The organism is Pseudomonas sp. (assembly GCF_050739935.1).
Classification (GTDB): domain Bacteria; phylum Pseudomonadota; class Gammaproteobacteria; order Pseudomonadales; family Pseudomonadaceae; genus Aquipseudomonas.
Window position 1 is genome coordinate 1 of the sequence record NZ_JBOICF010000060.1, and the last position, 57,393, is coordinate 57,393.

The 57,393-nt window shown below is 59.8% G+C and carries 53 protein-coding genes (1 of these 53 only partly in view); 24 read left to right on the plus strand and 29 right to left on the minus strand.

Annotated features, from left to right (window positions below; genetic code table 11):
• From ACRER8_RS10695 to ACRER8_RS10705, 3 genes are all read right to left on the minus strand, one after another.
• Positions 1–238: hypothetical protein (locus ACRER8_RS10695; protein ID WP_431746303.1), on the minus strand; the 238-nt coding region annotated here is incomplete at its 3' end.
• 141 nt (positions 239–379) lie between these two features.
• On the minus strand, positions 380–643 hold the full coding sequence (locus ACRER8_RS10700) for a PAAR domain-containing protein (RefSeq protein WP_431746304.1): 264 nt from the start codon (positions 641–643) through the stop codon (positions 380–382).
• 688 nt (positions 644–1,331) lie between these two features.
• Positions 1,332–3,740 carry a membrane-bound PQQ-dependent dehydrogenase, glucose/quinate/shikimate family gene (locus tag ACRER8_RS10705; protein ID WP_431746305.1) on the minus strand — a complete coding sequence of 803 codons (2,409 nt, stop codon included), beginning with the start codon at positions 3,738–3,740 and terminating at the stop codon, positions 1,332–1,334.
• Between the two features lie 494 nt (positions 3,741–4,234).
• On the opposite strand from ACRER8_RS10705, the gene ACRER8_RS10710 reads away from it, so the two are divergent.
• Positions 4,235–5,293, plus strand: a complete 1,059-nt coding sequence (locus ACRER8_RS10710) for a M42 family peptidase (RefSeq protein WP_431746306.1) — start codon at positions 4,235–4,237, stop codon at positions 5,291–5,293.
• Between the two features lie 122 nt (positions 5,294–5,415).
• Here the strand turns inward: ACRER8_RS10710 and ACRER8_RS10715 are convergent, their stop codons facing one another.
• From ACRER8_RS10715 to ACRER8_RS10725, 3 genes are all read right to left on the minus strand, one after another.
• Complete coding sequence (locus tag ACRER8_RS10715) at positions 5,416–7,815, minus strand: DUF3772 domain-containing protein (protein ID WP_431746307.1); 2,400 nt, start codon at positions 7,813–7,815, stop codon at positions 5,416–5,418.
• 212 nt (positions 7,816–8,027) lie between these two features.
• Positions 8,028–9,377, minus strand: coding sequence for a gluconate:H+ symporter (locus tag ACRER8_RS10720; protein WP_431746308.1), 1,350 nt, complete (start codon positions 9,375–9,377; stop codon positions 8,028–8,030).
• Positions 9,378–9,454: 77 nt separating this feature from the next.
• Positions 9,455–10,825 (minus strand): hypothetical protein, encoded by a 1,371-nt coding sequence (locus tag ACRER8_RS10725; protein ID WP_431746309.1) that lies wholly within the window; start codon positions 10,823–10,825, stop codon positions 9,455–9,457.
• A gap of 438 nt (positions 10,826–11,263) precedes the next feature.
• On the opposite strand from ACRER8_RS10725, the gene ACRER8_RS10730 reads away from it, so the two are divergent.
• From ACRER8_RS10730 to ACRER8_RS10760, 7 genes are all read left to right on the plus strand, one after another.
• Positions 11,264–12,229 (plus strand): amino acid ABC transporter permease, encoded by a 966-nt coding sequence (locus ACRER8_RS10730; protein ID WP_431746310.1) that lies wholly within the window; start codon positions 11,264–11,266, stop codon positions 12,227–12,229.
• Positions 12,230–12,243: 14 nt separating this feature from the next.
• Entirely contained in the window at positions 12,244–13,014 is a 771-nt protein-coding gene (locus ACRER8_RS10735) for an amino acid ABC transporter ATP-binding protein (RefSeq protein WP_431746311.1), read from the plus strand.
• Between the two features lie 77 nt (positions 13,015–13,091).
• Entirely contained in the window at positions 13,092–13,931 is an 840-nt protein-coding gene (locus ACRER8_RS10740) for a transporter substrate-binding domain-containing protein (protein ID WP_431746312.1), read from the plus strand.
• Between the two features lie 76 nt (positions 13,932–14,007).
• Entirely contained in the window at positions 14,008–15,324 is a 1,317-nt protein-coding gene (locus ACRER8_RS10745) for an NAD(P)/FAD-dependent oxidoreductase (protein ID WP_431746313.1), read from the plus strand.
• A gap of 33 nt (positions 15,325–15,357) precedes the next feature.
• On the plus strand, positions 15,358–15,828 hold the full coding sequence (locus ACRER8_RS10750; RefSeq protein ID WP_431746314.1) for an Lrp/AsnC family transcriptional regulator: 471 nt from the start codon (positions 15,358–15,360) through the stop codon (positions 15,826–15,828).
• A gap of 435 nt (positions 15,829–16,263) precedes the next feature.
• Positions 16,264–16,503 carry a hypothetical protein gene (locus ACRER8_RS10755; RefSeq protein WP_431746315.1) on the plus strand — a complete coding sequence of 80 codons (240 nt, stop codon included), beginning with the start codon at positions 16,264–16,266 and terminating at the stop codon, positions 16,501–16,503.
• 286 nt (positions 16,504–16,789) lie between these two features.
• A complete protein-coding gene (locus tag ACRER8_RS10760) occupies positions 16,790–17,050 on the plus strand; it encodes a hypothetical protein (RefSeq protein ID WP_431746316.1) in 261 nt (86 codons plus the stop codon).
• Positions 17,051–17,147: 97 nt separating this feature from the next.
• Here ACRER8_RS10760 and ACRER8_RS10765 read toward each other — a convergent pair whose 3' ends face one another.
• Entirely contained in the window at positions 17,148–17,372 is a 225-nt protein-coding gene (locus tag ACRER8_RS10765; RefSeq protein WP_431746317.1) for a DUF6555 family protein, read from the minus strand.
• A gap of 249 nt (positions 17,373–17,621) precedes the next feature.
• On the opposite strand from ACRER8_RS10765, the gene ligD reads away from it, so the two are divergent.
• The 9 genes from ligD to ACRER8_RS10810 all read left to right on the plus strand — a co-directional run bounded on the left by ligD (position 17,622) and on the right by ACRER8_RS10810 (position 26,361).
• Positions 17,622–21,053: a DNA ligase D gene (ligD, locus tag ACRER8_RS10770; RefSeq protein ID WP_431746318.1), complete on the plus strand. Its 3,432-nt coding sequence runs from the start codon at positions 17,622–17,624 to the stop codon at positions 21,051–21,053.
• Between the two features lie 20 nt (positions 21,054–21,073).
• Positions 21,074–21,298 carry a DUF2188 domain-containing protein gene (locus ACRER8_RS10775; protein ID WP_431746319.1) on the plus strand — a complete coding sequence of 75 codons (225 nt, stop codon included), beginning with the start codon at positions 21,074–21,076 and terminating at the stop codon, positions 21,296–21,298.
• Positions 21,299–21,350: 52 nt separating this feature from the next.
• Positions 21,351–21,554, plus strand: coding sequence for a hypothetical protein (locus ACRER8_RS10780; protein WP_431746320.1), 204 nt, complete (start codon positions 21,351–21,353; stop codon positions 21,552–21,554).
• A 67-nt stretch (positions 21,555–21,621) separates the two neighbouring features.
• The gene (locus tag ACRER8_RS10785; RefSeq protein ID WP_431746321.1) at positions 21,622–22,119 is read left to right on the plus strand and encodes a CinA family protein; all 498 of its coding nucleotides are present in this window, start codon (positions 21,622–21,624) and stop codon (positions 22,117–22,119) included.
• A gap of 112 nt (positions 22,120–22,231) precedes the next feature.
• On the plus strand, positions 22,232–23,119 hold the full coding sequence (locus ACRER8_RS10790; protein WP_431746322.1) for an alpha/beta fold hydrolase: 888 nt from the start codon (positions 22,232–22,234) through the stop codon (positions 23,117–23,119).
• A 231-nt stretch (positions 23,120–23,350) separates the two neighbouring features.
• Positions 23,351–23,788, plus strand: a complete 438-nt coding sequence (locus ACRER8_RS10795; RefSeq protein ID WP_431746323.1) for a DUF2231 domain-containing protein — start codon at positions 23,351–23,353, stop codon at positions 23,786–23,788.
• Positions 23,785–25,077: a PQQ-dependent sugar dehydrogenase gene (locus ACRER8_RS10800; protein WP_431746324.1), complete on the plus strand. Its 1,293-nt coding sequence runs from the start codon at positions 23,785–23,787 to the stop codon at positions 25,075–25,077. Before ACRER8_RS10795 ends, ACRER8_RS10800 begins: the two co-directional genes overlap by 4 nt.
• 213 nt (positions 25,078–25,290) lie before the next feature.
• Positions 25,291–26,190 carry an SDR family oxidoreductase gene (locus ACRER8_RS10805; protein WP_431746325.1) on the plus strand — a complete coding sequence of 300 codons (900 nt, stop codon included), beginning with the start codon at positions 25,291–25,293 and terminating at the stop codon, positions 26,188–26,190.
• A 51-nt stretch (positions 26,191–26,241) separates the two neighbouring features.
• The gene (locus tag ACRER8_RS10810) at positions 26,242–26,361 is read left to right on the plus strand and encodes a glycoside hydrolase family 15 protein (RefSeq protein ID WP_431746358.1); all 120 of its coding nucleotides are present in this window, start codon (positions 26,242–26,244) and stop codon (positions 26,359–26,361) included.
• An 89-nt stretch (positions 26,362–26,450) separates the two neighbouring features.
• On the opposite strand, the gene ACRER8_RS10815 is transcribed toward ACRER8_RS10810, so the two are convergent.
• The 4 genes from ACRER8_RS10815 to ACRER8_RS10830 all read right to left on the minus strand — a co-directional run bounded on the left by ACRER8_RS10815 (position 26,451) and on the right by ACRER8_RS10830 (position 30,041).
• Positions 26,451–26,708: a DUF1652 domain-containing protein gene (locus ACRER8_RS10815; RefSeq protein ID WP_431746326.1), complete on the minus strand. Its 258-nt coding sequence runs from the start codon at positions 26,706–26,708 to the stop codon at positions 26,451–26,453.
• A gap of 132 nt (positions 26,709–26,840) precedes the next feature.
• Positions 26,841–27,566 (minus strand): DUF72 domain-containing protein, encoded by a 726-nt coding sequence (locus ACRER8_RS10820; RefSeq protein WP_431746327.1) that lies wholly within the window; start codon positions 27,564–27,566, stop codon positions 26,841–26,843.
• A gap of 111 nt (positions 27,567–27,677) precedes the next feature.
• Positions 27,678–28,772: an alpha/beta hydrolase gene (locus ACRER8_RS10825; protein WP_431746328.1), complete on the minus strand. Its 1,095-nt coding sequence runs from the start codon at positions 28,770–28,772 to the stop codon at positions 27,678–27,680.
• Positions 28,773–28,901: 129 nt separating this feature from the next.
• Positions 28,902–30,041 (minus strand): glutathione-independent formaldehyde dehydrogenase, encoded by a 1,140-nt coding sequence (locus ACRER8_RS10830; RefSeq protein ID WP_431746329.1) that lies wholly within the window; start codon positions 30,039–30,041, stop codon positions 28,902–28,904.
• 750 nt (positions 30,042–30,791) lie between these two features.
• Here ACRER8_RS10830 and ACRER8_RS10835 point away from each other — a divergent pair.
• Positions 30,792–31,310 carry a DUF4142 domain-containing protein gene (locus ACRER8_RS10835; RefSeq protein WP_431746359.1) on the plus strand — a complete coding sequence of 173 codons (519 nt, stop codon included), beginning with the start codon at positions 30,792–30,794 and terminating at the stop codon, positions 31,308–31,310.
• Positions 31,311–31,454: 144 nt separating this feature from the next.
• Here the strand turns inward: ACRER8_RS10835 and ACRER8_RS10840 are convergent, their stop codons facing one another.
• Together ACRER8_RS10840 and ACRER8_RS10845 are read right to left on the minus strand one after the other, a co-directional pair.
• Complete coding sequence (locus ACRER8_RS10840; RefSeq protein WP_431746330.1) at positions 31,455–31,670, minus strand: hypothetical protein; 216 nt, start codon at positions 31,668–31,670, stop codon at positions 31,455–31,457.
• 170 nt (positions 31,671–31,840) lie between these two features.
• Positions 31,841–32,698 carry an SDR family oxidoreductase gene (locus tag ACRER8_RS10845; protein WP_431746331.1) on the minus strand — a complete coding sequence of 286 codons (858 nt, stop codon included), beginning with the start codon at positions 32,696–32,698 and terminating at the stop codon, positions 31,841–31,843.
• Between the two features lie 247 nt (positions 32,699–32,945).
• Between ACRER8_RS10845 and ACRER8_RS10850 the strand changes: the two genes are divergently transcribed.
• On the plus strand, positions 32,946–33,926 hold the full coding sequence (locus ACRER8_RS10850; protein ID WP_431746332.1) for an aldo/keto reductase: 981 nt from the start codon (positions 32,946–32,948) through the stop codon (positions 33,924–33,926).
• 68 nt (positions 33,927–33,994) lie between these two features.
• Here ACRER8_RS10850 and ACRER8_RS10855 read toward each other — a convergent pair whose 3' ends face one another.
• The 9 genes from ACRER8_RS10855 to ACRER8_RS10895 form a co-directional block, all read right to left on the minus strand.
• Complete coding sequence (locus ACRER8_RS10855; protein ID WP_431746360.1) at positions 33,995–34,345, minus strand: RidA family protein; 351 nt, start codon at positions 34,343–34,345, stop codon at positions 33,995–33,997.
• A 100-nt stretch (positions 34,346–34,445) separates the two neighbouring features.
• Positions 34,446–35,699 (minus strand): NAD(P)/FAD-dependent oxidoreductase, encoded by a 1,254-nt coding sequence (locus ACRER8_RS10860; RefSeq protein WP_431746333.1) that lies wholly within the window; start codon positions 35,697–35,699, stop codon positions 34,446–34,448.
• Positions 35,692–37,068: an NAD(P)/FAD-dependent oxidoreductase gene (locus ACRER8_RS10865; RefSeq protein WP_431746334.1), complete on the minus strand. Its 1,377-nt coding sequence runs from the start codon at positions 37,066–37,068 to the stop codon at positions 35,692–35,694. Before ACRER8_RS10865 ends, ACRER8_RS10860 begins: the two co-directional genes overlap by 8 nt.
• Positions 37,065–37,418, minus strand: a complete 354-nt coding sequence (locus ACRER8_RS10870) for a (2Fe-2S)-binding protein (RefSeq protein WP_431746335.1) — start codon at positions 37,416–37,418, stop codon at positions 37,065–37,067. Before ACRER8_RS10870 ends, ACRER8_RS10865 begins: the two co-directional genes overlap by 4 nt.
• A complete protein-coding gene (locus ACRER8_RS10875) occupies positions 37,408–38,550 on the minus strand; it encodes an NAD(P)/FAD-dependent oxidoreductase (RefSeq protein ID WP_431746336.1) in 1,143 nt (380 codons plus the stop codon). Before ACRER8_RS10875 ends, ACRER8_RS10870 begins: the two co-directional genes overlap by 11 nt.
• A complete protein-coding gene (locus ACRER8_RS10880) occupies positions 38,547–39,344 on the minus strand; it encodes an ABC transporter permease (protein ID WP_431746337.1) in 798 nt (265 codons plus the stop codon). Before ACRER8_RS10880 ends, ACRER8_RS10875 begins: the two co-directional genes overlap by 4 nt.
• 6 nt (positions 39,345–39,350) lie before the next feature.
• Complete coding sequence (locus ACRER8_RS10885; RefSeq protein WP_431746338.1) at positions 39,351–40,223, minus strand: ABC transporter permease; 873 nt, start codon at positions 40,221–40,223, stop codon at positions 39,351–39,353.
• Positions 40,210–41,283: an ABC transporter ATP-binding protein gene (locus tag ACRER8_RS10890; RefSeq protein WP_431746339.1), complete on the minus strand. Its 1,074-nt coding sequence runs from the start codon at positions 41,281–41,283 to the stop codon at positions 40,210–40,212. Before ACRER8_RS10890 ends, ACRER8_RS10885 begins: the two co-directional genes overlap by 14 nt.
• A gap of 76 nt (positions 41,284–41,359) precedes the next feature.
• On the minus strand, positions 41,360–42,436 hold the full coding sequence (locus tag ACRER8_RS10895) for an ABC transporter substrate-binding protein (RefSeq protein ID WP_431746340.1): 1,077 nt from the start codon (positions 42,434–42,436) through the stop codon (positions 41,360–41,362).
• 221 nt (positions 42,437–42,657) lie between these two features.
• Between ACRER8_RS10895 and ACRER8_RS10900 the strand changes: the two genes are divergently transcribed.
• Entirely contained in the window at positions 42,658–43,569 is a 912-nt protein-coding gene (locus ACRER8_RS10900) for a LysR substrate-binding domain-containing protein (protein WP_431746341.1), read from the plus strand.
• A gap of 16 nt (positions 43,570–43,585) precedes the next feature.
• Here ACRER8_RS10900 and ACRER8_RS10905 read toward each other — a convergent pair whose 3' ends face one another.
• Entirely contained in the window at positions 43,586–44,587 is a 1,002-nt protein-coding gene (locus ACRER8_RS10905) for a quinone oxidoreductase family protein (RefSeq protein WP_431746342.1), read from the minus strand.
• A gap of 335 nt (positions 44,588–44,922) precedes the next feature.
• On the opposite strand from ACRER8_RS10905, the gene ACRER8_RS10910 reads away from it, so the two are divergent.
• Both ACRER8_RS10910 and ACRER8_RS10915 read left to right on the plus strand, forming a co-directional pair.
• Entirely contained in the window at positions 44,923–45,417 is a 495-nt protein-coding gene (locus ACRER8_RS10910; RefSeq protein WP_431746343.1) for a GlcG/HbpS family heme-binding protein, read from the plus strand.
• A gap of 232 nt (positions 45,418–45,649) precedes the next feature.
• Positions 45,650–45,886 carry a hypothetical protein gene (locus ACRER8_RS10915; protein ID WP_431746344.1) on the plus strand — a complete coding sequence of 79 codons (237 nt, stop codon included), beginning with the start codon at positions 45,650–45,652 and terminating at the stop codon, positions 45,884–45,886.
• Positions 45,887–45,986: 100 nt separating this feature from the next.
• Here ACRER8_RS10915 and ydiJ read toward each other — a convergent pair whose 3' ends face one another.
• Positions 45,987–49,022, minus strand: a complete 3,036-nt coding sequence (ydiJ, locus tag ACRER8_RS10920; RefSeq protein WP_431746345.1) for a D-2-hydroxyglutarate dehydrogenase YdiJ — start codon at positions 49,020–49,022, stop codon at positions 45,987–45,989.
• 159 nt (positions 49,023–49,181) lie between these two features.
• Between ydiJ and ACRER8_RS10925 the strand changes: the two genes are divergently transcribed.
• Positions 49,182–50,066 (plus strand): LysR substrate-binding domain-containing protein, encoded by an 885-nt coding sequence (locus ACRER8_RS10925; RefSeq protein WP_431746346.1) that lies wholly within the window; start codon positions 49,182–49,184, stop codon positions 50,064–50,066.
• 159 nt (positions 50,067–50,225) lie between these two features.
• On the opposite strand, the gene ACRER8_RS10930 is transcribed toward ACRER8_RS10925, so the two are convergent.
• The 3 genes from ACRER8_RS10930 to ACRER8_RS10940 form a co-directional block, all read right to left on the minus strand.
• Positions 50,226–52,568 carry an FdhF/YdeP family oxidoreductase gene (locus tag ACRER8_RS10930; RefSeq protein WP_431746347.1) on the minus strand — a complete coding sequence of 781 codons (2,343 nt, stop codon included), beginning with the start codon at positions 52,566–52,568 and terminating at the stop codon, positions 50,226–50,228.
• 26 nt (positions 52,569–52,594) lie between these two features.
• On the minus strand, positions 52,595–53,719 hold the full coding sequence (locus tag ACRER8_RS10935; RefSeq protein WP_431746348.1) for a catalase family protein: 1,125 nt from the start codon (positions 53,717–53,719) through the stop codon (positions 52,595–52,597).
• Positions 53,720–54,144: 425 nt separating this feature from the next.
• Entirely contained in the window at positions 54,145–54,705 is a 561-nt protein-coding gene (locus ACRER8_RS10940; protein WP_431746349.1) for a hypothetical protein, read from the minus strand.
• 281 nt (positions 54,706–54,986) lie between these two features.
• Here ACRER8_RS10940 and pbpG point away from each other — a divergent pair, with 281 nt between their 5' ends.
• Positions 54,987–55,922: a D-alanyl-D-alanine endopeptidase gene (gene pbpG, locus ACRER8_RS10945; RefSeq protein ID WP_431746350.1), complete on the plus strand. Its 936-nt coding sequence runs from the start codon at positions 54,987–54,989 to the stop codon at positions 55,920–55,922.
• A gap of 57 nt (positions 55,923–55,979) precedes the next feature.
• Here the strand turns inward: pbpG and ACRER8_RS10950 are convergent, their stop codons facing one another.
• Positions 55,980–57,362 (minus strand): aspartate aminotransferase family protein, encoded by a 1,383-nt coding sequence (locus ACRER8_RS10950; RefSeq protein ID WP_431746351.1) that lies wholly within the window; start codon positions 57,360–57,362, stop codon positions 55,980–55,982.
• Positions 57,359–57,393: the end of an NAD-dependent succinate-semialdehyde dehydrogenase gene (locus ACRER8_RS10955; RefSeq protein WP_431746352.1), read on the minus strand. The gene runs 1,447 nt beyond the window's last position; 35 of the gene's 1,482 nt are visible here — the last part of the coding sequence; its start codon lies beyond the right edge, outside the window — the gene reads right to left on this strand; its stop codon occupies positions 57,359–57,361. Before ACRER8_RS10955 ends, ACRER8_RS10950 begins: the two co-directional genes overlap by 4 nt.

Consider the following 57,393-nt stretch of genomic DNA (forward strand, 5'->3'; position numbering starts at 1 on the left):
AGCCGGGAAACACGAACGACGACTTGGGCGCGGCGTGCAGACTGAAACGGGCGTCCTGGCCGAGGATCTGCTCCAACGCGATGTCGTGCTCGCTGGAAGTGAATTCGACGGTGTAGGTGAATGGCTCGCTCAGCCTTTCTTCCCCCTTAAAGGCCAACACATCAAGCGCTGCATCGAGGTCGCGCACCCAGAGCGTGTGGCGGCTGTGATCGAAGAAGGTGCGCAGTTCATTCGGCATAGGTGACCTTCCCGAACTGGAAATAGGGAGTGTTCGAGCGCGTCAATGAGAAAGTGGACTCTGCAGCGATTGTCCACCATCTTTGGAAACACCTGCGCGCAACTCCTTGCGCACGCAAGCTCGAATGATGAACTGGCACGATCAGCTCGCACTCGCTTCAGGCATCGATGTGATCAGCGCGCAGCCGCACTCACAGCGATGGCCATCAAACGCCACTGGCACACCGTTATCATCGAAATGCGGATGCCCTTCGGCAATCGCGTTCAACCCATGGAGTGGCAGCGGACACATCACGGGGTCGCCCACCCGAGCGACGCCGATGCCGCCGAAGACCATGTCCTGAGAGCCAGCCTGAACTTTGCCACCGCCCGTGGTGGTGTCGCCGATACGGATGATGTTTCTCATGGTAGATATCTCCAAAAAAACAATAAATTAACAATATTTTGGTTGAGTGCGGCCTACCTGCCGTTCTCTTTTCAAAGTGGGAAATACCCTACATGCGTGAGTGCTCAGAGATTTCTTTTCATCCTGTACTTTCACCTCTATCCTTTAATTGAATGGACATCCAACTTAATGACTCACCTTCAACACAGCCAGTTTAAATCACCGAATTCATCCAACCCTGATTGAAATAAAACAGACAACGCCATAACGACGGGCTTCATGACTTCTTATCGCCTACAAACATCCAAAACGCTTCGCAATAACCAAAGCGCATGACAGTTTCTTAATTAATCCGAAACCAAATAGCGTACACCTCAGGCCAGTTTCCGCACTTGCCAATAACCCCTGACCAGGCAGGTTTTACCACTGCCGCAGTCAGGTGCAGATAAATGGGCCTGATTGAATAAGGGTGAGCCTGGCAATGGCATGCCGGTGGCGGGTCGAGTTTCTTTTCGTCGGCCAGATGCTGGATCAGTTCTTGCGACGGTTTTTCGGAGGGATGTTGGCTTCGCGTTCTTCCAACCATTGCAGCTTGCCCATTACCCTGTTTGCAGCAACGATCCGCTGATAGGGAGTTTTCCTGGTTCTGCGGGCGTACTCATGTGCATGGCCAAAGGCTGCGGCGCTATCGCCGCAGCGCAACGGCTTATCACCGGCTATTCCCGGCTGGTAACGCGAACGCTTCGACATAGTCCCCGGACTTCGTCTGCAGACCGCCATGGCCGCCCGCTGCAATCACCACATACTGGCGCCCATCCTTGCCTAGATAAGTCATCGGGGTCGCCTGCCCGCCTGCGGGTAAACGCGCTCGCCAGATTTCGCTGCCGTCCTGGGCATTGAACGCGCGCAGATAGTTATCCGCCGTCGCGCCCATGAATATCAGCCCTGAACGGGTGGTGATGTTGCCGCCGATGTTGAAGATCCCGGTCGGGAACGGCAGGTTGACATGCATCCCCGCCGGTCCCATATCGCGAGTGGTCCCCACGTCGTATTTCCAGACCAATGAGCGGGTGCGCAAATCGACTGCCGCCAGTTGGCCCCATGGCGGCGCCTTGCAGGGTGCGCCGAGTATGCCCAGCCACGGGTCGACTTTGACCACGTAGGGCGTGCCGTACTGCGGATTGATCGCAAACTCTTTTGGCCGAGGCGGTTGTCCCGTGCCATCCCAGGGCTGTACCAAACCTTTGGCCTCGGCGTCGGCTCGCTTGAAGGTCTGCGCGACAAACGGGATATAGCTCAGATTGGCGTAGAGGCGCTGCCTTTCCGGGTCGACCGACGCCCCGTGCCAGTCGATGACGCCATCGAAGGCCGGGTAGACAAGGGTTTTCTTGCTGACGGAAAACGGTGTGAACGCGCCCTTGTAATCGAGCTGGCGAAACTCTATTCGGCATAGCATCTGGTCGACCGGGGTGACGCCCCATGTGTCTTTTTCTTCGATCGGCGGCGGCGCGAACGATGGCATGCCGACCGAATAAGGTTGCGTGGCCGAAGGAGGATCTTCCGCCAGGCCACCTTGCGGCGCAGGCTTCTCATCGACCTGGGCAATCGGCTCGCCGGTTTCCCGGTTCAGCAAGAACAGCTCACCACGCTTGGTGGTCTGCACCAGAGCGGGGATCGGCGCGCCGTTGCTGTCTTGCAAATCCACCAGTGTCGGGCCGATTGGCACGTCCATGTCCCACAGATCATGGTGCAGCGTCTGAAAGGTCCAGCGAGGTTCGCCGGTCTCGATGCTCAGGGCCACGACCGAGCTTGAGTATTTTTCATCGAACGGGCGACGCTGAGCGCCGTAATAATCCGGCACCGCGTTGCCGGTCGGCAGATAGACCAGTCCCCGCTCGACGTCGGCGGTGTATACCCCCCACGCATTGGGTGTTCCTGAGGTGAAGGTCTCGTCAGGTCCGGGATGCGCCACCGGGTCACCTGGGCGCCCGACGTCCCAGGCCCAGACGATTTTTCCGGTCACGGGATCGAATGCGCGCACGGCGCCGGAGGGCTCATTGGTTTTCTGTCCGTCGTAGATCCAGCCGCCCAGAATCACCCTGTTACCGGCCACCAGCGGTGGCGAGGTCACGAAATGAAAGCCCTTGGGTACATTGCCCAGGTACTGGCGCAGCGAGACAAAACCCTGCTCGCCAAAATCCGCGCAAGGCTTGCCGGTGGCTGCATCGAGGGCTACCAGGCGCGCGTCGGCGACCGGAGCGATGATGCGCTGCGCACACTCCCCTCCGGGCGTTTGCTGATTGCCTGGCGATTGATAGAACGCCACGCCGCGACAGGCCAGATAGGCGTTATTGGAAGTCTCGGGTTTGGGATCGAAGCGCCAGCGCTCCTTGCCGGACACCGCGTCAAGCGCACTCACTTGGCTGTGAGGGGTGCAGATATACAGGGTGTCGCCGATCTTGATCGGCGTCACCTCAAAGTTGAATTCGTAGCCCTTCTCGTTTTCGCCCGAACGCGCCACATCGCCTGTGCGGTACTCCCAGGCAGGCTGCAATTGGCCGACGTTCTGCCGATCGATCTGGGTCAGCGGCGACCAACGCTCGCCACGGGCTGTTCGGCCGTAATAATTCCAGTCGTTGTCGCTCACCGAGCGATCGTTGGAAGCGCTTACCACGGTCGCCTCGGCTTGCGCATGGGGATAGGCATGGGCAAAGAACAGACCGGCCACCAAGGCGATTCCCAGCAGCGGCAATACCACGTTGCCAGCCGACGAAACCTGTGCGCCCGAACCCAGCCTGCGCCGCACTCTGGGCATCAGCAGATACAGCCCCAGCAATGTCGGCAGCATGAGACGCGGCTCCAGCGCCCAGACATCCAGCCCGCTTTCGCTGACCGCCCAGATCGCGGTGCCCAGCCAGATCACGCCATACAGCCATAACGACCAGCGCTGGCCTCTGATAAGCCCGATCCCGACAAGCACCAGGCCAGCGCCAGCGATGGCGTAGTACATCGTGCCATGCAGGGTCGCCAGCCAGATTCCGCCCGCTAAAAAGATGAGTCCGGCCACAGCTACCAGCGCGCCAGAAACCACCGGGGTGGCTCGATTGAATACCTTCATGACTCCCCCAACGCCCAAGGGCGCTCGCCAGCCGTGAGTAACATCTGCTTGAAACGTAATCCTGTGGACTCTCCCAAGCGCGCAACAGTTCGCTAGCTGATCAGGATAGGTTTTCCACTGGGGACTGGAGCGGCTATCGGCCCTATACCGAAGTGGACTATCAGCCCGGCGTAGCGCCGGATTGTTGAACTCGGGCCCTGACGCTCAACTCAAGCGGCAGCGTCCTGATCCTGCCGGCGTTCGGGTCTTATCAGAAATCTTCCCCACCTCCAGCACCAAGTGCTTATACGGTTGATGCACCGGATATGCCCCACGCGCGAAATCGCACGGCGACGCTCACCCGAAAACAGCGAATTTTTGCAGGGAGTGCAACTCTACAACTTGAAATAGGCCGCCCCGTCCTGGCGCTGCTGCCGCGCTTCTCTATCAAGGTACGCACGCATCGATGCGCGCGGGCGGGCGGATCCACCTGACGTTTGAGCTGAGGAAGGCTGATGTCCGAGACAAATCTGTTGGAGCGGCTGCTGTACGCCAGAGGAGCTGGTGGCGAGGAAGCCGAGGTTCGAGACATCTGCCAGCAAGAATTGCAAAAGCACTGCGATGAGACCTGGGTGGATGATGCCGGCAACCTGATCGGCCTGATCCGTCATCAGGTTGCGGGCGAGCCTTCCGTATCGTCGAAAGGGACGTTGCTCATGGCGCATCTGGACGAAATCGCCATGACGGTGAAGCGCATCAATGAGGACGGCTCGTTACAGGTCGTGGCGCTGGGCGGTGCCAATCCGGTCAACTTTGGCATGTGCCCGGTGGATATCCTGGGCGATGAACTGGAATGTCCTGGGGTACTTTCCTTCGGCAGCATGCACGCGACGAGGCAGTCGAAACAAGGCGCTGATGTGCAGACCGGGAACGTGCATTGGGACGATGTGCATGTGGTGACCCGGCGTAGCAATGATCAGCTCAGGGCCGCAGGCGTACGGCCCGGTACACGCGTCGTGCTGAGTCAACACTGGCGCATACCGTTCCCGTTGGTCGATGCGGTGGCCGCGCACTTCCTGGATGATCGCGCGCCCATCGTTGCGGTCCTCAATGCCGCTTGCGCGCTGGCCAATCGACGGGCGGAGCTCACCAGCGATGTGTACCTGGCGTTCACCACGATGGAGGAGGAAACCAACGCGGGAGCCCTGTTCGCGGCCCTGCATCTGCCCTGCAAAACCGCCATCGCCGTTGAGGTCGGTCCCATCGCCGAAGAATACGGAACCGCCCTTTCGGCCAACCCGATAATCGTCGCTGGCGACGAAAAGGGTCACTACAGCCGTGACGTCAGCGACGATTTGATCGCGGCCGCACAGACTTCCGGCTACGAGCCTCAAGTGGCACTGCTGGTAGACTTCGCGTCCGATGCCAGCGCCATCCTGAGCGCCGGAGCGCTGGGCAAGGCCGGCTGTATCGCAATCCCGACCGAAAATACGCACGGCTTTGAAATCGTGCTGAACAAAGGCATCGATGCCTGCGCAGAAACCCTCGTCCAGTACCTCACGGCGCGCAGATGATCACCTGCGAGACGTCTCAGCGTTATTTTGCCTGCCGGGCGAAAGGTCTACAGACCGGCTTCGCCTTGCGCATCCCGAGGAACAGGATGAACCTCATGTAGGGGCGGGTTCAGTCTGCCTCGTCATTCCTCGGGTTGCACTTTTGCCACGTTGTCGTTGATCAACACCATGCTTTGCGGCGACGACAAGGCGATGCCCAGCTCGCGAAGGCGCCCGAGGACGGTGAACAGCAGATCGCTACGTGCCCCACCCACCGAACGTGGACTGTTGACATAGCCGCTGACGCTGATGATCACCCCGGTGGTGGTCAGGTCCTTGAACGACACCGAGGGCGCGGGTGTGTCGAGTATGGCGTCATGCTCAGTGAAGGCTTGCAGCAGCAGATCGCGTATTTTCAGCACGTCGGTATCCAGCGGCAGGGTCAGGGTAATTCCGACCACCCCCAGCGCATTGCCCATGGTCACGTTGCGCACATTCTGGGTAATGAATTGGGAGTTGGGCACGATCACCGTGGAGCGGTCGGACATCTGGATTTCCGTGGCACGCACATTGATGCGGCGGATATCACCTTCCACGCCCGCCAAGCTAACCCAGTCGCCCACCTTGACCGGTCGTTCGGTCAGCAGAATCAGGCCTGAGATGAAGTTCTGGACGATGGCTTGCAGGCCAAAACCAATCCCCACCGACAGCGCGCTGACGACCCAGGTCAGATTGGTGAGGCTGACATGCAGCGTCGACATCACCATGATTGCGAGCAGCACGACGCCGATGTAGCCGACCAGGGTCACCAGCGATGCACGCATGCCGGCATCCATGGTGGTTTCCGGCAGCAAGCGCTCGCCGAGCCAATCCTTGAGCACTCGAATGCCCAGCATCCCGATGATGAGCACCGCGATGGCCAGAAGAATGTCGCTGGGTGCGATATCCAGACCACCCAGCGGTTTGTTGCCGAAATCAAGCTGGGTGAAGCCCTCAAGCAATTCGCCCGGACTGGAACCCGACGGCATGAAGGCCAGCAGGATCGCGCTGAACAACAGCAAGGTCCGGCCAATCCCCGCCAGCACGGTGCTGGCCTGCGCCTGGTGACGCGGGGACAGCCCTAGCGCGGCCCCCAGCGCTTCTCCGCCCGGTTGCTTGGGCGATAGCAGGGTCTCGCAGATGTCGCCAAAGCAGGCAATCAACAGATAAGCGGTGGCGGACACCACGCTCATCCAGAGCAGCTTCACCGTCAGGAAGTATGCCAGCGTGAGGTATCCGCTCAACAGCGCAAGCAGACTCAACCCTACCCAGACCGCAACCACGAAGGGAATGAGGCCGGCGAAACTGGGCAGACGCTCCAGGCCATGCCGCCGGCGGGTTCGGCGGTAACGCAACAGGGCAAAGAAGAACACCAGTGAAACGGCCAGTGCTGTCAGACCGTTAACGGCAACCGTCAGCGCCAGGCTGCTGGCGATGACGCTGTTGATCCGCTCCTGAGTCCCGATGATTACCAGCGCCAGCCCCAACAACACCGGAAAATGGCCGATGGCCTCGGCGATCTGGTCAGGGATCTGCGGTAAACGCCAGGAGGGGTGAGAACGCATCAATAGCGCACGACCGAGGCCGACAATGAAGGCGCAGAAAATAATCAGCGTCTGCATCTGGTTGAGCAGGTTCAGCACGTCGGCGCTCAGCACTGCATTGGTATCAATCCCCCAGCGCAGCAAGGAGGTGGCGGCGCCTATGGTAAGAACGGTCGACAGCCCCACGGTCAGCGCCAGCGCGCTGCGACGAAGGCGGCCCTCGGGCAGCCAGCGGACCATCAGCCAGATCAACAAGTGTTCCATCAGGCGTCGGCCAACCACCCAGATCAACAGCGCACCCACCAGAACGCAGAAGAAGAAAAGACGCTTGCCCGGTGCCAGGGCAGTGTTCGAGGCGCTCTTTATATCGTCGAACAGGCCATGCAGACGGCCCAGATCGTCGTCGGTCGGACGGATCATCGTTGACCAGAACACCGAGCTGAGCGGGCTGGCCGAGCGAGTGGTGATCTGGGAGTCGAACAGACTGCGACGCAGGCTGAAGATCTGGGTAGCCAGGTCGCGAGCCGATTGACTCAGCGTGTTGGTCTGACGCTCCTCATCGACCAGGGCATTCTTCTGCTTCGTCAGCGCCTTGCGTTGACTGCTGATGCTCTGCGCTTCGTCAGGCTGTACTGGCCCGAGAATGTTGAGTTGGTCATTCAGATGTTCGATGTTGGCGGTTTGCTGGGCGATCAGGGTGTCGGCCTGTTTCTGTACCTGCAGCGCTGCCTGGCGCAAGTCCGAGAGCAAGTCATCATTGGCGCTCACGGAGACTTTCTGGCGAATTTGATCGAGTTGATCGTTGAGCTGATCCAGCGTCGGCCCCTCCGCCGGGGCCTGTAAGGTGCTGGAGTCGCTGGCTGGAGCAGGGTCCGACTGAGCGAGGGCCGGCAAGGTGACACACATGGATATCAGGACCAGCAGTCCAGCAAAAAAGCGGTTCAGCATGGCGTGCTGCATTCTCATTACCTGTCTTGGGGCGGCGGCATGGCGGCAATGGCCAGCCCTGGTGTTTCCAGACTCGAAACGCCAGTTTAGTGATATTTGGCCCCGGGAAGTAGACGTGACGTTAATGAGATAGGACGAAGCCGAGGGCGCGCCGAACGATCGCCCTCTATTGCCGATCCGCAGGAGCGAGTAGCCAGGACTCGCTCCTTGCTTCAGGCGGTGTCTCAGCGAATGACTGCCTCGATCAGCAGAACACCGATCAGACCCAATGCCGATTGCAGACACAACATCAGCGTCCAGGTGCGGAAGGTCTGCGCCACGGTGAGCTGGAAGTACTCCTTGAACAGCCAGAATCCCGAGTCGTTCACATGCGAAAGCATCACCGCACCCGATGCCGTGGCCAGCACCAGAAGTTCGGGGGACAGTTCCGGGTGAGCAAGCGCCAGTGGCGCCACGATGCCGGTTGCGGCCACGGTGGCCACGGTTGCCGAGCCAAGACAGATACGCAGCAGTGCGGCAATGCCCCAGGCGAGGATCAGTGGATTGACGGCCCAGCCTGCGGCGTGATGGGTGATCAACACGTCCAGATGGGTAGCGGTCAGCATCTCCTTGAAGCCACCACCGGCACCGAGAATCATGACAATCGCGCCCAGCGGCGCCAACCCTTGGCCGGCCATCTTCTGCACCTGCCCCAGACTGAAACCGGAACGCAGCCCCAATGCGAAGAATGCGAAGATCACCGCGACCAGCAACGAGAGGATCGGGTTATTCAGGGCACTGAAGAAGTCGAACAGCGCACTTCCCTTGGGGTTGTAAGCGATCCCCAGCGTTCCGATCAACATCAGACCCGGAGGCAGCAGCACAGCGATGATCGCGTAAGCCAGCGAGGCTTGTGGCTGGCCTTCGACCACCTCGCGCGCGCCCACCGGACCTGCCGTCAGATCAGGCGCCGGGCCGAACCATGGGCTGATGATTTTGGTGAACACCGGGCCGCAGATAACCGCTACCGGGATAGCGATCAGCAACCCATAGAAAATGGTGAGACCGGTGTTGGCGTGGAATGCGGAAACGGCCAGGGTCGGCGCCGGATGTGGCGGCAACAGCCCATGAGATACATACAGCCCCGCAGCCAGTGGCAGACCAATAAAGAGCAGGTGGCTGTTGGTACGCTTGGCAACGGTATAAACCAGCGGCGCCAACATGATGAAGCTGACATCGAACAGATGCGGCATGCCAATGAGCAGCGCCGCGGCGCAGATGGCCCAAGGCGCGTACTGCACCGGACGTTTGCCGATGAACGCATTGGCGATCCGGTCCGCCCCGCCCGAGCCCAACAGAATTCCGCCAAGCAACGTGCCCAATCCGATAACGGGGCCGGTCTTGGCCAGCGCGGAACCGAAGCCCTTGGCAAAGCTTTCTACGGTATCGGTAGAAGTGAGGCCGCTGAGCAGCCCCAGACCAATTGCAGTCAATGTCAACGCTAGAAACGGATTGAGTTTGAGCCTGGTGATCAGAATGATCAGCACAACGATAGCGCCCGCCGCCATCGAGAAAATAAACAGTTCACTATTCATGTTTTTATTGAGCCTGTTTCACGCTTGTTAGGTGAGGAACCGAGTCTTCAAGGCCGCCTGCCGAGCAGGCGGTTTTTTCAGACTTCCTTGCGACCGTCACACCATGCCCGGTGCAGGTCTGCGTCATATCCACTCAGATCGGAAATGCGCAGTAGCGAGCCGGCTTTGATGTCCCTTACAGCCGTGGCATGGGCTGCCAGATAAAGTGGGGCAACGTCGTCGGTCGCATCCTTGGCTGCCAGCAGAACCGCTTGCACCCCCGTCACGTCATGATGATGCCCGCCCATTTTCAGCACTGTACCGGCCGCGATATCCACCGTTGCACGACCCGATAGCACCGTACACTGGGTCGGTTTGTCCGTGCCTGACGCTCGTTTGTGCAGTACGGCATTGAGGAGCGAGATCGGCGTTTCGACGCCCATGAAGTGGTACGGCAAATACATGCACGCATATCGGCCGTTACGGCTGACCACGTGGCCCTTCTGCGCAAGCAATTGCCAGGTTTCCTGATCATGGGTACGAACGATGACGAATACGCCTCCGGCAAAACTGGCCTCATCGGGAAGTCGCAGGACATTGAAAACCTCGATCACCCCTTCCTGACTCAGCACGCCACCATCCTCGCGCAGGGCATAGATATCAGCCAGTTCGCTGGTGCGGGCGATCGGGTAATGCAGCAGTTCAACGTCAGGGATCATCCCGGTATTGGTCGCCACTACGGACATCTCGCAGTAGTCAGCGGTGGCCGAAGTCTTCAGGCCGTTCAGTGCCGCCCTTCGAGCAGCGAGGGTCGCCGGAATGTCATCGCCCAGCTGCAACAAATCGCCCATGGTGGGGGCTGAAATCGTTTGATCGAGCTGAGTGACGGTGCCTTTTTTTGGATCAAATACCAGGTCATATTCGCTGGATTTGCCAGCGGCAACGATTTCCAGCCCCAGCACCCGTGCCCAACTGATCCAGCCGATGAGATTTGCCGGTTGGTCGCCATCAGCGGTGGTGTAAACCACGTCGTGCTTGGCTGCCAGCCGAGACAAGGTAATCCCGGAAACAGCATCGACTTCCTTGCTGACCATGGCGACATGGCGCCCTGCTTCGATTGCACGGCGAGCGGTGCGGTAGCCAATAGCCGGATTGCCGGTGGCCTCGACGAGAATGTCGTAGGACGATGCGCCGAGCAGCTCTACGTCCGCTACCAGCACAATGGCGTCAGCGGGCGCAGCGGCCACTGCTTGAGCGTCAGCACATTCGATCAAGCGATCTGCGGCGAAGCCCAGCTCAAGGCACAGCGCGCGCAGGCCAGGGACGTCCAGATCACACAATGCCGCGGCATTCAGGCGAGGCATGCGCAACGTCTGAGCCAGCAATGTACGAGCAAACCCACCCTTGGCACCGGTCAGTGCATAACGGACGGGCTGGGACTGATCTGCAAACAGTAATTCGAAATTCATGGTTCGTCCTCGGCGAATGCGTGATTCGGTAACGACCACCGGATGAACAATCATTGTTTTTTGGATTTGTTGTTACCGAGGGTCAAGACAATAGTTCTAAATTAACATTAAGGTCAAATTTTTCACACATATTCACACCACCAAAGACCCCTCGCCGAGAAAAAACAGGCGAACCTTATAGGTGCGTCGTTATCATTTCTTAACATCAAACAGAACCGCTGCACAGCCCGGGCACTGGATTGCTGCACCTCAGCGGCACCGGTGAAACGCGCACACCCGCCGCATCGGCCGGAGTTTCTGGCAGATGTAGGGATCGCATCCGCCAATCTGCCAGTAAAAATCGATAATGCCGCCGCTTCGCAGGCTGCCGCCCGGCATTTCGCCCACTCATAATGGACTTACAACAATAAAGGGGACTCACCCTGAGGCACGTAAGCCATGTACAAAGACCATATCGTCAAGGCCAGGATGACTGACAGCGCCGTGTTCATGGGAGCGGTCGCGGTTGTCATTTTTACCATCACGCTCATCTGCGGCGTGGGCGAAAGTCGCCTTTCCAACCTGATGGGGCCGATCGTCCTTGACTTGAAAGCGCCTCTGGCGCGTGACATCGCGGTCGGGGGTACATTTACCATCACAGTGGTGTTGAACCTGTTCCTGCTTGGTCGTTTCCCCCTGCGGGCGCAGATCATTACAGTCTGGTGCGAATTGCTCGTGCTGTTCCTCTTGTTCTTCGACACCTTCAACCTCTCCTACAGCTTCATCGCGACCAAAATCGGTTTCATGATTACCCAGGGGGTTTTCACCACCGTCTACGTGTCCGCGATTTCCATTGCCATTGCATTCGTCCTGGCATTGCTGGGTGCAACAGCCCGCCTGTCTTCCAACGGCTTCGCGATTGCCATCGCCAGCTTCTACACCTCGTTTTTCCGCGGCGTTCCGCTTCTCATCCAGATCTATCTTATTTACCTGGGCATTCCCCAACTCGGCTACGTTGTCGGAGCCGTCCCGGCAGGGATTCTCGCGCTTTCGCTGTGTTATGGCGCTTACATGACAGAGATATTCCGTGCAGGGATCAGCAGCATCTCGCGGGGCCAGTGGGAAGCCTCGCGGGCCATTGGCCTGACTCCATTTCAAACGATGACCCGGGTCATTCTTCCTCAGTCCATGCGCCTGATTATTCCGCCGACAGGCAACCAGTTCATCTCGATGCTCAAGGACAGCTCGCTGGTGTCTGTGATCGGGGTCTGGGAGTTGATGTTCCTGGCGCGTACACAAGGACGTGCCGAGTTCCGTCACCTCGAAATGCTCATCACCGCAGCCGTGCTTTATTGGCTACTGTCCATCGTCCTGGAAACCGTCCAGGCACGTATGGAAAAGCACTTCAATCGCGCCCATCGCTGATCAGGAGCATTACGATGAATCAGCCCTCAGGTTCAGCAGCCCCCGCCTCGTATCCGGCCATATCGATTCAAGACATGCATAAATGGTATGGCGATTTTCACGTGCTCAAGGGCATCGACCTGCACATTGCCGCGGGCGAAATAGTCGTGGTGTGCGGCCCGTCTGGCTCTGGCAAATCCACATTGATCCGCTGCATGAATCTGCTGGAAGACTTTCAGAAAGGCCACGTATTCATCGATGGGACCGAGTTGACCCGTGAGGCCGCCTGCGTGGCCGGCATACGGCGTCAGGTCGGCATGGTCTTTCAACAGTTCAACCTGTTTCCGCACATGACGGTCGTGGAAAACCTGATGCTGGGGCCGCGCCTGGTGAGCAAGCTCAGCGAGGCAAAGGCCCGCGAACTGGCTTACGAATACCTTGATCGGGTGCGGATCAGGAACCAGGCAGACAAATACCCCGGCCAGCTCTCCGGTGGCCAGCAGCAACGCGTTGCCATTGCTCGCGCCCTTTGCATGCGACCCCGCATCATGCTGTTCGACGAACCCACCTCGGCACTCGATCCAGAGATGGTCAAGGAAGTGCTCGATGTGATGGGCGAGTTGGCTCACGACGGCATCACGATGGTGTGCGTCACCCACGAGATGGGCTTCGCCCGACGAGTTGCCGACCGAATCATCTTCATGGATGAGGGCTGCATCATTGAGCAAGCCAAACCCAAGCAGTTTTTCGACAGCCCCCAACACGAACGTGCCCGGGAGTTTCTGTCGCAGATTCTCAGCCACTGAGAAGCATCGTCGTACCTTCCAAAGTCAGTGACAAAAACAACAAAAAACCCACACTCAAGATACCTGGAGGCTTACCCATGATCTCGCTCCCGCGCTTCTTCACCACAGCCGCTGTCGCCACCGCCGTCACGATCGCCACAGGAGCCGCCTGGGCCGGCGCAACCCTGGACCGCATCCATGAAACGAAAGTGATGAAAGTGGCAACCGCCGCCAACTGGCCACCGCAATCGTTCCTGAGCCCGGACAACAAGCTGCAAGGTTTTGATATCGATGTCGCCAGCGAAATCGGCCAGCGCCTGGGCAGTAAGGTCGAGTTCGTGACGCCCGAATACGGGATCATCACGGCAGGACGCTGGTCGAGCCGCTGGGACTTGTCGGTCGGTTCCATGACCCCTACTACCGAGCGCGCCCGGGTTCTCGACTTCCCGGCCATTTATTACTACACGCCGTATGTATTTGCCGTGCACAAGGACGCGGCCGGGACTAAACCGACGGATCTGAACGGCAAGAAGATCGGCGTCGAAGCCGGCACCACCTCGGAGGACTATATCAATGGACGACTCAAGATCGACGCCGCAGATGTGCCGCCATTCACTTACGACGTCAAACCTGGTGAGGTACAGACATACGGCGACAGCATGGGTCCTTTGGACGACCTGCGTATGGGTAACGGAGTCAGACTGGACGCCACCTTGTCCGCACTTCCAACCATCGTAGCCGCGGTGAAAAATGGCTATCCGATCGTCAGGGTGGAAGGCAAACCTGCCTACTACGAACCCTTGGCCATTGCCGTGGATAAAGGCGACGAAGCGTTCGATAGCGCGCTGAGCAAAATCATCGCCGACATGAAAACGGACGGCACGCTGAAGCGACTTTCCGAAAAATGGTACGGCGCCGACCTCACCCAATTGCAATAAATCTCTTGTAGTGCAGGCGCCCGTCCTGGACGCGGCGCGCTGCATCTGTGCGCCGCAAAAAAGGACAACGGACTTCATGTACACCTATAACAACAACTACTACACGGCCACGAAGCTCGACACCACTCAGCGGACGGCGCTGACAGGCAATGTCCAGGCCGATGTGTGCATCGTCGGCGCAGGGCTGGCGGGGCTGAGCACCGCCTGGGAGCTGGTATCGCGGGGAAAGTCCGTCGTACTGCTCGACGCTGGTCGCGTTGCCTGGGGAGCGTCCGGCCGTAATGGCGGATTCGTCCTTCAAGGGTGGTCCGAAGGGTTGTCATCCATCGAGCGGCGTTGCGGGAAACCGAGAGCCGCCGCGCTGTTCAGACTGTCGCTCGAAGGCGTCGACATCGTGCGAGACATGATTGCCCGTCATCAGCTGCCAGGCTGCGCGCCGACGCCTGGAAAGCTGAGCGTGGTTCGTTACGACGATGCCGATAACCTCAAACGCATACGCGACAGAATGGCGACGGATTTCGACTTTCATCTCGACTATCTGGATCGCCAGGGCGTGCGCGACAAGCTGAAGACTGACATGTACTTCCAGGGCCTGCGCGATAACTATGGATTCCACTTCCACCCCCTGAACTATTGCCTTGGCCTGGCCCGGCTTATCGAGGGCAGCGGCGGAACCATCCATGAACAATCGCCCATGGTGCGGGTCGAGAGCCGAAACGGGCGACACCGAGTCTTGACCGACCAGGGCGCTGTCGACTGCGCCAACGTGGTGTATTGCTGTGGCGGCTATGGCGGTCCTGAATTCGGGCATTTACGCCGGGCATTTCTGCCGATCGCGACCTACGCAGTGCTGACCGAACATTTGGGCGAACGCTTGAAAGACGCGGTGTGCACCACTGAGGCCGTAGGCGACAATCGCCGGGCCTCGGATTATTACCGAATCGTCGATGGCGACCGACTGCTCTGGGGCGGTCGTATCACCACCAAAAACCTGCAAGATGAAAAGCGCCTGGGGCAGTTGCTGACTGAAGACATTCTTGACGTGTATCCGCAATTGCGCGGTATCAGGATCGAGAAAGCCTGGTCCGGGCTGATGGGCTATGCGCGCCACAAAATGCCTCACATCGGCCCGCTCGGGAAGGGATTGTGGGCTTGTACATCGTTTGGTGGCCATGGTATGAACACCGCGCCGATCGGCGGACGGGTCATCGCAGAAGCCATCTGCGGCGAAACGGATCGCTACCGCCTGTTCGATGCCTACGGCCTGGAATGGAACGGCGGTCCTCTCGGCCCGGCCGCCGCACAAACGGTTTACGCGGGCCTCAAGATAATGGACTTTTTCCAGGAAACGCGTTCGCAACGCAAGGCCGCCAATAAAAAAGGCTGCGCATAAAAACTGAATACGAGCGAGGTCAAGGAAGTGCCCATGGATGCGCAGAATCCCGGTCCGTTGTTTAACCTGACTGACAAGGACAGGCAGTTGCTCAGCCTTCTGCAAGCTAACGCACGCGAGCCTACTGCTTCATTGGCCCGCAAACTCGGGGTCTCGCGCTCTTCCGTGCAGGAGCGGATCAGCCGCCTGGAAAAGGCTGGCGTCATCACCGGATACAGCGTGCGAATCGACCAGGACAGGCTGCAACAGACCATCAATTGTTTCACCATGACGTCCTGCACGAACAAGAGTTACATCGATGTCATGACCTCTCTTCGCAAGATGGATGCGGTGCAGGCGGTGTATGCGGTGTCGGGCGAGTCCGACTTCATCATTCATCTCGCCACCTCGACCTTGAGCGAACTCAATGCTGAGCTCACGAAAATCAACATGATCAAAGGCGTGGCGCATACCTCTTCGCACATTGTGATGGAAACCAAATTCAGCCGAAAATTGGCGGGCTGAAGTCCTGCCTACGTTATCCAACGGATGCAAACACTTGGCGTAGAACGCTTGATGAAACTCAGGCGGGCGCCGGGTCCGAATGAGTCCGTGGCCTCATCATCATATTCAGCAATCGCCTTATCAAACGGCTGATACCATCGTGTACTGTTCGTTATTCATCAGGGGCCCTTATTAGCCAGGCCTCACCAACTTGTCTACATCCCCAATCTGAAAGTTCCGGGCGGTGCGCCCGGGTTTCGCGCGCCTGCTCTTGACTATTTAACGTCTCCTGCATTTAACACTGCCTTATCGACCGTGCGGCAAATAGCGCCCTCGACATATATCTCAATACAGGCTCCAGAGCAGAAACCTGAATTTCTACGCAATGGCCAGGTCAGTTTTATATCAAACAGAGATGTACCGACGCAGGACCCAAGGCGAATTCGGATGGTCGACATGAATGAAGCAGCAAAGCACCGAATAGGCTGGATTTTCGAGCAACTGCGGATCCTCCGTGAAAGCATCAGCGACCTTGAGCGAATGGAGCGCCGGGAGGTAAGTTCGCTGCGGGGTCATCAGACTGTCGACTCTAAAGAAACGCTACATCTGTCTTTTCAGCAGTTGCAGGATTTGATCGTTTGCATGGAAGAAACCCTTGCAGCGTTGGCCGAGGCCTCTGGCAACGGTCGGCGATGAACACAGAAACGCATGTATGCGCCATTGCGGCCCGTCTGGCCGATTTCCGTTCCGGTGCTTCATCTGCTTATGCGTCACGGTCGTTCCGACCTGATTGATCGCCGGCGCATTTTCCACCTCAGGCGCTTACCTCGAAGGAGCCCAGGTCAGGTCGCCTCGCCAGTCGGCTCAACGCGAGATTTATAAAGGACGAGCAAGGAGACAGATGCTGCTTTTCCCTCTATGTTGTGCGCGGCGCTCTACCCCCTCACCACAGTTCACATCTCGCGTTACCACGGAAACTGATATGAATTCACCGATTTTCAGCTTGCAGGAAGACCTTGAGGCTTTGGCCGAACTGCTGAGCAACCCGGACGCTGCGAGGCAAGTGGGCACCTATCTGCAGCGCATACAGACCGCACCGTCCAGGGATCAGCTCGGCAAATGGCTGGAACAGGTCACGGGCTATGTGCAGGCACTGCACGATGTAAATATGTTGAACGAAGAACAATCCATCCTGCTTCGAGAGTTGGTGACTCGGGCCTTGATGCGCAACGCATTGAAATAGCCTGCGACGCGCCTTCAACGTCCGCGGCAAGCAGCCGTATGGGGAAGGATTGGGCGCCTGCTTTACCCTTTGTTCCCGACACCCAACTCCGCAGGATTCATGCCTGATGCCATTCAACATCCGAGATGCCGTGCTTTTCTGCCTGAGGCCTGCTGAGCTTGGGAGTAGGGTCACTCCGGTACTTGGGCAGTTGACCAATGCCTGCGTCCACGGTTGCCCAATGCCAGGCTTCAGCATTGTCCATCTTTGATGCCCGGATGTAGAACGTCTTGTACGCGCCGTTGAGCAAGTAATCGATCCGGTAATGCTGTTCCTGTGCCATTTCGTTTCTCCTTGGCGTTGTGGATACCCAAGCCAAAGATCCTTCGCGCGCAAAAAAATTCCTTATTTAAAACAGTTCATTAGGGCGTCCACTCAGGTGAGTGGAAACCCTTGACGTCAGGCATTCAGGATTCGCCATGTCTATCGGGCCCCACCGCGAATACACCTGCGGTGTCGCGTCATTTCCCGAACTCCTCTGAATCTGCGCCCTCAGATAAGAAGGATTCGGGCACATCGAGGGAATACGGGTATGCAGACGCTCAAGATAGCGACGTTCAACGTCAACAGTATCGGTGCGCGTCTCGCGAATCTATTGCAGTGGCTGGAGCGCGAGCAACCGGACATCGTTTGTCTGCAGGAACTCAAAGCGCAGGACAAAGATTTCCCGGCGAAGGAACTTGAGGCTGCAGGCTACGGCTCGCTGCATCTGGGCCAAGCCTCGTGGAACGGCGTGGCAATCCTGGCACGCGATTCCAAGCCGCTGCTGATCCATAAAGGTCTGCCGGGCGAAGAGAACGATACCCAGGCCCGATATCTGGAGGCTGCGGCCCACGGTGTCATCGTTGCGTGTCTCTACCTGCCGAATGGAAACCCTCAGCCCGGGCCGAAGTTCGATTACAAACTCAGGTGGTTCGAGCATTTGATTGAACACGCCAAAACGTTGCAGGCCAGCGACCACCCTGTCGTTCTCGCTGGCGACTTCAACGTCGTGCCCACCGACGAGGACATCTACAACCCCCGCTCCTGGCTCAAGGATGCGCTGCTTCAACCTGAAAGCCGCGAGTGCTACGCACGATTGCTGGCTCAGGGCTGGCTCGACTCACTCCGGCATCTGTATCCCGAGGAACGCATTTACACGTTCTGGGATTATTTCCGTCAGCACTGGCAAAAGAATTCCGGGCTGCGTATCGATCATCTGCTGTTGAACCCTGCGCTGGCCCCGCATCTTCAGGACGCCGGTGTAGACGCCTGGGTGCGCGGTGAACCGCATGCCAGTGATCACGCCCCTACGTGGATCCGGATCGGCGATTCGCAGAAAAAACGTAAAAGAAAAACCAAGGCGGCTGATCAGGCGCCGGCTCCAGCTGCCGCAGATCCACACCCGAATCTCAACGAGTACAACCGCAAGCGTGATTTCGAAGCCACCCCGGAGCCATCCGGTGCGTCCAAAAAGCTGTCCGCGCAAGATGCGGCGCTTCAGTTTTGCATCCAGAAGCATGACGCCACACGCCTGCATTACGACTTCCGCCTGGAGCTGGATGGCACGCTGAAAAGCTGGGCCGTACCCAAGGGGCCTTCGCTCGACCCCAAGGCAAAACGCCTGGCCGTGCATGTCGAAGACCATCCGCTCGATTACGCCACCTTTGAGGGCAACATCCCCGAAGGTCACTATGGCGCCGGCGATGTCATCGTCTGGGATCGGGGGATCTGGAAGCCGTTGTCCGATCCGGCCGAAGCCTATGCCAAGGGCCGGCTCAAATTCGAGCTGCAAGGGGAAAAGCTCGGCGGTGTCTGGAATCTGGTCAAAACTCACATTCCCGGCAAACAGGAACAGTGGTTTCTGATCAAGCATCAGGATGAATTCGCCCGACCGGAATCCGAATACGACGTCGTCAAGGATCAGCCAGACAGCGTGCTGAGCGAACGGACCATCGTGCCGAAAAAGCGCGGGGGCAAAGCGGCCGCGCCCAAGCCGGTGGAAAAAATCCCGGCCCCGCAAAGAAAACCGGCCAAGGCTCAGCTGACCGGCGCACAGGCGGCAGAGCTGCCTGAAAGCATCAAGCCCGAGTTGGCAACCCTGGTCGAGTCGGCGCCCGAAGGTGACTGGCGTTACGAGATCAAGTTCGACGGCTATCGAGTCATGGCCCGCGTCGACGACGGTAAAGTGCAGCTGTTCACCCGCAACGGCCACGACTGGACGCACAAGCTCCCGCGCCAGGCCGAAGCCATCGCCAGCCTTGGGCTGGAATCAGGCTGGCTGGACGGCGAGATGGTGGTCGCCAATGAGGACGGCGTTCCCGACTTCCAGGCACTGCAAAACGCTTTTGAATCCGAGCGCAGCGGCAACATCGTTTATTACCTGTTCGACTTGCCCTATCTCAACGGCATGGATTTGCGCCAGGTGCCGGTTGAACAGCGCCGCGCGGCCCTGTCCACGGTTCTGGAGCGTAGCGAAGACGAGATCCTCAGGTTTTCGGAGGATTTTGGCGAGACGCCTGACGCGCTGTTGAACAGCGCCTGCCAGATGAAAATGGAAGGGCTGATCGGCAAGCGGGTCGGCAGCGCCTACGTCTCACGCCGCAGTGATGACTGGATCAAGCTCAAGTGCAAACGCCGGCAAGAGTTTGTCGTGGTCGGCTACAGCGATCCCAAGGGGGCCCGCAGCAAGTTCGGCGCATTGCTGTTGGGCCTGCACGACGCTGACAGCGGCGAATTGAGATACTCGGGCAAGGTCGGAACGGGCTTTAACCAGACGACGTTGAACACGATCTACGATCAGCTCCTGCCGCTGGAAATCAAAAAAGCGGCAGTGGTGAATCCGCCGACAGGTTTCGAGGCCAAGGGCGTGCACTGGCTCAAACCGGAACTGCTGGCTGAAGTGGCCTTTGCCGAGATCACCAAGGAGGGGGCGGTCAGGCACGCGGTTTTCCAGGGCCTGCGTACGGACAAGCCCGCAAAGGCGATCACCGAAGAGCGCCCTGCTCCACTGCCCGCCGTCGAGAAACCCGGCACCCGGAAAAGCGCCCAACCGGCAACCTCGAAGCCCAAGTCCAGGAATGAAAAAACCGAGGTAACCGCAACGACCGGGAAAATCCGCCTGACCCATCCGGAGCGAGTCATCGATCCCACCAGTTCGTCCACCAAACGTGATCTGGCCGACTACTACATCGGCATCTCCGATTGGCTATTGCCTCAGTTGGCGAATCGGCCAGTGGCGTTGGTCAGGGCTCCCGAAGGCATCACCGGAGAATTGTTCTTTCAGAAAAACGCTGACCGTCTCGCGATCCCTGGCATTGAGACCATGGGCAAGGAATACACCGGACACCCGGTCATGCTCATTAACAACATCGAGGCATTGATTGGCGCTGTGCAGATGAGCGCAATGGAGCTGCACACCTGGAACGCAGTCTCGAAAGATCTGGAGCGCCCGGATCGCTTCATTCTCGACCTTGATCCCGACCCGGCGCTGCCCTGGAAAAGCATGGTCGAAGCGACTCAGCTGACACTGGCGGTGCTGGAAGAACTGGGCCTGAAAACCTTCCTCAAGACCAGCGGCGGCAAAGGCATACATCTGGTGGTGCCCCTGACGCCAAAGGCCGACTGGGATGCGGTGAAGGATTTCAGTCACGCCATCGTCAAACACATCGCCAAGCTGCTACCGGATCGCTTCACCGCGGTTTCCGGCCCCAAGAATCGCGTGGGGCGCATCTTCATCGACTACCTGCGTAACGGCCTCGGCGCCACCACTATCTGCGCTTACTCGGTGCGCACGCGGGAAGGTTTGCCGGTATCGGTGCCCATCTTTCGCGAGGAGCTGCTGGAGATCAAAGGCGCGAATGTCTGGAACATCCACAACATCCATGAACGCCTCGGGGAGCTGGACAGTGACCCTTGGGCTGACCTGCAAAAGACGCGACAAACCATCACCGCCGAAATGCGTCGGCGTGTGGGCCTCAAGTAAGCGAACCAAGGAGAAACACAATGGACAACTATCACATCACCAAGACTGACAACGGCTGGGCACTGACCAAACAGGGTGCTGAGCGTGCCTCGAAAACCGCCGCTACCAAAGCGGAAATCATGGCGTTGGCCAGTGAGTTTCTGGATGGCAAAACCGCCTCGCTGAAGGTTCACAAAGAGGATGGGAAAATCCAGGAGGAGCGCACCTATCCTCGCAGTGCCGATCCGGCCAAGTCCAAAGGCTGATAACGCGGCGCTGATGGCGCCGCACCACGCTCTCGAATCCGAAGGACGCCCGATGCAACTATTTGAAGCACACCACGTCATGGAAGCGCTTAGCACGAACGACGCGAACAATAAGCTGCAGGAAGGCTGGAAATTATTGAGTGTTGTGGTGACGAGTCACCCCAACGGGCAGCTACATCCGTGCTACATATTGGGCAAATCAAAAGCGGATCACCAAAAACAGATGGCATTAACTCAAGATGCGTCCCCGGGATGATCCGCTGGCGGTATAGAAGAATCATTCACCTCATCGCTGCCACCTGAGAGGGTGTTGGAGCACGTTCATGAACCCTGGTGAAACGGTCACTTATCTAAAGCAACACAAACTGTTGTTGGCGACAGCCGAATCCTGTACGGCCGGCCGCATCGTCGCGCTGCTGGCCGAAATACCCGGCAGTGGAGCATTGGTTGAATGCGGCTACGTGGTCTACTCCCCCGAGGCCAAGCAGCGGCTGTTGGGTGTTGACCCGAAAACGATCGAGCACTTCAATCTCACCAGCATCGAGGTTGCTCGGGAAATGGTAATGGGTGCCCTGCGCGACAGCCCGGCCAACGTCGCCATCGCCACCACCGGTCTGTGCGGGACGGAAGATGTCGACGGTATTCCAGCGGGAACCGTCTGCTTCGCCTGGGGATTCGTCAAAGAGAACCGAGTAAGTGTGTTCACGCGAAAACACCGATTTTTTGGTAGCCGGGAAACGCTGCAGCATGAAGCAGCACTTCACGCTCTGGAGCTGCTGCCGCATTTTCATCAGCGAATGTTGGCGGGCGAAACAGCTTGATGTCTGGATTGGGAAAGACGCAGCGTTGAGTCAGACGTTTTGCAGTGACTCACGCACACAAGGGCAAAAGTGGCTACTCGGTCACGGCGCAATCTGAATTCGGGAGCCAAACATGAAACAGATTCTGGCGGGTGTACTTCAGACTTCATATCTCGAAACCGGACCTATCGATGGACCGGTGGTCGTGCTGCTGCACGGGTTTCCCTACGACGTGCACGCCTTTGATGAGGTATCCAGACGCCTGGCTGATGAAGGCTGCCGCTGCATCATTCCTTATCTGCGTGGGTATGGCCCTACCCGGTTCGTCGATCCGGTAACTCCTCGGTCCGGGGAACAGGCGGCGCTCGGGGCTGATCTTCTGGCCCTGCTGGACGCCTTGAACATCCAGCGTGCCATTCTGGCCGGATATGACTGGGGCGGACGCGCCGCCTGCGTGGTGGCGGCTCTTTGGCCGGAGCGTGTGATCGGTCTGGTGAGCGGCGATCCCGGCTACAACATTCAGAACATCGCGGGCGCCAATAACCCTTCCTCTCCCGAAGCCGAACGCCGCCTGTGGTATCAGTACTACCTACATGGTGAACGCGGCTATGCGGGGCTGGCCGCCAATGGCAAGGCGTTCTGCCGCCTGCTCTGGGAGCTGTGGTCGCCCAGCTGGAATTTCAGCGACGCCACTTACGACGCCACGGCGCAGTCGTTTTCCAACCCTGATTTCGTCGACGTCGTGACCCACTCCTACCGCCACCGTTTCGGCCTCGTCGATGGTGATCCTCGCTATGCCACCATAGAGCAGCAGTTGGCGCAAAGCCCACCCATTTCGGTGCCCACGGTGATCTTGAGTGGCGCGGATGACGGCGTCTCGTCCAAACGCGATGACGCCGCGGCCGTACGCGGCTTCACCGGTCCGGTGCGCAGGCAGGTGCTGGCCGGGGTGGGACACAACATATCGCAGGAGGCGCCGACGGAGTTTGCGCAGGCGGTGCTGGATTTGCTGGGGGAGTGAGTCGTGGGTCGCGCGCGCGGCCACGAATAACCGATGACCACTAACGAGACGAAACAGCCTCTCCCTTAAAGCTGTTTCAGAATATTCCGAGCTCGCATTCAGGTTGAACTAACGCCTGCGCGGCACGATCCCCTTTATCGCAGTCAGCGCGATCAGCGCCCGGCGCTGTGTCGTCGGGAAGTTTCGGGTTGCGCCAAACCTATGGGTGCCGATGAACGAAAAGGAGCCACCGTGAACGACACTACTCACGTCCCCCACCGGTCTTACAGGACCACCCCCGGACCGTTGCACGCAATCTTGCTCGCCGGAGCGCTGCCGCTGTTTCTCGGCGGCTTGCTGAGCGACATCGCCTACTTCAATTCCTATCAGATTCAGTGGAGCAACTTCGCATCCTGGCTGATCGCCGGCGGCTTGTTGCTTAGCGGGCTTGCTCTGCTGTTCGCGCTGGTCAATCTCCTGCGGGCAGAACGCAAGGCCGGGCGGCCTGTGCTGTATTTTCTGCTCTTGCTGATTACGTGGGTGCTCGGCCTGATCAATGCCTTCGAGCATTCGAAGGACGCCTGGGCCGTCATGCCATCGGGTCTGGTGCTGTCGAGCATCGTGACCTTGCTCAGCGCTGCCTCGGCGTGGACAGGACTGACCAGCCTACGCTCGGAGGTTGCGCAATGAGACATTTCCATCCACTCGCTGCCCTGACCCTGGCCATGCTGCTGAGCGCGTGCGGTGCCGAAAAAGATACCGCCCAAGCCCGCGGCCCGGACCCGGAAATGCCAACGCCCGATCGCGGTCTGCTGCCGACCATGAAGATCGCCGAACCCGTGGCATGGGGGGACCAGAAGCCCACGGTGCCTGAGGGGTACAGCGTCACGGCAATTGCCACCGACCTGAAGATTCCCCGTCAGAGCCTGGTTCTGCCCAACGGCGATATTCTCGTCGCAGAAGGCCGTGGCGGCAGCGCTGCACAGCTCAAGCCCAAGGATGTGATCGCCAGTTACATCAAGGCGCAGGGCAATACCAGGGTTAAAGGTGGCAATCGGCTGACACTGCTTCGCGATGCCGATGGCGACGGCAAATACGAGCTACAAACGGTATTCGCCGACAACCTCAACGCCCCCTACGGCCTGGCCTATGCCGACGGCAAAATCTACGTGGCCAATCAGGATGCGCTGGTGCGCTTCGATTACGCGGACGGCCAGACCAAGGCCGACAGTCCACCCTCGACCGTCACCGAGTTGCCCTCGGAGATCAACCATCACTGGACCAAATCGTTGGCGATCAGTCCCGATGGACGCTTCCTGTACGTGGGGATCGGTTCGAACAGCAACATCACCGAACGCGGCATGGAAGTCGAGGTCGACCGGGCAAGGGTCTGGCAGATCGACGCCCAGACCGGCGCGCACAAACCCTATGCGACCGGTCTGCGCAATCCAACGGCCTTGAAGATCCAGCCGGGCACTGGGCAGCTGTGGGCGGTGGTCAACGAGCGTGACGAACTGGGACCGGACCTGGTGCCGGATTACCTGACTTCCGTGCGCGAAGGCGCATTTTACGGCTGGCCCTACAGCTACTGGGGCCAGAACGTCGACACCCGCGCCCAGCCGCAGAACCCGGAAAAAGTCGCCTCTGCGACCAAACCGGATTACAGCCTGGGCTCTCACGTCGCCGCGCTGGGCGTCGACTTCTCGCTACCGGCCATGGGCGAGAAGTTCGCCGAGGGGGTTTTCGTCGGCGAGCACGGCAGCTGGAACCGTGACAATCCCGTGGGCTACAAGGTGATCTTCGTTCCCTTCAGCGATGGTCGCGCGGCGGGTGAGCCGATCGACTTCGCCACAGGCTTCCGCGGCACCGACGGGAAAACCCGTGGCCGACCTGTGGGTGTCACGGTGGACCCTCGCGGCGCACTCATCATCGCCGACGATCTGTCGAACACGGTGTGGAGAGTGACCCGCAACAAATGAGCCAACCGCAACGGGGCGCATCGGCCCCGTTGCAACCCTTTCTGGCTCATTGATGCTGTTTCGATTCAGCATTTGATCCGGTTCGTCCTGAACGAATATTTCGCAAACTTCAGAAAGACTGAACGAATCGCTCAACTGCGCTCTCCGAGATAAGGACTCAAGTTGGCTGCAACGCCATCAGATCCTTACTCGGATTCATCAGGAGAATCGAACATGGCGACTGAAAATCAGTACTCGATGCAGAACCCTCTGACGCAATACCCACAGCCTAAATTTCCCAAGCAACCCCAGACCCCACCGGGCACGGTGCACAAACTGCAACCTGCTGCCGACCACGGCGAAACCAGCTACAAAGGCTTCGGTCGACTGGCTGGCCGCAAGGCGCTGATTACCGGCGCGGACTCCGGGATCGGTCGCGCTGCGGCGATTGCCTACGCCCGTGAAGGCGCAGACATCGCGCTCAACTATCTGCCGCAAGAAGAAGCTGACGCGAAGGAAGTCGTTGCGCTGATCGAGGCCGAGGGCCGCAAAGCGGTGTGCATCCCGGGCGATCTCACCAGCGAAGCCTTCTGCAAGGAGCTGGTCAGTAAAGCGGCTGAAGGCCTCGGTGGCCTTGATGTGCTGGTCAACGTAGCGGGCAAGCAGATCGCGCAAAAGGCTATCGCCGATCTGACCACCGAGCAGTTCGATGAGACGTTCAAGACCAACGTCTATGCACTGTTCTGGGTGTGCAAAGCCGCCCTGCCGCTGTTGAGGCCGGGCGCGACGATCATCAACACCGCGTCGATCCAGGCGTATCAACCATCCGAGTCGCTGCTCGATTACGCGCCGACCAAGTCCGCCATCGTGGCCTTCACCAAAGCGCTGGCCAAGCAGGTAATCAGCAAGGGCATTCGTGTCAACGCCGTGGCGCCTGGTCCGTTCTGGACGCCTCTGCAACCCAGCGGCGGTCAGCCTCAAGACAAGATTCCCGAATTCGGTTCGGAAACGCCCATGGGCCGTCCGGGACAGCCTGCCGAATGCGCGCCTATTTACGTACTGCTGGCGAACCAGGAGTCCAGCTACATCACGGGCGAAGTCTTTGGCGTGACTGGTGGTAACCCGCTGCCGTGAGTGGCCCCCAACGATGAGCCTCCGGGCACCCACGCTCAGCTCGATAGAGTTATGGAGTTGAGCGATGGCGCTCGGTACCGCTATGTGTGGGTGCGCGACGCTGCCTATACGACCAAGGCACTGCTGAGCGTGGGCGCGCGCTGTAGTAAGCAGCCGCCTTTTGCTGGTTGATCGCTGCCAATCGCAAGCATGGGCCGGGCATGTACGGGTACTACATGCTGGAGCCTTGTCTTATCGATCGGACCCGCTTGCCGCAAGACTTACAGAGAGGCAAGACGGTCGGATCGATTGGCCTGCGAAGAGCGTACCTGGGCACGAAGCTGAGCGATCAGATCAGATATCGCACGGCTGGTGTTGAGGCTGGCGATGGGAATCCCGCCCATTACGACATTCGAACCGCTGGCGGGATCGATGATCTCGATAGTCAGTTCGCCGTTGGCGTTAGCCGAACACTTGCAGCGCATGGGGAGAAAGCCGGATTCGATGATGTGGCGTAGTTCCAGTGCTGAGATGGCCATGTTGGTATTCCTTGTTATGTGCAGGGTTGACCTCCGGCCCCTGGCGCTAATTCCCAACATTTTTCATCCAGCGGATGGGCTGCTGAGCAAACCCGAGAAGTGCACTGCTTATCTTCCTGGCTTGCGGGAGTTTTACCTCAATAGCGTCTGTACCAAGCGTGCATTGCCCAATGCGGCATCACGCGCAGTGTTGTCAAAAATGCACCACGTGGGCACGCCGTCGGCCATTGTCGCCTCGACTCTCTGGACCAAGCGCTCCAGCCACTCCGTTTCGTAACAGCTGTAGTAGATACGCGGCGAACCATGGAGACGCCAGTAACGGATCCCCTGACATCCACTGGGCTCATCGTCGCCGCTGATGCGGCCGGGATCGACCGCCGCCTGGGCGATTTGCTGATCGACCAGCAAGTCCTGCGCAAGCGTCCAGGATTCATGGCGCGGCTCGATGACGACATGCCCGGAGTAACGAGCCCTGAGGGCGTCAAAGAAGTCCCCGGCAATGCGCGCATCGAATTGCAGCGAGGGCGGCAGCTGTACCAGCAAGCATCCGAGCTTGCTGTCCAACGCAAGACATTCGGCAAGAAAGGTGTCCAGCAATGCCGAACAGTCCACCAAGCGATTTTCGTGGGTAATCGACTTCGGCACTTTTACCGAGAAGCGAAATCCGGGATTCACGGATGCCGCCCACTTGGCGTACGTTCCAGGTCGATGCGAGCGGTAGAACGAGCTGTTTATTTCGACCGCTGTGAGACGCGAAGCATAGCGTTCGAGGTGGGTACCCTCGCCTTCAAAGTCCGGCCAATATTCGCGGCCGAGCTTCCAGCCGGCGCAGCCTATGTAGAGCCCGTCAGCACTCAAAAAAGCCCCCTCGACATCCCATGTATATCTTGACCGTTTTCAGTCCGATGCCTTCAGAGCCACGCGCCAGCGCGGCTCTTCGGCGATCAAAGGGGTACGCTCAGCTTTCCCCTATTGCGAAAGGTCGGCCTTGAGTCGCTGACCCGCATATTCCTGAGCTTGCTCTGCCTTCTGAACTACGGCAGCAGTGCCGAAGAATTCATGAGTCACGCCCGGATAGACCTTGCGCTCGACGCTGACACCGGCGCTACGAAGCGCCGTTTCCAATTGCGCGCCATCGTCACGCAATGGATCGATCTCGGCATTGATCAACGTAACCGGCGGCAAGCCTTGCAGATTGGCATGTACCAGATCGATCCGAGGATCCTTGGCATCCGCCGCATTGTTCGTCACTTGCGAAATGAACCACAACATCATCGGACGATTCAGCGGCATCGCATCGGCGTACTTCAAGTACGATTCGGTGTCGGTGCTGGATTGCGCCACCGGGTAAACCGACAGGACATGCTTCGGCGCGGTGAGACCCGCCTTGTGAGCCGCGACTGCGGTCGCCACGGCCAGGTTACCGCCCGCACTTTCACCGGCCAGCGCCAGGCGTTTCGGATCGCCATTGAGGGATGTCGCATTGGTGGTTAGCCAACGATAGGCAGCGAGGGCATCATCGTGGGCGGCCGGGAACTTGTTCTCCGGGGCCAGACGATAGTCGACCGAGACAACCACGGCATTGGCTTGCTTCGAAAGGCCGCGGGCGCCGCCGTCATAGACTTTCCGATCAGCGAAGACCCAGCCACCGCCATGGAAATACAGCACCACAGGAAATGGCCCGGCGCCTTCAGGAGTGTAGACGGTGGCCGGCATCGAACCTGCTGCGCCGGGGACTGTGGTTTCGCGGGATGTGACGCCAGGCACCAGTGCGGTTGGGGTGCTGTCGCGTTTCTCATCAGCCAGCACACCCTTCACGGCATCGGCGATGGTCGGTTGCAGACGGGCTTCGGCCGGGGTGGTTTTTTCCACGGCCTTGGCGTCGAAACTGGCGAACTTGTTCAGCACCTTCTGCATGTCTGAATCAGTGCGAAGCATGCTTTTGGTACCGCTGATGGCCAACTCGGAGACAGAGTGTTTTTCCGGATCTCGCGCGCAGCCATGCAGCATCGCTACAACGCCAACGGCAGAAACTGCCCACAACCATTTATTACGATGGGTCATTATCATTATTTGATCCTCAGAGCATTGGCAGGCCTGCGCACGCTGTTGCCCAACGGGCGCAGGCCCTGATTTTTTGATCGTTGCCTCCACGCTTCAGCCTTCGGAGAAAGCGCGTTACTGCGTATTGCCTCAGGCTGCGGGTTTGAGAATGACCTTGGTCCAGCCCTCATCACGGGCGTCGAAATGCTTGTAGGCGTCCGGCCCCTCAGCGAGCTTCAGGCTGTGGGAAATGATCTGCGATGGCTTGGCCCGATCATGATGGATCAGTTGCGCCAACCGACGGTTGTAGGCCTTGACGTTGGCCTGACCGGTGCGAATCTGCTGGCCCTTGAACCAGAACGAGCCGAAGTCGAAGGCCATCTTGCCCTCCTTCGCCAGATCGTTTTTCGCCCCTGGATCCTGCGGCACGAACACCCCGACGACACCGATTCCGCCCGTCGCCTTGGTGGAGGCCACCAGATTGTTCATGGTCAGATGGTTCGCCTCGTGCCCATGCTTGTCGCAGCACTGATAACCCACGCACTCGCAGCCACGATCGGTGCCCAAGCCGTGGGTCAGGTTGAGTATCTGATCGACTGCCTCTTGTTCCAGCGAGTTGATCGGGGTGGCGCCCATCTGTGCCGCGAGTTTCAGACGGTCAGGATGGTTGTCGACGACGAACACTTGCGACGCGCCCTTGATCATCGCGGAATGGGCAGCCATGAGGCCGACCGGGCCGGCCCCGTAGATCGCAATGCTTTCGCCCGGCATCAGGCCGGCAAGTTCCGTTGCATGCCAGCCTGTGGGGAAGATGTCGGAGAGCATGACGTAATCGTTTTCTTTCTCCTGTGCATCTTCGGGCAGCAACAGGCAATTGAAGTCAGCGTAGGGAACGCGCAGCAGCTCGGCTTGCCCACCCTGATAGGGGCCCATGTCGGCGAAGCCGTAAGCGGCCCCTGCGCTACCGGGATTGGCGGTCAGGCAGAAACCGGTCAGGCCCTTTTCACAGTTTTCGCAAAATCCGCAGCCGATATTGAACGGCAGGCATACACGGTCCCCGACCTTGATGCGATCGACGCCGGCGCCCACTTCAATGACTTCACCGAGGTTCTCGTGACCGAATACGCGACCGGTCTCCATCGAGGTGCGGCCTTCGTACATATGCAAATCGGAACCACAGATATTAGTGGTGGTGACGCGAACGACTGCGTCCGTTGGCTTTTCAATTCTGGCATCAGGGACATTTTGCACGCTGACGTCGCGCGGTCCGTTGTAGACGATGGCTTTCATTGGATTCTCCCGTTCAAGCGACGATGAGGTGGTTTCGTCTGCTTACGAGATATCTGTCCGACACGGAACGGCATAGGCTCAATGTTTTAAACAAACGCCTGACGAGCGGTGTTTTTGCCTTCGTTTAATTCAACGTAGTTGAATTAAACGTGTGGAGGATGATCCACTTTTTTCAATTGCCCTTTGTCCTTGCAACATGCATCGCATGGGCCACTGGCTGGAGTAGCCATTGCCTAACCGTCAAACGCACGCCCTCATAATGGGCACGTGGGCATGGATTGCGCTTAATCCGGCAAGATGACGAGTAGTCCTTCCGCAGTCTCGATTTGTGGAACTCCCGGACGCATCTGTTGATCAGCGAGCCATGCCCGGGCTTTAGGGACATCAAAAATCTGACCCTGGTCCATCAGGGCCAGGATCAATGTTTCGGAAACTCTGTAGTGACCACATTCCGAACACTTGCGTTCTTCCCAGGACGCGATCGAAGGAAGCTGTTCGGCGGGCCCTGCGCAGATCAAACAACTCATAAGACACACCTTCTTATTGTCATTAGTGGCTTTTGATTGAGTGTGGACTCTGAAAGCGTCCGGCAATTCCATGCACCGTCGCTGAAAACGATAGTGTGCTTTAACGTCGCCGTTGTGAAGAACACCGCCGTTCGCAAAAACGCTGAACGTTCCGTTCACGGGTCCATCAGATGAATACGGGCATACGAGTGTCGTGGTGCCCTACACAAAAAGGAATGATGAAATGGCTCATACAGTTCGCACTATCACTCTTGCAGCGGTTTTTTCCCTGGCCTGCCACGGAGCCTTTGCGGCTCAGAGCAATGACGACTTCGTCGAAGATGCGTCTGCCAAAGGTGTAGCAGAAGTCGAGGCCGGCAAGCTGGCCCAGGAAAAAGGCACCGCTGCCGACGTCAAAAGCTTCGCCGAAATGATGGTCACAGATCACACGGCAGCCAACGAAAAACTCAAATCCATCGCCGCTAGCAAAAAGCTCGAAGTCTCCAGCAATCAACAGCTGATGGACAAGGCAAAGGCAATGATCCTGGAACTGCGCAGTGCCAAGTCATTCGACCAGGCCTACGCAAACAACCAGGTCAAGGCGCACGAAGCGACTATCGCGCTGTTTGAAGATGAAGCGGCTAATGGCAAGGATGCTGATCTGAAGGCTTTTGCGACTGAGACGTTGCCTAAGTTGAAAGCTCACCTGACGAAAGCCAAAGCGCTCGCCGAAGCCCACGGCGGCGATGCTGCCAAGCAGTAAGTCGGGACAGTAAATCGTACTGTCTTTGCTGTAGCAGCACGGCGTGCCGGGGATGATCTTCTGAAGATCGCAACCGCCGGCAAGCCGGACTGCTACAGGGCGCATTGGTCATCGTGAATTCAGTAGAGCTCTATCGCCTCAGCATTACCGACTCATCAACTCACTGATGCACTGTCCCAGAAGCCGTTGGCTATCGTCCACGCACTTCACGGATTCCCTGATAGATTTGGCAACCGCAGCGCCATTGCCGTTCTCCCCTTCCTCAGCCCAGTCCGCCAACTTCGAAAGAGCGTCGGTCATCGCACGCTGATTCTTCAAAAGGGCGTGCAGGAGTGTCGTGGTGGCAGGTGTATTTTGCATGAGCGTCCCTCAAGCGCCAGTGAGCGATCGCCAGAAACCCTTCATGGGCTGGCGTCGCGGGGCACAATGCCACCAGCAGCTTTGAGGCTATAGTGGCACGATGGTTCCACCTGCCCCGGAGTTAGTTCAGGGCAAGCCACACGTGATGTGATGGCTTGCACCGGGCGGCATCACAGGATCGGCTTGCCCCCCGTCACGCCATAACGCGTTCCCGAGATATAGCTGGCTTCGTCCGAGGCGAGCAGGACATAGATCGGCGCGACTTCAACCGGCTGTCCCGGCCTGCCCAGCGGCGTCTCCTCACCAAAGCTTTTCACGTCTTCCGCAGGCATGGTCGATACGATCAGCGGCGTCCAGATAGGCCCCGGCGCCACGCTATTCACGCGAATCCCTCGCGGCCCGAGCATCTGCGCAAGCCCGGCAGTGAAATTGGCAATGGCACCCTTGGTGGTCGCATAAGGCAGCAAAGTGGGCTTGGGCGTGTCCGAATTCACCGAACTGGTGTTGATGATAGAACTGCCCGCCGCCATCGAAGGCAGGGCCGCCTTGCAGATACGAAACATGGCAGTGATGTTGATATCGAAGGTCTTGACCCATTCCTCATCGGAAATCTCCTCGAGGGTTTTGTGGCTCATCTGAAACGCAGCGTTGTTCACGAGTACGTCGATGCGCCCGAACTTACTGACGGTGTCATTGACGATGGCGGAACAGTGCTCTTTTTTCGCGATATCTCCAGGCAGTAGCAGACACTGCCTGCCCGCCTCTTCGACCCAATGGGCGGTCTTCTTGGCATCTTCATGCTCATCCAGATACGAAATGGCAACGTCCGCGCCTTCCCGGGCAAACGCGATGGCTACCGCTCGACCAATACCGCTGTCTGCGCCAGTGATCAGGGCAATCTTGTTGGCCAGGCGATCCGACCCCTTGTAGCTGGTCTCGCCGCAATCCGGATAGGGGTCCATCTGGCTTTGATCGCCAGGTACTGCCTGCTGTTGCGGTTTAAAGGGCGGTTTGGGGTAATCGGTCATGGCACTCTCCTCAAATGGTCCGGACGCAACGTTGTGCGCATTGAGGGTGGACTTTGAGTCGACGCCATGAGTTCGCAGTTTTTGCGAATCGTTATGCCTCGCTCAAGTGTCAGTTTTCGGGGGATGACACTCAACGGCAGGCGACTGATGGCATCCCTTCTGCCGCCACCAGAGCCGCGACGCGCGGAACGAATGTTCACTGGACTGAATCAATACCCGATCACACAGCCCTTTTGGAGGAATGAAAATGCAGTATTCAAAGCTCGGAAAGACAGGACTTGAAGTCTCGCCGCTGTGCCTGGGTTGCATGACCTATGGCGTGCCAGAGCGTGGCACGCACCCGTGGACATTGAACGAGGATCAGAGTCGCCCGCTCATTCGTCAGGCGGTAGAGGCCGGGATCAATTTTTTTGATACCGCTAACGTTTACTCCGACGGCACCTCGGAAGAAATCGTCGGCCGGGCGCTCAGGGATTTCGCCCGTCGAGATGAGATCGTCATCGCAACGAAGGTCAATGGCCGCATGCACGCCGGCCCAAACGGCGCCGGTTTGAGCCGCAAGGCGATCTTTCAGGAGGCAGAAAATTCGCTTCGTCGCCTGGGCACCGACTACATCGATCTGTACCAGATCCACCGCTTCGATTACGACACCCCGATCGAGGAAACGCTTGAGGCATTGCATGATCTGGTCAAGGCCGGGAAGGTGCGCTACATCGGCGCCTCATCCATGTTCGCGTGGCAGTTCGCAACCATGCTGCATACCTCAAGAGCGAATGGCTGGACGCGTTTTTCGACCATGCAGAATTACGTGAACCTGCTGTACCGCGAAGAAGAGCGCGAGATGCTGCCGCTGTGTCAGGCTGAAGGCATTGGCGTCATGCCCTGGAGCCCCCTCGCCCGCGGCCGACTCACTCGCCCCTGGAATGAAAGCAGTGAGCGGGCTGAATCCGATGAGTTCGGCAAAACGCTGTATGCCCACACCGCCGACGCAGATCGCAAGGTGGTCGAAGCCGTTGCCAAGGTAGCCAAGGCGCGAGGCGTGGCACCGGCGCAGGTGGCCCTGGCTTGGGTGCTCTCACATCCGGGCATCAGCGCACCGATTGTCGGCGCCTCCCGCCCGGGCCACTTGGACGACGCACTGGCGGCCGTTGAGCTCAAGCTCAGCGACGCCGAACGTGCCGAGCTGGAAGCGCCGTACGTTCCGCATGCCGTGGTGGGGTTTTCCTGAGTCGTAAGGTCTCGGCACGTTCTGCATACAGGGCCAGAAATACGTTTCTGACCCTGCATCTCAATGCTTCAGCCTGCGGCGACGACCGTGATTTCGACGAGCAGATCCGGCGCGGCCAGGCGTGACTCGACCGTGGCGCGTGCCGGTGCGTGTCCTTCCGGGGCCCAGGCATCCCAGACTTCGTTCATGCCAGCGAAGTTCGCCTGAATGTCCGACAGCCACACCTGTGCGCTGAGGATGCGGGTCTTGTCCAGCCCGGCCTTGGCCAGGAAATTGTCGATCTTTTCCAGAACCTGCGCGGTCTGCCCTTTGATATCCAGCGTGCGATCAGTCGCCGTCTGGCCCCCCAGGAAGGTAAAGCCGTTGCACTGAACGACGCGGCTCATGCGCTGATTGGTTTCGATACGGGTGATTTCCAGCATGTGAACTCCTCAATGGTGCGGGATGGTTGTGGCGGGTTGGAAAACAGGTGACGCACAGATGCCGGGGTGTGGCATGGATCTGTGCGAGTGAGCTTGCTCACGAAGATGCCGGTACATTGGGAGCATCTGCATTGCCTGGAACGCCGCTTTCGCGAGCAAGTGCGCTCCCATAACTGGTCCGGCGCCCGGCATCGGATGCCGACGTGGTGGGCGTTGCGGTATCGAAACGATCGACCGCGAATGCATCCAGTGAAATGTCCGAATGCTCGCCGAGGATCTGCTGCGCCAGGCGTTTGCCGGTGCCGGGTCCCATCTGGAAGCCGCTCCCGCAAAAGCCGAAGGAATAACTAAGATTGCTCGCCTTGCGACTGGCGCCAATCACCGGGAGATCGTCCGCAGTGAACGCCTCGACGCCAGCCCAGACGCGGTTGACGCCCAGATGCTTCAGGTGCGGGAACAGGTCGGTGACAGTCCGCGCGCTGGTGCCCAGGCGCGTCATGTCGACTTCGCCATGGCGCGCGGGGAAATCCAGTGAGCCGATGAGCTTGCCGCCGATCACTACGGTGCCGTTGGCGAACTGCTTGAACGACAGCGAACGGCCCGTTGCGCCAAGCACAGGTGCGCAGAATGGCGCGACGCGATGGGTGACCATCAGCATCAGCCCTTCCGGGTGGGCCGGCACTGCTTCGCCGACCTGCGCCGCCAGCTCCCGAGCCCATGCGCCTGCGGTGATCACCAGGTGCTCGGCACTGAAAACGGCGCCCGGGGTCGTCACCTTCCACAGACTGCCGCGCTGTTCTATACGCTGCGCCGCAGTGCCCTCATGCACCCTCACACCGAGTTCCTGGGCCGCCAGGCGAAACGCAGTGACTGTCTTGAACGGCACGGCATAGCCGTCGTCCTTGACCCAGATGCCACCGACGACGTGCCGGGCAACCGTGGGAATGATGTCGAACACGGCCTGCTGGTCGATCAAGACTTCGTGCTCGAATCCCAGTGCCTTGAGTTGCGCCACCCGTTGCCGACATTCCTCCAGCTCGGCTTGGTTTTCCGCCAGCTTCAACTGACCGCTGGGTACGAAACCGCCGTCATCACCCAAGGTGTGCCTGAGTTCGTGCCAAAGTGCCCGGGAGGACAGAGCCAAAGGGATTTCCGCTGCGTGGCGTCCAAGGGTACGCACGCCACCCGCGTTGACGCCGGAGGCGTGGCGCCCGCAATAGTCGGCCTCCAGCACCGTAACCTGGACCCCGCGCTGGGCCAGATGAAAGGCCGTGCTCAGGCCATGAATACCGCCGCCGATGATCAACACATCGCCTTGCCGTGTGCCGTCCCTCGCCTTCCGTTCAGTCACCTGCGAGTTCTCCCAAGGTGATTGGCTTGATCGGCGGACGAATGCGGTAATAGCCGACCTCCGCTGCCGAGACGCCCCGCGCCTTGGCAATGACTTCGGTCACGGTCAGGCCACACATGCGCCCTTGGCACGGCCCCATGCCGCAGCGGCCGAATGATTTGGCCTGGTTGGGTCCGGCACACCCCAAGGCCACGAATTTACGCAGTTCGCCGGCTGTGACTTCCTCGCAGCGACAGACCATAACCTCGTCTGCAGGTATGCGGTTTTCTTCCCTGGCTTGATAAACCGCGTCGAGAAACGGCCGGATTCTCAGATTAGCCTCAAGGCCGGTGCGCAACGGCGCGGCGTGACGCTCACGTTCGGCATCACTGAGTAGGCCCAGACGCGCGGCGATCCCCAAGGCCGCCAGTTCGCCCTGCAACGCAGCAGCCTGAGCGCCGCCTATTCCGGCACCGTCTCCGGCAACGTAAATGCCGGGCACGTCCAGTTCGCCCCAGGCGTCGATCACCGGGCTGAAACATAGCTGGTCTTCATCCCAGCGATGACGGGCGCGCAACGATTGGCTGAACTGGATATTCGGCACCACGCCCTGATGCAGCAGCACGCAGCGGGTCGCCACCCGTCGAGTTTTGCCGCCGACGCTGAAAGTCAGGGCGCTGGCGGCGTCGCTACCCTCTACCGCCAGTTGCTCGGCACCGGTGTAGTGGGCGATCCCCGCGCGACGCAGGCTGCGCATCAATTCCAGTCCCTTGCGCAGATAGGGCCAGGCGCGCAGCGCCGCGAACAGATGACGCCGGGCACGCCAGTAGTCTTCGGGGCGTGTGGTATCGACCAATGCCTTGATCGTTACGCCTGCGCGCAGGTATTGCCAGCCCAGCAGATAGAGCAACGGACCACAGCCCGCCAGCACCACTGGCTCGGAGGGCGCAAGGCCGGAGCTTTTCAACAGAATCTGCGCGGCGCCAGCGCTCATGACACCCGGCAACGTCCAGCCGGGAATTGGAAAAGGTCTCTCCATCGCCCCGGTCGCCAGCAATACGGCCTTGGCCTGCACAGTCTGCAAGCGCCCATCGCGCAGGTAGCTGACCTGATGGTCGCGGGTGACCTGCCACACAGCAGCGCCTTTCTCGTAACGCACCGTGGAAGCGGCAAGCGCCTGGGCCAACGTGTTGCCGTGGGCGTAATCCGGCCCGAGCATGTCGCGGCGCGATAACGGCGCCAGCGTGATGCCTCGGTAAATCTGCCCGCCGGGACTGCCCTGTTCGTCGAGCAAGACCACCTGCAAGCCCAGGCCTGCCAGCGCCACGGCGGCCGACATTCCCGCAGCACCCGCGCCAATCACGGCCACATCGATATTCAAAAGGCTCATGACTGCACCTCGAGGGTCTGCACATTCACAGGTTGGAAAATCAGATCGCGGGCGCCTTCCTGTGAGCGGACGCGCATGCCCTCACTGACCTCGATCAGGCAGCTCTGGCGATTGGGCACGCCGTCGATTTCCACCAGACAATCGAAGCACACACCCATCATGCAAAAAGGTGCGCGCGGCGATTCACTGACCGGCGTGGCCCGGAAGCGGTTGATGCCGGACATCAGCAGTGCAGCGGCGACACTGCTGCCAGCAGGTGCGCTCAGCGGTTGGTCGTTGAAGCTCAGGTTCACGGTGCGCGTCGAGCTGACCTCGCTGGCGACCGGTTTGAACAGCGGATCAGTGCGCATGGGAAAACACCTTGTCAGTCAGAAAACGCTCGCCGGAAAACACGCCCAGTTCGTCAGGCATCGCGCCGCCAAGGATCCACGGTGCGATACGCAACGCGTGAGCAGCGGCGAGGGTCACGCCGCTGTGACAGGTCACCACGAACGCGCCGGGATGCTGCGTCGATTGCTGGTAAATAGGGAAACCATCGGGACTCATCACCCGCAACGCACCCCAGGCACGGATCAGCCGCACGTCGCGAAGCAGCGGAAAGGTCGACACGCCGCGTTTGGCTATCGCCGCGAGTACCTCTGTGGAGGTGCTGTCGTCGAAACCCACCTCCTCCATCGAGTCGCCCAATTGCACGGTGCCCTCGTCGGTCTGCCGCACGTTGATGGTCGGGTAATCGAGAAGCGGCCGCACACGCTCGCTGATCAGCACCTGTCCACGATTGGGTGCGACCGGCGCATGCAATCCGACCTGTCGCGCCAGCCCGGGATTGCCCAGGCCAGCGGCGAGAACGATGCGCGGGGCAACAAAACGACGCCTGCCCGCCGTGACGCAGAACTCCCCCGGCGCGCAGTCGATGCGATCGACCTGCACGCCGTTGTGCAACCGTGCTCCTTTGGCCTGGGCCGACGTGTGCAAGGCAAGCAGCAGTTTCAACGGATTGACGTGGCCATCCTGCGGCGTGTAACTTGCGCCGACCACGGCGGGACCGATTAACGGCAGGCGCGCCTTGAGTTCGGCGGCGTCGAGCATCTGGAATGGGTAATCGCCCAGCGCGTCCTGCAGCGTCTGCAAGCGCGATTGGCGCTCCAGCAGCTCTTCGTCGCTAAAGCACATGTGAAACCCACCGGGTTGCTTGAGCTGCACATCGATACCGCTGTCAGCCATCAGCGCCTCGGCAAAACCCGGCCAGCGGGTAGCGGATGAGCGGGTCCAGCGCGAATAATCCGGCAGGTCGTGGCCTTTGCCCTGCACCCAGACCAGACCGAAATTGCCCCGCGAAGCGCGGAACGCGTCGTCGCCCTGGTCCAGCACCACGGTGTCGGCGCCGCTGCGCGACAGTCCGTAGGCCACCGCCGTGCCCACCAGCCCACCGCCGATCACGATCACCTGGGCCTGGGTGACGCCTTGTGTCTGCTGGCTCATTTGCCTTCTCCGATCAATACCCGGTCAAGCCCGACCATGCGGTCGAGTATCAGCATCAACAGCAGGGTGCCGATGATCAGCACCGTGGATATCGCCGTGATCAACGGATCGATCGTCTGGGATATCTGGTTGTACATCGCCACCGGCAAGGTCGTGGTGCCGGGAGTCGCGACGAACACGGTCATGGTCAGCTCGTCGAAGCTCTGGATGAACGCGAGCATCCAGCCACCGACCACCCCGGTGCGGATACGTGGCAACACCACCCGGTAAAACGCGGTCCAGCGACTGGCGCCCAGCGACATGGCGGCCTGCTCGATATCGCGCTCAAGGCCAATGGTCGAGGCCAGGGTCAGGCGCAGCGCATAGGGCAGCACCACGATCACGTGCGTCAGGGTCAGCGCCCAGAACGAACCGCCGATATGCGCCAGGGAAAAGAAGCGCAGAAACGCGATCCCCAGCACCACCGACGGAATCATCAGCGGCGACAGCAGAAAGCCGGTTACCGCGCCGCGTCCGGGAAAGTCGTAGCGACTGATGGCCAGGGCCGCCGGGATCGCCAGCAGCGCGGCGATGGTCGCCGAGGCCAGCCCCAGCTTGATCGACAACGTAAAGGCGTCGAGCATTTCCTGATTGTCCAGCAACGCGCGAAACCAGCGCAGTGACAAACCGTCCGTGGGTAGCGACAAGTAGCCCTTGCTGGTAAAGGCCATCGCGATCACCACCAGCAGCGGCGCGACTATGAAGGTCACGAAGGCGGCATGAAACAGCAGCGAGAAAAATCCGTTCTTGTGCATGGTCGTCTACTCGAAGACTTGCTTGAAGCGGCGCTCGGCCAACTTGCTGCAACCCAGAATGATGATCAGGTTCGCCACCAGCAGCAGCATCGCAATCGCCGCCCCGAGCGGCCAGTTGAGGGTGCCGAGGAACTCGTCGTAGGCAGCCGTTGCCACCACTTTCAAACGCCGCCCGCCGATGATTGCCGGCGTCGCGAATGCCGATGCCGCCAACGCGAAAACGATGATCGAACCTGAAAGCACGCCAGGCATGATCTGCGGCAGGATGATCCGGCGAAACACCGTCAACCGCGAGGCACCAAGGGACAGCCCCGCCCACTCGACCTGCAGATCCAGACGCTGCAACGTGGCCCAGACCGCGATGACCATGAACGGCACCAGCACGTGCGTCAGGGCGATGATCACGCCGACCTGGGTGAAGAGCATCTTGACCGGTTGATCGACGATGCCCAGCGCCTGCAATGCGTCGTTGATCAAACCGTTGTTGCCCAGCAGGATCGCCCAGCCCAAAGTGCGCACCACCACGGAAATCAGCAATGGCCCCAGCACCACCAGCAAGAACAGTGAACGCCAGCGTGGCGCCATGCGCGCAATGATGATGGTCTCCGGGATGCCCAACAGCACACAGAGCACGGTCACCGCCAGAGCCATGCCACCGGTGCGCAGGAAGATCTCGTGGAAATAACTGTCCTTGAACACCTCAAGGTAATTACCGAGGCTGTAACCCGGCATTACCCCTTCGCTGTCACTGAACAGGTTCAGCGACAACACGGCGGTCAGCAGCAGCGGCGCCAGCAGCAAGGCGACGAAAACCAGCAGCGCCGGACCGCTGAGAATCCACGGCGCGGCGCCGACCCGTTCGGCGTCATACGTGGCCATGGGCGACCTCCCTGTCGAGCAGGCGCAAGTCGTCATCGGACCAATCCAGCCCCACCTCGCTGCCCTCCTCCGGTGGCGGCGTGCCGAGGTTGGGCTGGGTCATGTGCACCAGACCCAGACGGCTTTCCACGGCGATCAGCCACAGATTGCCGAGGAACACCCGCAGGCGGATGCGCCCGTTGAGACGGCCGCTGTCCACAGCGGTAAGGCGTACTTTCTCGGGGCGGATGTAGACGTTGACGTCGTTGCCCAGCGAGCGGTCTTCGTGGGGCACGTGCAACAGGGTGTCCTGAACCTGCACGTGGCAGCAGCGCTCGTTGCGCAACTGCACCGCTCCGGCGAAGGCATTGGTCTTGCCCAGGAACGCCGAGGCGAATGGCGAATGCGGCCGCTCGTAGGCTTCGAACGGGGTGTCGATCTGCACGATACGGCCCTTCTGCATTACCGCGATCCGGTCGCTCATGGTCATGGCTTCGACCTGATCGTGGGTCACCAGAATCGTGGTGATGCCCAGTTCGCGCTGAATCGCCCGTAACTCGATGTGCATCTCTTCACGCAGCTTGGCGTCGAGGTTGGACATCGGCTCATCGAGCAGCAACAGATTCGGTCGAATGGCCAATGCCCGCGCAATCGCCACCCGTTGCCGCTGTCCGCCGGACAACGCCTTGGGATAGCGCTCGCCGAGGCCGGCCAGGCGCACCAGATCCAGCGCCTCGTCGATGCGCTTGCCGCGCTCGGCCTTGGGCACCCCGCGCATTTCCAGGCCGAAGCTGATGTTCTGCGCCACGGTCATGTGCGGGAACAGCGCGTAGCTTTGAAAGACGATGCCCAGCCCGCGCTGCTCGGGGCGTACGTGGGTGATGTCGCGACCGTCGAGAATGATCCGCCCTTCAGTGGGCTGAACGAACCCGGCGATCGATTGCAAGGTGGTGGTCTTGCCGCAGCCAGACGGACCGAGCAAGGCGACGAACTCGCCATGCCGGACTTCCAGATTCAAACCGTCAATCGCCTTGAAATTGCCGTAGGTCTTGACGATGCCTTCGAGTGTGAGAAATGCCATTGGCGTGCCACGCAGGCGAACCTGCGTCTCCAGGATGGTTTTCGGAAGGATCGGGGTCGTTGCGTGATCAGAGCGATCAGCGCTCGACGGTACGATTCCAGCGGGTCGTCCACTCGCCGCGCTGCTGGTTGATGGTGTCCCAGTCAACCTTGATCAGCGCGTTGACCTTGTCCGGTCCGTAAGGCATCCGCGCGGCAATTTCCGGCGGCAGGGTGACGGTCTGGTTGACCGGCGCAAAGCCGTTTTCTCTGGCCTGAATGGCCTGCACCTCGGGCGACAGCACGTACTGAATGAACGCCTGGGCCATCTCGGACTGCTCATTGGGGGTCACGCTGCAGGCCGCGATCTGCAAGGCGATGCCGCCTTCCTTGGGGTAAATGAATTTCAGCGGGAAACCCGTGCCTTGCAGGGCTACCGCACGGCCGCTGCCATACACCGCCATGACCACGTCGCCGTTCTGCATCATGCCGTCCATCTCGCCGGGGGCCGACACCCAGGCCAGGACATTAGGGCCGATTTCATCCTTGAGGGCCTTGAAGCCGGGGTCGATATTCTTCTCGCCACCACCGCGCAGGCGGGCCATTTCCACCAGCGTGTGCAGGCCATAGGTGTTGGTCACCGGCGGCATGCCCAGCAGCTGTTTGTAGCGCGGGTCGGTGAGGTTTTCCCAGGAATCCGGAGGCGCCCAGCCGCGTTTCTTGAAGGCGTCTTCGTTGTAGCCGATGCCGGTCGCCACCACGCCGATACCGGTCGCTTCAGGGCTCAGCCGCGCGAGGGGGTAAAGATCCTTGTACACCGGCGCGTCGCTGAGCTTTTCACACAGCCCCATCTGCAGCGCCTGATACATCGGGCCGTCATCCATCATCGCCACGTTGATCTGTTGGCGCCCTTTCTGCGCCTGCAACTTGGCCAGGGTTTCGGTGGAATTACCGGCGACGTAGACCACCTTGACGTTGTGCTGCTTCTCGAACGCGGGAATGACTTTGGTCTTGTACATCTGTTCGGTGGAGCCACCGACACCGGCGACGTACAGCGTCGGTTCGGCGAATGCCGGGGCGCTGCTCAAACCTGCGAGCGTCAGGGTAACGGCAACCGCGAGACGGTTGAACGGGCGAAACGGCTGTGCTGCTGGGGACGAGTTAGGGCTAATCACAGACTATCTCCGAAGTGCGTGGGGCAGATCGAACAATGCGTCAGTCGCTTCAGGGTGAACCGAAGCCATGCATGCGCGGTGCATGCTCCCGGCGAATCCATCGCCAGGTGGCGCATCTTCATGTGCGCTATGGGTTGCTGATTCGAGTATTGCGACAGCCCTCCCATATGGTCAAATACGGATATCCGGGTTAGTTATTCATATTTGATATGGAGCGCAGCATGAATCTGAGGCAGATCGAAGCGTTTCGCAGCGTCATGCGGCTGGGATCGATGACCGCAGCCGCCGAAGTCTTGTATACCTCTCAACCCAACATCAGCCGACTGATTTCCCAGCTGGAGTTGAGCACCGGGCTGACCTTGTTCAAGCGCGCCGGCGTGCGCTTGATCCCCACGCAGGAAGGCCAGGCGTTCTTTCAGGAGGTCGAGCGGGCGTATGTCGGCATGGACAGCCTGAGATTGTCGGCCAAGAACATTCGCAATCTTGGCACCGGGCGACTGAGGGTGGCGGCAGTGCCATCGACGGGCCTGAGCGTGATCCCGAGGGTGCTGAAGACCTTCACCGACCCCCGGCCCGAACTGACCGTGTCGCTGCATGTGAACTCCTCGCCCACGGTCGAGCAATGGGTCAAATCGCAGTTCTGCGATCTGGGCATCGTGGTTCATCCAGGGGATGTCAGCAGCCAGCAGATCGAATTGCTGGCGATGGTTGCGGCGGTCTGCGTATTGCCTGCCGCCCACCGGCTGGCGGACCGCGCATACATCGACTGCACCGATCTGGAAGGCGAAACCTTTGTCTCGCTGTGCCACGGCGACGGCACACGATCGCTGGTTGACGGTGTCTTCGAGCAGGCAGGCGTCGAGCGAGTCATGGCGGTGGAAGCGCAATACAGCGCGATCAACTGCGAGATGGTGGCGCTGGGCATGGGCGTCACGCTGGCTCATCCCCTGGTCGCCAGGGATTATCAGCACCGTGACATCGTGATCCGTCCATTCAAGCCGGACATTCTGTTTCCGACCTATGTGATCTGGCCGCCGGCAGAGAAACGCACCCGAGTCGCCGAGGAATTCATCGAAACGCTGAAAGCGTTCTATCAGGACTCGTTCGACGATCAGGGTTACGGCAGGGACTGAGGCTTTCGGACCGCTTTCAACGAACTTCGTTGATGCACATCACTGACTTGCCGATCTGCTCACGGGCCTCGATGCGCGCGTGAACGGCCTGCACTTCTTCCATCCGGTAGCGGCCTTCGATCTCGATGTTCAGCGAGCCTTCGAGGATCGCCGCGAACACTGCATCGGCGCGGCGCTGGACGGTTTCGCCATCGCCCATGTGATCGGCCAGGCGCGGTCGGGTCAGAAACAGCGAGCCGCTCTCGCCCAGTTCGATGGGGTCAAGGTCGGTGACCGAGCCGGAGACATTGCCGTAATTAACGACCAGGCCGCGGGTGCGGCAGGCCCGAAAGCTGTCGCGCAGGGTGCTTTTACCCAGCGAATCGAACACTACATCGACCCCCTTTCCGTGGGTGGCGTCACGAATGCGCTCAGCGAAACGGCCGTTGTCGTACAGCATGGCGTGATGCGCACCCCGTGCGATGGCGATCGCACATTTTTGCTCGGTGCTGGCGGTGGCGAACACCTGCGCCCCCCTCGCCCTGGCCATCTGCACCAGCAACTGACCGATGCTGCCGGACGCCGCGTGAATCAGACAGCTGCTATTCGCCCCCAATTGCGCGATGTCGTCCACCAGGTACTGCGCCGTGGCGCCCTGGAATATGGCCGCTGCTGCCAGGTCGAAGGCAATCGCGTCGGGGATTTTCGCAATTTTCTGCGCGGACACAGCGGCGTATTCGGCATAACTGCCCCACGAGATGCACCAGGCCACGCGATCGCCTACCGCAAGGTGCTGCACGGCCTCGCCCACCTCGACGATCACCCCTGAACCTTCCATGCCCAGCGTGCACGGCGCGCGCACTGGGTATGTCACCGAGGATGCGTATTTGCCCTGGCGCGTGTGTACGTCCATGAAGTTGATGCCTGCACACGCCACCTTGACCACCACCTGTCCCGCAGTGGCCGAAGGTTTGGGCAAATCGGTACGCAGTTGCACGACTTCAGGCCCGCCATAGCTTTCGATCATGATGCCTTTCATTGGGTATAGGTTCCTTGCGCAGAATGTTCAGAGGTCGATGGCAAAGGCCATGTCCCTGGATGGCGGAATCCATGATAAAACTTTGCCTTCGGATCGATACTCCCCAATTTTCACCCTCTCCGTTCGGAAGTTGATCTATCCCGACTTGCGTCGCTCGCCTTCAATGAAGGCGGTGATGGAGTTTCTGCTGGCATGCGTCGAGCGAGAGCCTCGGTTAAGCAGCCGGAGTTGAGATGAGTTCATTACCCACTAGGTAATGAATTTGCCGCTCGCAGCTAACCGCAGCAGTCAGCTTCGGGTTTATCTTGGGCTTTTCCTCAAGAGTGCCAGACGTCATGCAGTCAAGATCCAGTCTCCTCATCATTACCTTCAGCCTCATGTCCGTGACATGGGGCGCCAGTGCGCTGGCGGAAGCCACTCACACTGTCGAGCAAAAGCCGGTACTCGGTCTCGCTTCGGCGATGAAACTGATGGAGACCGCTCGCGTCTATGCCGACGCGCACCATTGGCCTTGCGCGATTTCGGTCGTCGATGACGGTGGCTGGAACCTGGCGTCGGTGCGGATGGACGGAGCGCCGGTGGTGGCGGGTTCCGATCTCGCGCAAGGCAAAGCGCGCACGGCCGCGTTGTTCAAGCGTCCGTCGGATGATCTGGAAAAAGCGGTTAACGGCGGCCGGATTGCGGCAGTCACGGCAGGCCTGGTAATGATGAAAGGCGGGCAGCCGATCAAACGCAACGGACAGGTGATCGGCGGCGTCGGCATTAGCGCCGACACCCCCGCTCACGACGATGAAATTGCGCTTGCGGCATTGGCCGCCTTGGGAGACTGACTCCAGCGCACATGGGTCACGCAGATGATACAGAACCGAGAAACCGCGGACCGGACCGGCTCAAGACCGACCGTTTGACCTCTCCCGACCAACTGTCTCTCGCTTCCGGTAAACCCGCCTACACTGCCCTGTGAAGCTCTCGGGGATGACGCCCAGCCGTCCGCTCGCCTCCGATAATCCCCGTAACGTCAATCAACCCGATCATGCGTCTTCAACTCCGGGAGGTGTAGGTATGCCTAACAGACGTCCCCCTTTCACCATGGATTGCTGGAACAAGGACTGGGTCATTCACGGGCACAAACTGGTCTGCCGGTCGTGCGGCGCTGGGCAATGCCCTGCGTCGGACGAGCAACCGTTCAGACATACCGAGGCCTGCGCGATATCCGAGGCTGGCGCGCGTTATCCCTGGCGTGAACTCAACGAGATCCTCAAAGAAGGGACGGTCGAATCCAGGCGCATGGTGCATTGAGTATGCGGCGGTGGCGACTGCAAAATGGCTGCCGCCGACAAGCCGGACGTCCGTTTGGCATTTCGGACGTCTGCACCCTTGCGGCGATCGAACCGATCGCTCACGCGTTTTGCGCAACCAGAAGCCGCTCCAATACCACTTCCAGCGGATGGCGTAATTCCCGACCATCCTGACGCTTCACCTGGCTGCGGCATGAATACCCCGTCGCCAATGCTTCGCCCTTTTTGTCCAGTTTGGTCGCCCACGACTGTTCGAAGATGGTCCGTGAGGTCTCCTGATTGCGCGCTTCGTGGCCGTAGGTGCCGGACATGCCGCAGCAGCCGGTGGCTTCGGTGACCAGTTTGAGGCCAATGCGACCGAAGACTTTTTCCCACTGCGAGGTGCTTGCCGGGACGTTGGTTTTCTCGGTGCAGTGAGCCATCAGGCGGAACGGAACGGCTTGCGCCGCGCCTGTCGATTCGGGCAGCACGTCGATCAACCATTCCTGGGGCAACAGCACTTTCGGACTGCCCTCAAGACCGGGAACCTTCTGGTATTCCTGGCGATAAACCAGCGTCATAGCCGGGTCCAGCCCCACCAGCGGCACGCCGCAGTCGGCCAGCGCCTTGAGTTGGGTAGCATTGCGCACGGCGGCCTTGGCGAATGCACCGAGGAAACCCTGCACATGCAGCGGCTTGCCGTTGGCGCTGTACGGCGCCAGGAACACGCGGTAACCCAGCTGATGCACCAACTGAATCAGCGACGCCAGCAACGGAGTTTCGAAGTAGCGAGTGAAGGCATCCTGCACCAGCACGACGCTGCGCTGACGTTGCTCATCGCTGAGCTCGCGCAGGGCCGGAACACTGGCGACCGTCACGTTGCACCGGGTCAGTGTGCTCTGCAGGTTATAACGATGAATCAGCGGGCTATCGAGCATGCCGACGTGACGTTCGAGCAGGCCGCTCACCCATTTCGAACCCATCACCGCGTTGTACAAGCCAGGCGCATAGGCCATGTAGGGGATCGAAAATTCCAGCGAGCCAATCAGGTAATCGCGCAGCGGACGCTGATAACGGCCGTGATACAGCTCAAGGAAACGCGAGCGAAATTCCGGCACGTTGACCTTGATCGGGCACTGCCCCGCACAGGACTTGCACGCCAGACAACCGGCCATCGCGTCGTAGACCTCATGGGAAAAATCCGCCTGCCCTCGGGAGCGCGCCAGGTTATTGCGCAGGCGCGCGGGCAGACCTTTGATCCATGCTGCCTTGCCTTTGGCCGCTTGCAGCACATCGACATTGGCCGCGCCTTGCAGACGCAACCACTCGCGAATCAACGACGCCCGGCCTTTCGGCGAATGCTGGCGTTCGCGGGTGGCCTTCCACGACGGGCACATGGCGTCGTTGGGGTCGAAGTTGTAGCAGGCGCCGTTGCCGTTGCAATGCACGGCGGTGTCGAAGCTTTGCCAGACGCGCTCGTCGATCTGCCGATCCAGGTCGCCGCGCAGGGTAACGTCGTTGACTTTGAGCAGCCCCTCGGCGGCATCCGGCGGAGTGCAGATCTTGCCGGGGTTGAGCTGGTTATGCGGGTCGAACGCCCCCTTGAGCGATTGCAGCGCCGGGTACAGTTCACCAAAGAACGCAGGCACGTATTCAGAGCGCAAACCCTTGCCATGCTCGCCCCACAGCAGGCCGCCGTAGCGTTGAGTCAACGCGGCGACGGCATCGGAAATCGGCTTGACCAACGCGGCCTGGGCCGGGTCTTTCATGTCCAGCGCCGGGCGCACGTGCAACACACCGGCATCGACGTGACCGAACATGCCATAGGCCAGACCATGGCTGTCGAGCAGGGCGCGGAATTCAGCGATGTAATCGGCCAACTGCTCCGGCGGCACGGCCGTATCTTCCACGAACGGCTGCGGCCGAATCTCGCCCTCGACATTGCCCAGCAGGCCCACCGAACGCTTACGCATGGTGTAGACGCGCGTGACCGCTTCCGCGCCTTCGGCCAATGTGTGGCCCAGACGCTCGATGGTCTTGTCGGCCTGCAGATGCGCGACGAATGCCGCGACCCGAGCGTTGACCTCAGCGACCTCATCGCCGCTGAATTCCACCAGGTTGATACCCAGGGTCGGGCGCTCGGCATCGGCCGGAAAATACTCGGCGACGCTGTGCCAGACGATGTCTTTCATCGCCAGCATCAGCACCTTGGAATCGACCGTTTCGATGGACAACGGCTTGCGGGCCAGCAGCGCGTTGGCATCGCGCAGGGCGTCCATGAAGCTGCTGTAGCGCACGTTCACCAGCACCGAATATTTAGGGATCGGCAGCACGTTGAGCTTGGCTTCGACGACATAGCCCAACGAACCCTCGGCGCCACACAACACGCTGTTGAGGTTGAAGCGCCCTTGTTCGTCGCGCAGGTGCGCCAGGTCATAGCCGGTCAGGCAGCGGTTGAGTTTGGGGAATACCGATTCGATGAGGTCGGCCTGGGTTTCCTGGATCTGCCGCGCCGTGCGATAGACCTCGCCAATACGACCGGGCTGGGCGCAGGCGGTCTGCAGTTCGTCGTCGGACAGCGGCAGGCTGTGCAGATGTTCGCCGCCCAGCAACACACTGTGCAGCTCCAGCACGTGATCGCGGGTCTTGCCGTAGGTGCAACTGCCCTGCCCGCTGGCGTCGGTGTTGATCATGCCGCCGACAGTGGCGCGGTTCGACGTCGACAACTCAGGCGCAAAGAACAGTCCGTGAGGCTTGAGCGCGGCGTTGAGCTGATCCTTGACCACCCCCGCCTGTACCCGCACCCAACGCTCGGCAACGTTGATTTCCAGGATGGTGTTCATGTGCCGCGACAGGTCGACCACGATGCCGTCGGTCAAGGACTGGCCGTTGGTCCCGGTGCCGCCGCCACGCGGGGTCAGCTTGATCTGGCGAAAGCGCGGTTCGGCCATCAGGGTCGCAATGCGCGCGACGTCGTCGGCATCCTGCGGAAAGACCGCTGCTTGCGGCAGGCGCTGATAGATCGAATTGTCGGTCGCCAGCACCGTGCGGGTGGCGTAGTCGGCGCTGAGCTGGCCGCGGAAACCGCTGGTGCGCAGCGCGTCGAGAAATTCAGGGTATTGGGCCGCGGGGATCGCGGTAGGCAGCTGGGCGATCATCGTGGGATGGTCTCTTGTCGGTCTGATCACGGGAAACAGCAAAATACTTGTCGCCCGGGCATAAATCGGTCAGCCTCGGGTCGTTGTTTGCGCCAATGATCCTGCAGGTTCCGGCGCGATACAAATGGATATTCCTGCCGCTATCGATGACTTTTCCGAATGAATTACCGTCACCTCACGCCGTCCATGTCTCTGCTGCTGGCTTTCGAGGCTGCTGCGCGGCATGAAAGCTACACCCGCGCCGCCGTGGAATTGTCGCTGACCCAAAGTGCGGTGAGTCGTCAGGTTCAGGCGCTGGAACAGCAGCTGGGCCTGGCGCTGTTTCGCCGGGAAGGTCGGCAGGTGCAGTTGACCGACGTCGGCCGCCTGTACCAGCGGGAAATGAGCGAAGCCCTTGGCCGCATCCGCAGCGCTACGTTGCAGGCCATGGCCTATCAATCCGGTGGCGGCAGTCTGCGCCTGGCGACGCTGCCGACTTTCGGTTCCAAATGGCTGCTGCCACGCCTGCATGACTTCTACAAGACCCACCCCGGCATGCTGGTACACATCAACTCGCGAATCGATGCGGTGGACTTCGAAACCAGCGGCATCGATGCGGCTATAGTCGTGGGTCACGCCGGGCTGCCTGGGCTGATCAGCCATCGCCTTCACGCCGAAGAACTGGTGGTGATCATTTCCCCGCAAACGGCCGAAAACCACCAAAGCTGGAACCCGGAACACATCGCCGGACAGATGCTGCTCAACGTCGCCAACAACCCCAATGTCTGGGGCGACTGGTTCAGCCATCACCACCTGCCCCATCGCATGATGCGTCTGGGGCCGAGCTTCGAACTGACCTCGCACCTGATTCAAGCGGTGAAAGCCGGCATCGGCATTGGTCTGGTGCCACGCATCCTCGTCGCCGACGAACTGGCCAGCACCGAACTGCTCACCCTCGACCTGCCCTTCGCCAGCCAGCGCAGTTACTTCCTGACCTACCCGCCACGCAACGAGATGCTGCCGTCGCTACAAGCATTTCGGACGTGGTTGCTGGCACAGATTTGAGAGTGGGCGAATCAACCAGCCAACCGCTGCAACGACAAGTCGCAGAGTGAGATCGGGCATGCAACCTCAATGATCGCTCCCACGCAGAGTGGAAGCGATCTACAAGGGCGTCAGCGCAAACACCACGGATTTAGCGACGACCACCCGACGAAAGCCTGGTTACACCACCTGATCCTTCCTCGGCAGCGCTCGCTCCTGCGCACGCGCATCGGCTTGCGCTTTGTGCAGCGTGATCGGCACGGATTTGGCAGCCGGCACTTTGCTGCGTTCCGCGTGATGCCAGACTGGAACCAGAGGATTGCACTCGGGGTAATATGCCGCTGCGCAGCCGGTCGGGATGTCATAGGCGATGATCTGCAATGGCCCAACCTGTCTGAGCACTTCAGGCTCGACGGCCGTGCGCAGCGTCACCCAATCACCAGGCGCATACCCCAGTCGCACGACATCGTTGCGGTTCATGAACACCACGCTGCGCGTACCATGCACGCCGCGAAAGCGGTCGTCATAGCCGTACACGGTGGTGTTGAATTGATCGTTGCTGCGCAGCGTCATCAATTGAATGACGTCACGTGCCTCAGGCCCAGGCGACACATCGTCGTCTTCATCGAGACCGCGCGGCGAAATGAAGCGCGCCTTGCCGGTCTCGGTTTTCCATTGCCGCTGGGCAGCGGCGATTGGCCGGTGAAAACCGCCGGGCTCCCACATCCGCGACTCCATGTCATGAAAGATTTTCGGATAAACCTGCCCGATCGCCTCGCGAATTTTTGCGTAGTCACGCCGCCACTCGTCCCAAGGGATACGCGCCTGGCCATCAAGCGTCGCCTGCGCCAGGCCCGCGATGATCGCGACCTCCGCCCGCAGCTGTTCACCGCCGGGCTGACTTCTGCCCTGCCAGGCACGGATACAACCGGTGCTGTCTTCCGTGCTGTGCACCTGCTCGACGCCGTTCTGCACATCCATTTCGATACGCCCCAGACACGGCAATAGCCACGCGCGCTGCCCAGGTATCAAATGAGTGCGATTGAGCTTGGTGGCGACCTGGACATTAAGTTCGAGCCGCGACCATGCCGGTTCCATGCGATCGGTATCGGGTATGGCCCGCAGAAAATTGCCGCCCAGGCCGATGAACGCTTTGACGCTGCCGTCGAGGATGCCCATACACGTATCGACCGTCGCCAGACCCTTGCGCTGTGGCACCTTGAAGCCGAACAGCGATTCGATCTTGTCTTGGGGCACCTTCGCCGGATCCTCGGTGATACCCACCGTACGCTGGCCCTGCACGTTCGAATGGCCGCGCACTGGACAGATACCCGCGCCAAGCTTGCCGATGTTGCCGCGCAGCAGCAGGAGATTGACCAGCATCTGCACGTTCTCCACGCCATGACGATGCTGAGTCAGGCCCATGCCATAGATCACCATCACCCGCTCGCTGCGGGCGTAGACGGTCGCGGCCGCTTCAAGCGCGCTGCGATCGAGACCCGAACGGCTTTCCAGCTCCGGCCAGGTATAGCGGTCTACCTCGGCGATGAAAGCGTCGAAACCGTCGGTGTGTTCGGCAATGAAGCCGTGATCGAGTACCGCGCCACCGGCTGCACGATCCATTTCCAGCAATGCCTTGGCCATGCCCATGATCGCCGCCGTGTCGCCGCCGATGGAGACCTGATGGTATTGGGTGCTGATGATCGTCGAATCCGGCCCAAGCATTTCGCGCGGGGATTGCGGGTTGACGAAGCGCTCCAGCCCGCGCTCGCGGATCGGATTGAAGGTGATGATCGGAACTTCGCGTCTGCGCGCCTCTTGCAACGGATGCAACATGCGCGGGCTGTTACTGCCCACGTTCTGGCCGAAGAACAGAATGCAGTCGGTGTGCTCGAAGTCGGCCAGGGTGACTGTACCGACCGGCACGCCGATGCTTTCCTGCAGGCCGACAGACGTGCTTTCGTGGCACATGTTGGAGCTGTCCGGCAGATTGTTGGTGCCGTAGGCGCGCGCCAGCAGTTGGTACATGAACGAAGCTTCCAGCGACGCACGCCCGGAGGCATAGAACACGGTCTGATCCGGTTCCAGCTGGCGCAACTGCGCGCCGATTTCCGCGTACGCGTCATCCCAGCTGGTGATCTGGTAGCGATCAGTAGCCGGGTCGTAACGCAACGGGTGAGTCAGACGTCCATGCTGCTCAAGATCGTGATCGCTCCAGCTTCGCAGCTCAGTCAGCGAGTGAGACTGGAAAAAATCCGGCCCGGTCCTTAACGAGGTCAATTCCCAGGCAGTGGCCTTTGCCCCGTTTTCACAGAACTCCAGCGCGTGGGGATTGCCCGGCTTGGCCCAGGCACAGCTGACGCAGGCGAAACCTTTGGGCTTGTTTTGCCGAAGCAGCGCCATCGGCGCTTTCTGGTACGCCTGCTCGCGCCAGAGGATGTTCATGACTGAATAGGCCGAACCCCATCCTCCAGAGGCGGAAGAATAGGGCCGGTAATGCGCAACGGGATGAAGAAGCTGCATTGGGTAACCTCGCCCGAAGGCCTGGTTCAACGTGGTTCTTGGACAGGGCGCGATTCGTCCCGTGGTTCGTGCATAGGACAGCCGTTGTGTTCGGCGCGGAAACCCGAAGACATCTCGTACGACGGCTTGCGCACCCGCATCACGCCACCCAATGGACGATGCGCCTGCAGGCCATGCCATGGACTGAACGCCATGCCGTCATCGATTTCCCGAACACTCTCCGGGGTCCAGGCTGGCTGCGGCTCGATTTCGATACGCGCGACCGTCACGTAGGGGCTGACGTCTTCAGGCCATACAGCCGAGGCATCCTCGATCGGCATCTTGTCAAGATCGGTAGCCAGCTGGATGCGCACCTCCCAAACCCCGCCGTGCTGGGCGAAGTAATCGTTGACTGCCTGACGCAAACCGTCGGGATTACCGTCGAAATCCACATGCTGGTTGGTCAGTGCGGTCAAGGATTCGGCAACCGGGACGACTGACAGCTTGGCGAAATAAGGGCCATAGAGAAACGGCACGACGCTGTAAAACGTTTCGCCCAGAATATGAGTTTGCGGATGGCCGCCCAGGCTTTTCAGCGTGCCGCTCTCGCCACCCATCGCTTCGATGGTCGATTCGACGCCACGCAATAATGCAGAGAACGCCTTCTTCATCCCGGGTGCCTTGTCAGTGGTTTTCGCCAGCAGCTTCAAGGTTTTGAGGAAAGCCTTGGGGTTGGCCGCGGTGAACGCCTTGGCGTTCTGCATCACGAAATCCTGGGTGACGTCGCCCTCTGAACCCGGCAGACGCGGGCCGTCGACGCCGACGATCTTCAGCGCCAGGCCTCTAGGGGTCGAGACCTTGTCATCGAGAATATCGCCGGGGTTGGTCGAGAAACGCATGACCACCGGTAAAGTGCCAGGTTTGGCGAAGGCGCCTTGGGCAAGCTGCGGCGGCAGATTGTCGAGGACGGTGATACGACCACGCAGCAACCCATGAGATTTTGCATGAACGCTGCGGTTGGCGTGCCCTTCATCCTGGAAGGTGGTTTCCATGATGGAATGCAGCGTCTCGGCCAGCTCTTTACTGGTTTCGGCTTCATCCTCGGGAATCACTTCGAACGACTGCTCGAAAGCCAGTGGCACAACCGGTAGCGTTACGGGTGAGTCAGTCATCAGCATATCTCCACTTGCATCAGGCCTAGGTCACGGGTGGATCTGTCCGTCGGTGGCGCTGTTCCGCGCGTTTTCGACTGGACCCAAAGCAAGTGACTACTGCCGATTTGCCATCGTTCACAGCACTGATGAGACTGCACGACAGATGGTAGGAGCGCCCGGTTGGCGTGGCGAGAGGCGGGAATCGGCTATGTGGCGGGGACACGCGTGGCGTGTCTATCGGTTCTCCCGCGGGACGCAAAAACCGTTCAAGTGGGCCACGACTCAGATAACGAAACAGTCCCTGTGGGAGCGAATTCATTCGCGAAAAATAGTTCAAGCACTGGAAATGTGGCGGCTATGCCTTAGCCGCTCTAATAAATTCGCTCCCCGCAGGCAATTGAGGATGTACCGAGAATTGATGTCTAGATCGACGCCGCAACCGCTCAGATCCGCTCGGCCAGAGTCGCATTGACCTGACACCGATGCGCCAGTTTCTGCAAACGCTTCTCCAGCGTACCCAGCACCACCCGATCGGAGCGCCCGCTCTCCAACTCTTCGATCATCTCGTTGGCCACCAACCGCAGTTCATGAGCGATCACCACTCGATCATCGTTCTGATCCAGCTTGTGCGACTCGAACAGGCGATGCAGATAATCTTCCAGCGTGCGTTGCAGCCGATGCCGGTCTGCGGCGCGCAGATGCGCCAGATTGACCGTAATCCTCGCCAGCAGCTCGTTAAGCTCTCCACACAAATACTGCATACGCCTCGCGTAGCCGGTCTCGCGATCACGCAACTGCTTGTGCTGCAGCGCAAGGTCCTGGCGCTTTTGAATCGCTGGCACCGCAATCGCAATCATCAACCCGACAATCAGCCCGATCGCCTGAATCCAGCCGGCCCAGTCCGAAGGTCGGACAGACAGGCCCGCGATGAGCAAGAGCACCGCAACGACCGCCGCGCCAACCGCCAACGCCGCATAATCCTTGCTGATAAAACCCTTGGGCATTGCACAACTCCTAGGTCAATTTGAGTAATAAGCATCGATGGCGGGGAATGCTAATCGGTGACTGGCCGCAGTGCCATGAATATCGGGCCACCCTTTTAAATACAGGACTTGGCGACCCTTAACCTGAACGAATGCCATACAGCCTGCTTTTATTACCCAAACGCCTCGCGCACCCCATCGACATAATCAGAAACATGCTCCTAAAATGCGCCGATCTTGTCGTCGTTCTTGCACAAAGTACGACCATCCACGCCATGTCCATCATTAAGTGAGCTCTGCTCTTGAAAATTCGCACATCACTCATCGGCCTATTATTTGCACTTACAGGCTCGGCACTTTCCACCGGTGCCCTTGCGAACGAACCCGCCGCTTTCAACCGCGACCCTTCCAACCTCCACCTGGCCTCCGGCAGCGCGATGATCACCGACCTGCAATCGGGTCAGGTGCTGTATTCGAGTAACCCGGACGTGATCGTGCCGATTGCCTCGGTGACCAAGCTGATGACGGCGATGGTCACTCTGGACGCGAAACTGCCAATGGACGAGATGATCAAGGTCGACATTTCCCAGACCGCCGAGATGAAAGGCGTGTTTTCTCGGGTGAAGCTGGGCAGCGAGCTGAACCGCCATGACATGCTGCTGATCACCCTGATGTCTTCGGAAAACCGCGCCGCCGCCAGCCTCGCTCACAGCTATCCGGGCGGCTACCCGGCCTTCATCAAGGCGATGAATGCCAAGGCCAAGGCACTGGGGATGAGCCATACGGTGTACATGGAGCCAACCGGGCTTTCGGTGTTCAACGTCTCCACCGCTCGCGACCTGACCAAGCTGGCGCTGGCGGCGCGTAACTACCCGATGCTGCGCGAACTGAGCACCACTCAGGAAAAAACCGTGACCTTCCGCAAACCCAACTACACCCTGGGTTTCAGCAACACGGATCACCTGGTGCGAAAGTCCAACTGGGACATCAAGTTGACCAAGACCGGCTTCACCAACCAGGCCGGGCATTGCCTGGTGCTGCTGACCAGCATGGCTAACCGTCAGGTCTCGGTGGTGATTCTGGATGCCTTCGGCAAATACACCCACTTCGCCGATGCCAGCCGCATGCGCCTGTGGATGGAAACCGGCAAGAGCGGTCCGGCGCCGGAAGTGGCGTTGCAATACAAGAAGGAAAAGAACCTGGTGATGAAGCAGAAAGGCCTGCAAGCCTCGGATTGATTGGGTTAAATGCGAGGGTCGTCGATAGGACGACCCTCGCCGGACTGCCTTGCTGAGTTACAGCACTTCTGCAGCCACCTGATCCACCGCTTCCTTGGCAATGCCGACGATCAGATCGGCATCTTCCCGCGTCAGGATCAGCGGTGGGGCGAAACCGAGAATGTCGCCGTGGGGCATCGCGCGGGCGATCATTCCTCGCTCCAGACAAGCCGCCGAGACTTTCGGACCGACCTTCAGCGCAGCGTCGAACGGGGTGCGGGCTTCACGATCAGCCATGAACTCCACCGCCGCCAGCATCCCGTCGCCACGCACTTCTCCCACCAGCGGATGCCCGCTCAATGTTTCGCGCAGGCGGTTGTTCAGGTAGGCGCCAACCTCTTCGGCGTTCGCGGTGATGTTTTCGTTTTCCAGAATATCCAGATTGGCCAGTGCCGCCGCGGCGCAGATCGGATGTCCGGAATACGTCCAGCCGTGTCCCATCGCGCCCTCGCGCTCGGAAGCCGTGTCGATGACATTCCACACTTTTTCGCCCACGATTACTGCCGACAGCGGCGCATAGGCGCTGGTCAGCCCCTTGGCAGTGGTGATCAGGTCAGGTTTCATGCCGTAGCGCTGACTGCCCATCTTCGAACCCAGGCGACCGAACGCGCAGACCACTTCGTCAGCGATCAGCAGAATGTCGTACTTGTTGAGCACCGCCTGAATCGCCGCCCAGTACCCCTTGGGTGGAACGATGATGCCGCCGGTGCCCATCAGCGGCTCGCCGATGAACGCCGCCACGGTGTCGGGGCCTTCGGCCAGAATCATCTTCTCCAACTCGTCGGCGCAATAGCCAACGAAAGCGGCTTCGTCCATGCCGGCCGGGGCCTTGCGGTACCAGTGCGGGCAAACGGTATGCTTGATGCCCTCGGCAGGCAGGTCGAAATGCTGGTGGAAGGACGGCAGCCCGGTGAGGCTGCCGGTCATGATTCCCGAGCCGTGATAACCGCGGTCGCGGGAGATGATTTTCTTCTTCTGCGGCCGGCCCAGCACGTTGTTGTAGTAGCGCACCAGCTTGATCTGGGTCTCGTTGGCATCCGAACCGGACAAGCCGTAATAGACCTTCTTCATGCCCTCGGGCGCCCAGTCGATGATGCGGCTCGACAGTTCGATGATCGCCTCGGTCGAATGGCCGACATAGGTATGGTAATAGGCCAGTTCCTTGGCTTGCTTGTAGATGGCGTCCGCCACTTCGGTGCGACCATAGCCGATGTTGACGCAATACAGCCCGGCGAAGGCATCGATGAACTCGCGCCCCTCGTGGTCACGAATGCGCACCCCGGACGCACTCTTGATGATCCGTCCCTTGAGCGCGCCGCTGGCGTGATCATGGGCGTGGGTCGATGGGTGCATGAAGTGCGCGCGGTCCTGTTCGAACAGCGAAGTGTATTCCTGGCTCATACGGGTTCTCCTGAGAACTGCCCCTGGTGAT

Excerpts from the sequence above, each read along its gene's own strand:
- ACRER8_RS10700 (WP_431746304.1), bottom strand. The coding sequence starts at position 643 with ATGAGAAACATCATCCGTATCGGCGACACCACCACGGGCGGTGGCAAA.
- ACRER8_RS10705 (WP_431746305.1), bottom strand. The coding sequence starts at position 3,740 with ATGAAGGTATTCAATCGAGCCACCCCGGTGGTTTCTGGCGCGCTGGTA.
- ACRER8_RS10710 (WP_431746306.1), top strand. The coding sequence starts at position 4,235 with ATGTCCGAGACAAATCTGTTGGAGCGGCTGCTGTACGCCAGAGGAGCT.
- ACRER8_RS10715 (WP_431746307.1), bottom strand. The coding sequence starts at position 7,815 with ATGCAGCACGCCATGCTGAACCGCTTTTTTGCTGGACTGCTGGTCCTG.
- ACRER8_RS10720 (WP_431746308.1), bottom strand. The coding sequence starts at position 9,377 with ATGAATAGTGAACTGTTTATTTTCTCGATGGCGGCGGGCGCTATCGTT.
- ACRER8_RS10725 (WP_431746309.1), bottom strand. The coding sequence starts at position 10,825 with ATGAATTTCGAATTACTGTTTGCAGATCAGTCCCAGCCCGTCCGTTAT.
- ACRER8_RS10730 (WP_431746310.1), top strand. The coding sequence starts at position 11,264 with ATGTACAAAGACCATATCGTCAAGGCCAGGATGACTGACAGCGCCGTG.
- ACRER8_RS10735 (WP_431746311.1), top strand. The coding sequence starts at position 12,244 with ATGAATCAGCCCTCAGGTTCAGCAGCCCCCGCCTCGTATCCGGCCATA.
- ACRER8_RS10740 (WP_431746312.1), top strand. The coding sequence starts at position 13,092 with ATGATCTCGCTCCCGCGCTTCTTCACCACAGCCGCTGTCGCCACCGCC.
- ACRER8_RS10745 (WP_431746313.1), top strand. The coding sequence starts at position 14,008 with ATGTACACCTATAACAACAACTACTACACGGCCACGAAGCTCGACACC.
- ACRER8_RS10750 (WP_431746314.1), top strand. The coding sequence starts at position 15,358 with ATGGATGCGCAGAATCCCGGTCCGTTGTTTAACCTGACTGACAAGGAC.
- ACRER8_RS10755 (WP_431746315.1), top strand. The coding sequence starts at position 16,264 with ATGAATGAAGCAGCAAAGCACCGAATAGGCTGGATTTTCGAGCAACTG.
- ACRER8_RS10760 (WP_431746316.1), top strand. The coding sequence starts at position 16,790 with ATGAATTCACCGATTTTCAGCTTGCAGGAAGACCTTGAGGCTTTGGCC.
- ACRER8_RS10765 (WP_431746317.1), bottom strand. The coding sequence starts at position 17,372 with ATGGCACAGGAACAGCATTACCGGATCGATTACTTGCTCAACGGCGCG.
- ligD (WP_431746318.1), top strand. The coding sequence starts at position 17,622 with ATGCAGACGCTCAAGATAGCGACGTTCAACGTCAACAGTATCGGTGCG.
- ACRER8_RS10775 (WP_431746319.1), top strand. The coding sequence starts at position 21,074 with ATGGACAACTATCACATCACCAAGACTGACAACGGCTGGGCACTGACC.
- ACRER8_RS10780 (WP_431746320.1), top strand. The coding sequence starts at position 21,351 with ATGCAACTATTTGAAGCACACCACGTCATGGAAGCGCTTAGCACGAAC.
- ACRER8_RS10785 (WP_431746321.1), top strand. The coding sequence starts at position 21,622 with ATGAACCCTGGTGAAACGGTCACTTATCTAAAGCAACACAAACTGTTG.
- ACRER8_RS10790 (WP_431746322.1), top strand. The coding sequence starts at position 22,232 with ATGAAACAGATTCTGGCGGGTGTACTTCAGACTTCATATCTCGAAACC.
- ACRER8_RS10800 (WP_431746324.1), top strand. The coding sequence starts at position 23,785 with ATGAGACATTTCCATCCACTCGCTGCCCTGACCCTGGCCATGCTGCTG.
- ACRER8_RS10805 (WP_431746325.1), top strand. The coding sequence starts at position 25,291 with ATGGCGACTGAAAATCAGTACTCGATGCAGAACCCTCTGACGCAATAC.
- ACRER8_RS10810 (WP_431746358.1), top strand. The coding sequence starts at position 26,242 with ATGGAGTTGAGCGATGGCGCTCGGTACCGCTATGTGTGGGTGCGCGAC.
- ACRER8_RS10815 (WP_431746326.1), bottom strand. The coding sequence starts at position 26,708 with ATGGCCATCTCAGCACTGGAACTACGCCACATCATCGAATCCGGCTTT.
- ACRER8_RS10825 (WP_431746328.1), bottom strand. The coding sequence starts at position 28,772 with ATGACCCATCGTAATAAATGGTTGTGGGCAGTTTCTGCCGTTGGCGTT.
- ACRER8_RS10830 (WP_431746329.1), bottom strand. The coding sequence starts at position 30,041 with ATGAAAGCCATCGTCTACAACGGACCGCGCGACGTCAGCGTGCAAAAT.
- ACRER8_RS10835 (WP_431746359.1), top strand. The coding sequence starts at position 30,792 with ATGGCTCATACAGTTCGCACTATCACTCTTGCAGCGGTTTTTTCCCTG.
- ACRER8_RS10840 (WP_431746330.1), bottom strand. The coding sequence starts at position 31,670 with ATGCAAAATACACCTGCCACCACGACACTCCTGCACGCCCTTTTGAAG.
- ACRER8_RS10845 (WP_431746331.1), bottom strand. The coding sequence starts at position 32,698 with ATGACCGATTACCCCAAACCGCCCTTTAAACCGCAACAGCAGGCAGTA.
- ACRER8_RS10850 (WP_431746332.1), top strand. The coding sequence starts at position 32,946 with ATGCAGTATTCAAAGCTCGGAAAGACAGGACTTGAAGTCTCGCCGCTG.
- ACRER8_RS10865 (WP_431746334.1), bottom strand. The coding sequence starts at position 37,068 with ATGAGCCTTTTGAATATCGATGTGGCCGTGATTGGCGCGGGTGCTGCG.
- ACRER8_RS10870 (WP_431746335.1), bottom strand. The coding sequence starts at position 37,418 with ATGCGCACTGATCCGCTGTTCAAACCGGTCGCCAGCGAGGTCAGCTCG.
- ACRER8_RS10875 (WP_431746336.1), bottom strand. The coding sequence starts at position 38,550 with ATGAGCCAGCAGACACAAGGCGTCACCCAGGCCCAGGTGATCGTGATC.
- ACRER8_RS10880 (WP_431746337.1), bottom strand. The coding sequence starts at position 39,344 with ATGCACAAGAACGGATTTTTCTCGCTGCTGTTTCATGCCGCCTTCGTG.
- ACRER8_RS10885 (WP_431746338.1), bottom strand. The coding sequence starts at position 40,223 with ATGGCCACGTATGACGCCGAACGGGTCGGCGCCGCGCCGTGGATTCTC.
- ACRER8_RS10890 (WP_431746339.1), bottom strand. The coding sequence starts at position 41,283 with ATGGCATTTCTCACACTCGAAGGCATCGTCAAGACCTACGGCAATTTC.
- ACRER8_RS10900 (WP_431746341.1), top strand. The coding sequence starts at position 42,658 with ATGAATCTGAGGCAGATCGAAGCGTTTCGCAGCGTCATGCGGCTGGGA.
- ACRER8_RS10905 (WP_431746342.1), bottom strand. The coding sequence starts at position 44,587 with ATGAAAGGCATCATGATCGAAAGCTATGGCGGGCCTGAAGTCGTGCAA.
- ACRER8_RS10910 (WP_431746343.1), top strand. The coding sequence starts at position 44,923 with ATGCAGTCAAGATCCAGTCTCCTCATCATTACCTTCAGCCTCATGTCC.
- ACRER8_RS10915 (WP_431746344.1), top strand. The coding sequence starts at position 45,650 with ATGCCTAACAGACGTCCCCCTTTCACCATGGATTGCTGGAACAAGGAC.
- ydiJ (WP_431746345.1), bottom strand. The coding sequence starts at position 49,022 with ATGATCGCCCAGCTGCCTACCGCGATCCCCGCGGCCCAATACCCTGAA.
- ACRER8_RS10925 (WP_431746346.1), top strand. The coding sequence starts at position 49,182 with ATGAATTACCGTCACCTCACGCCGTCCATGTCTCTGCTGCTGGCTTTC.
- ACRER8_RS10930 (WP_431746347.1), bottom strand. The coding sequence starts at position 52,568 with ATGCAGCTTCTTCATCCCGTTGCGCATTACCGGCCCTATTCTTCCGCC.
- ACRER8_RS10935 (WP_431746348.1), bottom strand. The coding sequence starts at position 53,719 with ATGACTGACTCACCCGTAACGCTACCGGTTGTGCCACTGGCTTTCGAG.
- ACRER8_RS10940 (WP_431746349.1), bottom strand. The coding sequence starts at position 54,705 with ATGCCCAAGGGTTTTATCAGCAAGGATTATGCGGCGTTGGCGGTTGGC.
- ACRER8_RS10950 (WP_431746351.1), bottom strand. The coding sequence starts at position 57,362 with ATGAGCCAGGAATACACTTCGCTGTTCGAACAGGACCGCGCGCACTTC.